This is a genomic window from Pseudomonas sp. BS3767 (assembly GCF_900099665.1).
In the GTDB taxonomy this organism is placed as follows: Bacteria; Pseudomonadota; Gammaproteobacteria; order Pseudomonadales; family Pseudomonadaceae; genus Aquipseudomonas; species Aquipseudomonas cerasi.
This window is the reverse complement of the sequence record NZ_FNCX01000001.1, coordinates 1,085,764-1,134,065: the sequence shown is the minus strand read 5'-3', so window position 1 is coordinate 1,134,065 and position 48,302 is coordinate 1,085,764. Positions and strand designations below refer to the sequence as shown.

Annotated in this window: 44 protein-coding genes, 1 rRNA gene and 1 pseudogene (1 of these 46 running past the window's edge); 17 read left to right on the top strand and 29 right to left on the bottom strand. The window is 58.9% G+C overall.

The annotated features are described in order from the left end of the window. Positions 1 to 93: ribosomal RNA gene (gene rrf, locus BLR16_RS04435) — 5S ribosomal RNA — on the top strand; the annotation flags it as partial. A 154-nt stretch (positions 94 to 247) separates the two neighbouring features. Here rrf and queD read toward each other — a convergent pair. Next, on the bottom strand, positions 248 to 604 hold the full coding sequence (gene queD / locus BLR16_RS04430) for a 6-carboxytetrahydropterin synthase QueD (protein ID WP_003317991.1): 357 nt from the start codon (positions 602 to 604) through the stop codon (positions 248 to 250). 200 nt (positions 605 to 804) lie between these two features. Here queD and BLR16_RS04425 point away from each other — a divergent pair, with 200 nt between their 5' ends. The 7 genes and pseudogenes from BLR16_RS04425 (at position 805) to BLR16_RS04400 (ending at position 6,430) form a co-directional block, all read left to right on the top strand. Further along, positions 805 to 1,113 (top strand): PepSY domain-containing protein, encoded by a 309-nt coding sequence (locus BLR16_RS04425; RefSeq protein ID WP_003371699.1) that lies wholly within the window; start codon positions 805 to 807, stop codon positions 1,111 to 1,113. Then, positions 1,113 to 1,421 (top strand): PepSY domain-containing protein, encoded by a 309-nt coding sequence (locus tag BLR16_RS04420; RefSeq protein WP_003371701.1) that lies wholly within the window; start codon positions 1,113 to 1,115, stop codon positions 1,419 to 1,421. The genes BLR16_RS04425 and BLR16_RS04420 overlap by 1 nt, the downstream gene beginning before the upstream one ends. Then, complete coding sequence (locus tag BLR16_RS04415; RefSeq protein WP_003349419.1) at positions 1,421 to 2,089, top strand: response regulator transcription factor; 669 nt, start codon at positions 1,421 to 1,423, stop codon at positions 2,087 to 2,089. The genes BLR16_RS04420 and BLR16_RS04415 overlap by 1 nt, the downstream gene beginning before the upstream one ends. Next, positions 2,086 to 3,405, top strand: coding sequence for a sensor histidine kinase (locus BLR16_RS04410; RefSeq protein WP_003436032.1), 1,320 nt, complete (start codon positions 2,086 to 2,088; stop codon positions 3,403 to 3,405). The genes BLR16_RS04415 and BLR16_RS04410 overlap by 4 nt, the downstream gene beginning before the upstream one ends. A gap of 125 nt (positions 3,406 to 3,530) precedes the next feature. After that, a pseudogene (locus BLR16_RS29220) lies at positions 3,531 to 4,352 on the top strand (cache domain-containing protein); the annotation flags it as partial. Positions 4,353 to 4,367: 15 nt separating this feature from the next. Beyond that, a complete protein-coding gene (locus BLR16_RS29215) occupies positions 4,368 to 5,210 on the top strand; it encodes a methyl-accepting chemotaxis protein (RefSeq protein ID WP_371123454.1) in 843 nt (280 codons plus the stop codon). Between the two features lie 149 nt (positions 5,211 to 5,359). Further along, positions 5,360 to 6,430 (top strand): AI-2E family transporter, encoded by a 1,071-nt coding sequence (locus tag BLR16_RS04400; protein WP_054081093.1) that lies wholly within the window; start codon positions 5,360 to 5,362, stop codon positions 6,428 to 6,430. A gap of 94 nt (positions 6,431 to 6,524) precedes the next feature. On the opposite strand, the gene BLR16_RS04395 is transcribed toward BLR16_RS04400, so the two are convergent. After that, the gene (locus BLR16_RS04395) at positions 6,525 to 7,448 is read right to left on the bottom strand and encodes an alpha/beta fold hydrolase (RefSeq protein WP_074805955.1); all 924 of its coding nucleotides are present in this window, start codon (positions 7,446 to 7,448) and stop codon (positions 6,525 to 6,527) included. A 120-nt stretch (positions 7,449 to 7,568) separates the two neighbouring features. On the opposite strand from BLR16_RS04395, the gene BLR16_RS04390 reads away from it, so the two are divergent. Next, positions 7,569 to 8,525 carry an AraC family transcriptional regulator gene (locus tag BLR16_RS04390; protein ID WP_092194116.1) on the top strand — a complete coding sequence of 319 codons (957 nt, stop codon included), beginning with the start codon at positions 7,569 to 7,571 and terminating at the stop codon, positions 8,523 to 8,525. A gap of 68 nt (positions 8,526 to 8,593) precedes the next feature. Here the strand turns inward: BLR16_RS04390 and nuoN are convergent, their stop codons facing one another. The 22 genes from nuoN to BLR16_RS04280 form a co-directional block, all read right to left on the bottom strand. After that, complete coding sequence (nuoN, locus tag BLR16_RS04385; RefSeq protein ID WP_003371717.1) at positions 8,594 to 10,063, bottom strand: NADH-quinone oxidoreductase subunit NuoN; 1,470 nt, start codon at positions 10,061 to 10,063, stop codon at positions 8,594 to 8,596. Between the two features lie 7 nt (positions 10,064 to 10,070). After that, positions 10,071 to 11,603, bottom strand: a complete 1,533-nt coding sequence (gene nuoM, locus BLR16_RS04380; RefSeq protein WP_092194114.1) for an NADH-quinone oxidoreductase subunit M — start codon at positions 11,601 to 11,603, stop codon at positions 10,071 to 10,073. A 39-nt stretch (positions 11,604 to 11,642) separates the two neighbouring features. Further along, positions 11,643 to 13,496, bottom strand: coding sequence for an NADH-quinone oxidoreductase subunit L (gene nuoL / locus BLR16_RS04375; protein ID WP_024663375.1), 1,854 nt, complete (start codon positions 13,494 to 13,496; stop codon positions 11,643 to 11,645). After that, on the bottom strand, positions 13,493 to 13,801 hold the full coding sequence (gene nuoK, locus BLR16_RS04370) for an NADH-quinone oxidoreductase subunit NuoK (protein WP_003317980.1): 309 nt from the start codon (positions 13,799 to 13,801) through the stop codon (positions 13,493 to 13,495). Before nuoK ends, nuoL begins: the two co-directional genes overlap by 4 nt. Beyond that, positions 13,798 to 14,307 carry an NADH-quinone oxidoreductase subunit J gene (gene nuoJ, locus BLR16_RS04365; protein WP_003317979.1) on the bottom strand — a complete coding sequence of 170 codons (510 nt, stop codon included), beginning with the start codon at positions 14,305 to 14,307 and terminating at the stop codon, positions 13,798 to 13,800. Before nuoJ ends, nuoK begins: the two co-directional genes overlap by 4 nt. Before the next feature lie 10 nt (positions 14,308 to 14,317). Further along, positions 14,318 to 14,866 carry an NADH-quinone oxidoreductase subunit NuoI gene (gene nuoI / locus BLR16_RS04360; RefSeq protein WP_002554018.1) on the bottom strand — a complete coding sequence of 183 codons (549 nt, stop codon included), beginning with the start codon at positions 14,864 to 14,866 and terminating at the stop codon, positions 14,318 to 14,320. An 11-nt stretch (positions 14,867 to 14,877) separates the two neighbouring features. Further along, positions 14,878 to 15,885 carry an NADH-quinone oxidoreductase subunit NuoH gene (gene nuoH, locus BLR16_RS04355; RefSeq protein ID WP_003371726.1) on the bottom strand — a complete coding sequence of 336 codons (1,008 nt, stop codon included), beginning with the start codon at positions 15,883 to 15,885 and terminating at the stop codon, positions 14,878 to 14,880. Further along, positions 15,882 to 18,599 carry an NADH-quinone oxidoreductase subunit NuoG gene (gene nuoG / locus BLR16_RS04350; protein WP_074805959.1) on the bottom strand — a complete coding sequence of 906 codons (2,718 nt, stop codon included), beginning with the start codon at positions 18,597 to 18,599 and terminating at the stop codon, positions 15,882 to 15,884. The genes nuoH and nuoG overlap by 4 nt, the downstream gene beginning before the upstream one ends. 136 nt (positions 18,600 to 18,735) lie before the next feature. Further along, positions 18,736 to 20,094, bottom strand: coding sequence for an NADH-quinone oxidoreductase subunit NuoF (gene nuoF, locus BLR16_RS04345; protein WP_003405108.1), 1,359 nt, complete (start codon positions 20,092 to 20,094; stop codon positions 18,736 to 18,738). Next, positions 20,091 to 20,588, bottom strand: coding sequence for an NADH-quinone oxidoreductase subunit NuoE (nuoE, locus tag BLR16_RS04340; protein ID WP_003371730.1), 498 nt, complete (start codon positions 20,586 to 20,588; stop codon positions 20,091 to 20,093). The genes nuoF and nuoE overlap by 4 nt, the downstream gene beginning before the upstream one ends. 2 nt (positions 20,589 to 20,590) lie before the next feature. Continuing rightward, entirely contained in the window at positions 20,591 to 22,372 is a 1,782-nt protein-coding gene (gene nuoC / locus BLR16_RS04335) for an NADH-quinone oxidoreductase subunit C/D (protein WP_002554013.1), read from the bottom strand. Positions 22,373 to 22,446: 74 nt separating this feature from the next. Continuing rightward, on the bottom strand, positions 22,447 to 23,121 hold the full coding sequence (locus BLR16_RS04330) for a NuoB/complex I 20 kDa subunit family protein (RefSeq protein WP_002554012.1): 675 nt from the start codon (positions 23,119 to 23,121) through the stop codon (positions 22,447 to 22,449). 10 nt (positions 23,122 to 23,131) lie between these two features. Then, positions 23,132 to 23,545, bottom strand: a complete 414-nt coding sequence (locus tag BLR16_RS04325) for an NADH-quinone oxidoreductase subunit A (RefSeq protein ID WP_002554011.1) — start codon at positions 23,543 to 23,545, stop codon at positions 23,132 to 23,134. Between the two features lie 463 nt (positions 23,546 to 24,008). Further along, positions 24,009 to 25,334 carry an isocitrate lyase gene (aceA, locus tag BLR16_RS04320; RefSeq protein WP_003436019.1) on the bottom strand — a complete coding sequence of 442 codons (1,326 nt, stop codon included), beginning with the start codon at positions 25,332 to 25,334 and terminating at the stop codon, positions 24,009 to 24,011. Positions 25,335 to 25,861: 527 nt separating this feature from the next. Next, positions 25,862 to 26,605 (bottom strand): secretin N-terminal domain-containing protein, encoded by a 744-nt coding sequence (locus BLR16_RS04315; protein WP_003436018.1) that lies wholly within the window; start codon positions 26,603 to 26,605, stop codon positions 25,862 to 25,864. A 185-nt stretch (positions 26,606 to 26,790) separates the two neighbouring features. After that, positions 26,791 to 27,213: a GNAT family N-acetyltransferase gene (locus BLR16_RS04310; RefSeq protein ID WP_003371737.1), complete on the bottom strand. Its 423-nt coding sequence runs from the start codon at positions 27,211 to 27,213 to the stop codon at positions 26,791 to 26,793. Then, positions 27,206 to 28,372, bottom strand: coding sequence for a ribosomal protein uL16 3-hydroxylase (locus BLR16_RS04305; RefSeq protein ID WP_065349569.1), 1,167 nt, complete (start codon positions 28,370 to 28,372; stop codon positions 27,206 to 27,208). Before BLR16_RS04305 ends, BLR16_RS04310 begins: the two co-directional genes overlap by 8 nt. A gap of 60 nt (positions 28,373 to 28,432) precedes the next feature. After that, positions 28,433 to 29,803 (bottom strand): adenylosuccinate lyase, encoded by a 1,371-nt coding sequence (gene purB, locus BLR16_RS04300; RefSeq protein ID WP_003371741.1) that lies wholly within the window; start codon positions 29,801 to 29,803, stop codon positions 28,433 to 28,435. Positions 29,804 to 29,934: 131 nt separating this feature from the next. Next, positions 29,935 to 30,555 carry a high frequency lysogenization protein HflD gene (hflD, locus tag BLR16_RS04295; protein WP_003405097.1) on the bottom strand — a complete coding sequence of 207 codons (621 nt, stop codon included), beginning with the start codon at positions 30,553 to 30,555 and terminating at the stop codon, positions 29,935 to 29,937. After that, entirely contained in the window at positions 30,555 to 31,685 is a 1,131-nt protein-coding gene (mnmA, locus tag BLR16_RS04290) for a tRNA 2-thiouridine(34) synthase MnmA (protein ID WP_011168961.1), read from the bottom strand. Before mnmA ends, hflD begins: the two co-directional genes overlap by 1 nt. Positions 31,686 to 31,745: 60 nt before the next feature. Further along, complete coding sequence (locus tag BLR16_RS04285) at positions 31,746 to 32,192, bottom strand: NUDIX hydrolase (protein ID WP_003350322.1); 447 nt, start codon at positions 32,190 to 32,192, stop codon at positions 31,746 to 31,748. Between the two features lie 42 nt (positions 32,193 to 32,234). Further along, the gene (locus tag BLR16_RS04280; protein WP_024663379.1) at positions 32,235 to 33,140 is read right to left on the bottom strand and encodes a LysR family transcriptional regulator; all 906 of its coding nucleotides are present in this window, start codon (positions 33,138 to 33,140) and stop codon (positions 32,235 to 32,237) included. 303 nt (positions 33,141 to 33,443) lie between these two features. Between BLR16_RS04280 and BLR16_RS04275 the strand changes: the two genes are divergently transcribed. Further along, on the top strand, positions 33,444 to 34,325 hold the full coding sequence (locus BLR16_RS04275; protein WP_074805962.1) for an alpha/beta fold hydrolase: 882 nt from the start codon (positions 33,444 to 33,446) through the stop codon (positions 34,323 to 34,325). Between the two features lie 152 nt (positions 34,326 to 34,477). Here BLR16_RS04275 and BLR16_RS04270 read toward each other — a convergent pair whose 3' ends face one another. Then, entirely contained in the window at positions 34,478 to 36,700 is a 2,223-nt protein-coding gene (locus BLR16_RS04270) for an NADP-dependent isocitrate dehydrogenase (RefSeq protein WP_044308824.1), read from the bottom strand. A 617-nt stretch (positions 36,701 to 37,317) separates the two neighbouring features. Continuing rightward, positions 37,318 to 37,602: a cold shock domain-containing protein gene (locus BLR16_RS04265; protein WP_032609879.1), complete on the bottom strand. Its 285-nt coding sequence runs from the start codon at positions 37,600 to 37,602 to the stop codon at positions 37,318 to 37,320. A gap of 218 nt (positions 37,603 to 37,820) precedes the next feature. On the opposite strand from BLR16_RS04265, the gene clpS reads away from it, so the two are divergent. Both clpS and clpA read left to right on the top strand, forming a co-directional pair. Beyond that, positions 37,821 to 38,183: an ATP-dependent Clp protease adapter ClpS gene (clpS, locus tag BLR16_RS04260; protein WP_003405085.1), complete on the top strand. Its 363-nt coding sequence runs from the start codon at positions 37,821 to 37,823 to the stop codon at positions 38,181 to 38,183. Positions 38,184 to 38,213: 30 nt separating this feature from the next. Continuing rightward, positions 38,214 to 40,487 (top strand): ATP-dependent Clp protease ATP-binding subunit ClpA, encoded by a 2,274-nt coding sequence (gene clpA / locus BLR16_RS04255; protein ID WP_003371759.1) that lies wholly within the window; start codon positions 38,214 to 38,216, stop codon positions 40,485 to 40,487. A 117-nt stretch (positions 40,488 to 40,604) separates the two neighbouring features. Here clpA and infA read toward each other — a convergent pair whose 3' ends face one another. The 3 genes from infA to aat form a co-directional block, all read right to left on the bottom strand. Next, positions 40,605 to 40,823, bottom strand: coding sequence for a translation initiation factor IF-1 (gene infA / locus BLR16_RS04250; protein WP_002553999.1), 219 nt, complete (start codon positions 40,821 to 40,823; stop codon positions 40,605 to 40,607). 101 nt (positions 40,824 to 40,924) lie between these two features. Beyond that, on the bottom strand, positions 40,925 to 41,632 hold the full coding sequence (locus BLR16_RS04245) for an arginyltransferase (RefSeq protein WP_003371761.1): 708 nt from the start codon (positions 41,630 to 41,632) through the stop codon (positions 40,925 to 40,927). A 48-nt stretch (positions 41,633 to 41,680) separates the two neighbouring features. Further along, entirely contained in the window at positions 41,681 to 42,370 is a 690-nt protein-coding gene (aat, locus tag BLR16_RS04240) for a leucyl/phenylalanyl-tRNA--protein transferase (protein ID WP_044308822.1), read from the bottom strand. Positions 42,371 to 42,838: 468 nt separating this feature from the next. Here aat and ftsK point away from each other — a divergent pair, with 468 nt between their 5' ends. The 5 genes from ftsK to serS form a co-directional block, all read left to right on the top strand. Further along, positions 42,839 to 45,244, top strand: coding sequence for a DNA translocase FtsK (gene ftsK / locus BLR16_RS04230; RefSeq protein ID WP_058417278.1), 2,406 nt, complete (start codon positions 42,839 to 42,841; stop codon positions 45,242 to 45,244). A 76-nt stretch (positions 45,245 to 45,320) separates the two neighbouring features. Then, on the top strand, positions 45,321 to 45,944 hold the full coding sequence (lolA, locus tag BLR16_RS04225) for an outer membrane lipoprotein periplasmic chaperone LolA (protein WP_003371767.1): 624 nt from the start codon (positions 45,321 to 45,323) through the stop codon (positions 45,942 to 45,944). An 18-nt stretch (positions 45,945 to 45,962) separates the two neighbouring features. Continuing rightward, positions 45,963 to 47,285, top strand: a complete 1,323-nt coding sequence (locus BLR16_RS04220) for a replication-associated recombination protein A (protein ID WP_003405078.1) — start codon at positions 45,963 to 45,965, stop codon at positions 47,283 to 47,285. Further along, positions 47,285 to 47,659 (top strand): fluoride efflux transporter CrcB, encoded by a 375-nt coding sequence (gene crcB, locus BLR16_RS04215; protein ID WP_003317947.1) that lies wholly within the window; start codon positions 47,285 to 47,287, stop codon positions 47,657 to 47,659. The genes BLR16_RS04220 and crcB overlap by 1 nt, the downstream gene beginning before the upstream one ends. A gap of 16 nt (positions 47,660 to 47,675) precedes the next feature. After that, positions 47,676 to 48,302: the 5' portion of a serine--tRNA ligase gene (serS, locus tag BLR16_RS04210; protein WP_003436002.1), read on the top strand. The gene runs 654 nt beyond the window's last position; only the first 627 of its 1,281 coding nucleotides appear in the window; its start codon is at positions 47,676 to 47,678; its stop codon lies beyond the right edge, outside the window.

The following is a 48,302-nucleotide window of genomic DNA, read 5'->3' as shown; positions in this document are numbered from 1 at the left end:
ACCACCTGATCCCATCCCGAACTCAGTAGTGAAACGATGTATCGCCGATGGTAGTGTGGGGTTTCCCCATGTGAGAGTAGGTCATCGTCAAGATTGAATTCCAAAAACCCTCATCGCTTACGCGTTGAGGGTTTTTGTTTGTCTGGTGCCTGCAAAAAACAGCGTGAGAACACGTCATTCAACATGTACTTCCGATCGACAGGCACAAAAAAACCACCGGCAAGGTGGTTTTTTATTTTCAGGGCAATCAATCCCCGCGGTATTCACATCCGCTGGTGCACGTCTCGTGAATACGGACGGCCGACAGTTCGGGCAGCAGAGGCTTCAACTCATTCCAGATCCATTTCGCGAGGTTTTCGCTGGTTGGATTCTCCAGGCCCGGGATGTCATTCAGGTAGTTATGATCAAGGCGTTCATACAGCGGTTTGAAAATCGCCTTGATTTCCGAAAAGTCCCGGATCCAGCCGGTATGCGGGTCAACCTTTCCGGCCAGATGAATGCCGACACGAAACGAATGGCCGTGCAGACGTCCACACTTGTGCCCCTCTGGAACGTGGGGGAGGCGGTGTGCTGACTCGAAGGTAAATTCTTTGAAGATTTCCACTGTGTATTGGCCCCGGAAAAATGGCGATCGCTGACGCGATAAATGCAATCTGCGAGTTTAACAGCAATGGCCTGAAACTCCATGCAAGGGTGAACCTGTCAGAGTGTTTGATGGCACTCGGCCAGATCTATTCAGTTTGAGTTAAGTTGTACCGGTTAAGGTGGGCGCCATAGAAGCACCGATCGTTATGGATACCCTCTATGAAAACGCTGACTACCCTGCTGGCGGCCCTCACATTGGTTTTGACGTCCTGTTTCATTCAGGCGTACGGCGTCGACCCGCAGGAAGTGCTGCGCCTCAGTGATGCAGGTACGCTTCATTCGGCTGAGACACTAGATGCCAAAGCGCTGAGCAAACACCCCGATGCCAGTATTATCGGCACGCAGTTCAAGAACATATACGGCAGGTACGTTTACAATGTCGAGCTGCGTGACAAACAGGGTATTGAGTGGGTCCTCGAAATAGACGCCGCCACGGGCCAGGTCTACAGGAATCATCAGGATAACTAATGAATGTCGACAAGCGTCTCTGTGTCATCCTTGGTTTGAGCCTGACCTGCTCTTTTGTGTATGCCAGAGATCTGAATCAGGATGAAGCGCTCAGTTTGCGTCAGCGCGGGGTCATCCTGCCTCTCGAACAGTTCATCGAGCGCGCGATGGGCCTTCATCCGGGCTCTCGTCTGCTCGAGGCCGAGCTAGAGGAAAAGAATAATGTGTACGTGTATGAGTTTGAATTGCTGACCCCTGAGGGCGTTGTCCGCGAGCTCAAGTTCGATGCGCGTGATAGCCGATTGCTGAAAGACGAGGAAGATGACTGATGCGCCTGCTACTGGTTGAAGACCATGTTCCCCTTGCCGATGAGCTGCTCGCTGCGCTGGGGCGTCAAGGCTACGCGGTCGACTGGCTGGCCGACGGGCGCGATGCGGTTCATCAAGGCGCAAGCGAGCCGTATGACCTGATCGTTCTGGATCTGGGGCTGCCTGGCATGCCAGGGCTTGAGGTTCTCCAGCAATGGCGCAGCAAAGGTCTGGCGACCCCCGTGTTGATTCTGACCGCGCGCGGCTCCTGGTCAGAGCGCATAGAAGGCTTGAAGGCAGGTGCCGATGATTACCTGACCAAGCCTTTTCATCCTGAAGAACTGCAATTGCGTATTCAGGCATTGCTGCGACGTTCGCACGGGCTGGCCAACCAGCCCACGCTGGAATCCGCCGGTCTTAATCTGGATGAAGGCCGTCAATGCGTCAGCCGGGACGGCGTGGATATCCAGCTCACCTCGGCAGAGTTTCGTCTGCTGCGTTATTTCATGTTGCACCCTGGACAGATTCTCTCGAAAAGCCATCTGTCAGAGCATTTGTACGATGGCGAAAACGAGCGTGATTCCAATGTCATCGAAGTCCATGTCAATCACCTGAGGCGCAAGTTGGGCCGCGCAGTCGTCGAGACACGCCGCGGTCAGGGCTATCTGTACGGCGGAGCCGGCGGTTGAAATCCATACAGCGACGTCTGAGTCTGGGGCTGATCGCCGTCATGGTCGTTGTCGGTCTGGTGATGGCGCAGACCAGTCTCTGGCTGTTCGAAGTGGGCCTGCAGCGCTACCTGGAGTCAGGTCTGCGCAACGAGAGTGAAAACCTGCTGGTAGCGCTGGTGCGAGGTCCTGCCGGGCTGCAACTGGATGACCATCGCCTGTCCGGTGCCTACCAGCGTCCACTGTCCGGCCATTACTTCCGGATGGACTTGCCGCAGGGGCACTGGCGCTCCCGTTCCCTGTGGGATTTCGAGTTGCCCCAGCCCGGGGTAGGTTTGCATGCCAATCTTGAGCTCGGCAAGACCGGGCAATCGCTGTTGATGCTGACCAGCGAATACCGCAAGTTCGGCAAAGAGGTTTCAATCACCGTCGCACAGGATTACACACCGGTCAGGGCGAGTTTTCGCCTCATGCAGCAGATCGGGCTGGGACTTGGGCTGGCCGCGCTGATCCTGGTGCTGGTATTGCAACGCATCACCGTGCGAAGAGCGCTTCGCCCGCTTGAAACCGTTCGCGAGCAGATTTTTCAGCTCCAGCAGGGCCAGCGTTCACAACTGGACAACCAGGTTCCCCTCGAACTCGAGCCGCTGGTGGCGCAGATCAACCACTTGCTTGCGCATACCGAGGACAGCCTGAAACGCTCACGTAACGCATTGGGTAATCTGGGACATGCCTTGAAGACACCGCTCGCGGTCTTGCTCAGCCTGGCCCTCAGCGGACAATTGGACGCCAACCCTGGATTGCGCAGGACCTTGCAGGAGCAGCTGGAAAATATCCGCCTGCGTCTGGAGCGCGAGCTCAATCGCGCACGTCTCTCCGGTGACGCTCTACCGGGAGCCCGCTTCGATTGTGACGCCGAACTGCCTGGGCTTTTCTCCACGCTGGGCATGATTCATGGTGCTCATCTCCAATTGATCAACGATGTCGAGGCGGGCATGTACCTGCCGTGGGATCGGGAGGACATTCTCGAGCTGCTCGGCAACCTGCTGGACAATGCCTGCAAATGGGCCGACAGCGAGGTGCGTCTGGACATTCTCAGTCAGGATCAGGGCTTCTGCCTGTTGGTGGATGACGATGGACCCGGTATTCCGGAGGCGCAACGCGCAGAAGTGTTCAGCCGTGGCGCTCGTCTTGACGAGCAGATTACCGGCCACGGGCTGGGGCTGGGTATCGTGCGCGATATCGTCGAGGCATGGGGCGGTCAACTGCAACTGCAGGAGAGCCCGGCAGGTGGGCTTCGGGTACGCATCGACCTGCCCGAGCGGACTGCCCCCTAGGGCGTCAGCCAGTATCGTTCAGCGTCTTCATACAAAAGGCAGGACAGGTCTTAATGTCCATCGGAGAGTGCCGATAACCTGATTGGGCACCTCTGACTTATAAAAATAACCATAAGGCCAATCCTATGCGTCTCAGTCTGAAAGCCAAGGTTCTGTCGCTGGCAGTCCTGCCGGTTCTGATGTTTGCGCTGGTGATCAGCGCTACGACCGTATTCATGCTGCATCGGCAGGCCGAGCGAGAGGTCAGCGATACGCGAGAGCGCTTGCTCAACGAGGCCAAGGCAACGTTGCAAAACTACGTTGCTATCGCCATGACCGCCATCAAACCACTTTACGATGCCGCCGCGCCCGGCGACGACGCTGCGCGTGCCAACGCTATCAAGCTGCTTTCCTCGGTCAGTTACGGCAAGGATGGTTACATCTTTGGCTACGACTCTCAGGTGATCCGGATTTTCAGAAGCAACAGCCCTGACGGTGTGGGCAAAAGTTTTGCTGATGCCCGTGATGCGAACGGCGTCTATATCAATCGCGAGTTGGTGGCGGTCGGCAAGGCGGGCACCCACTATGTAATGTACTCGTCGGCCCTGCCTGGCAAGACTGAACCGGTCCCCAAGATCGGCTATACGGATTATCTGCCGAAATGGGATCTGGTCATCGGCTCTGCCGTCAATATCGATGGCATCGATGCTCAGGTTGCCGTGGTCAGGCAGGGTGTCGAGGCACGTTTGAAGGAGATGCTCTACAGCATTCTCGGCATTACCGTTCTGGTCCTGGTCATTATCGGCATCATCGGAATAGTGCTGACAGGCACTTTGCTGCGCCCGCTCGGCCTGATGAAAAACAGTCTGGATGACATCGCGGCAGGTGAAGGCGACCTGACTCGTCGGCTGGTGATTACCAGCAATAACGAGCTCGGTGATCTGGCAGGCTCGTTCAACAGGTTTGTCGACAAGATTCATGGCATGGTTCGTCAAATCAGTGAAATGACCGGGCAGCTCAATGGCCTGGTCGGCGAAGTCAGCTCGCAGGCACAGCGCTCGGAAACGGCCATGGACCGTCAGCGTCACGAAACCGATCAGGTGGCTACTGCAATCAATCAGATGTCGGCTGCTGCTCAAGAGGTTGCCAAGAGCGCGCAGGGTGCGTCCGTTGCTGCTCAGCAGACCGACGAGCAAGGGCGAGCCGCCAAGCGCGTGGTGGATGGCAGCATTCGGCAGATTCACGCGCTGGTCGATGACATCCGCAAAAGCGGCTCTTCACTGGACGTCTTGCAGAAGGATGTTTCTTCCATTGTCAGTGTGCTGGGCGTCATCCGCTCGATCGCCGAACAGACCAACCTGCTGGCACTCAATGCTGCCATCGAGGCCGCCAGGGCAGGGGAGGCAGGACGCGGTTTTGCCGTGGTCGCCGACGAAGTACGGGCACTGGCCAGCCGGACACAGCAGAGCACGCAGGAGATCCAGGGCATGATCGACCGCTTGCAGCAGGGCACTCAGGAGGCGGTGACAGCCATGCGCCGTTCCAGCGAAGCAGGCGACGGCACCTCGGCGCAGGCCAACGAAGCCGGTACATCGCTGGTGAGCATCGGCGAGCTGATCGCGACCATCAATTCGATGAACGCGCAGATCGCCAGTGCCGCAGAAGAGCAGACGGCGGTTGCCGAGGAAATCAATCGCAGCGTCCATCAGATCGCAGGTGCAGTCGAGAGTGTCGCCGATGAAACCCGGCAAAGCGCCCAGACATCACGCAGCCTGGCCGAACTCGGCGCACGCCTGGACGGTCTGGTCGGTCAGTTCAGGGTCTGATACCTATCCGGCAGGGGTGTAAACCCCTGTCACAGCCTGTACCTGGCATCGTCGTCATATTGCCGTCATGGAAGATGGCACTCGTGCGCTCGTGTGCTGACTAAGCTCTAGACCGGGCGCGATGCGCGGTCTAACGACATGGACAGGACATGAACGAAACCACGCTGCAATACAAAACCCTCATTCTGCTACTGGTACTGGTGACCATTGCCTTCATATGGATTCTGCTGCCGTTTTATGGCGCAGTGTTCTGGGCGGTCATCCTCGGGATCATCTTCGCGCCTGTGCAGCGCAAGTTGCAGATCAAGTTCAACTGGTCACGCAATCTTACCTCCCTGTGCACCCTGACGATCTGTCTGGTCATCGCGATTCTGCCGGTGATCGTGATCAGTGCCTTGCTGGTTCAGGAGGGCACCACGCTGTACAAGAATGTCGAGACCGGGCAACTGGATATTGCCGGCTATCTGGCCGAGTTCAAGGACCTGCTGCCGCACTCCATTCAGGCGCTGCTTGATCGTCTGGGCATGGGCGACCTGGAAGGGTTGCGCGACAAGATCGCCAAGGGTGCGATGCAGGGCAGTCAGTACCTGGCGACGCAGGCATTCAGCTTCGGGCAGGGCACATTCGACTTTGTCGTCAGCGTCTTCATCATGCTCTACCTGCTGTACTTTTTCCTGCGCGACGGACAGGAACTGGTGCGCAAGATCCGCACGGCCTTCCCGTTGGGCGAACAGCAGAAGCGTCGTCTGCAGCTCAAGTTCACCCGAGTGGTACGTGCCACGGTCAAAGGCAACGTGGTGGTCGCGGTGACGCAAGGTGCGCTGGGTGGCTTCATCTTCTGGGTGCTGGACATCCCGAGTGCGCTGCTGTGGGCGGTGATCATGGCGTTCCTGTCGCTGTTGCCTGCGGTAGGGGCCGGGATTGTCTGGGCGCCAGTGGCCATCTACTTCCTGCTCAGTGGCATGATCTGGCAAGGCGTGGTGCTGGGCTTGTTTGGCGTCTTCGTGATCGGTCTGGTGGATAACGTACTGCGCCCGATCCTGGTGGGTAAAGACACCAAAATGCCGGACTACCTTATCCTTATTTCCACGCTTGGCGGCATGTCGGTCTTTGGTCTGAACGGCTTTGTGATCGGACCTCTGGTGGCTGCGCTGTTCATCTCCAGTTGGGGATTGTTCAGCGGCTCCGGCTCCAAGAAACCCGTGAGACTGCCAGGCTGACATTGGCAGGTCGCGTGGTCGACACAGACCCGCGCATGCTCCCTGCCATTTATCAGGCAGGGAGCATGCGCGGTTTTTTTCATGAGAGCAGGTCTCATTCTGAGCTTTTTGCCGCGATCGCAGCCGAGTCCATGAAGGCGGCCAGATCGGTATTGAAGCGCGATGCTTCTTCCAGAAATGGCGCGTGGCCTGAGTTTTCGTACACCTTCGATTGAATTCGAGGATTGAGCTGCCGAGCGCGTGCGATGCTGGGCTGAAGGTTGACCAGTTCATCCTTGCCGCCATACAGCATCAATACCGGCACCTTTGCCTTGGGCAGGCCTTCGGCCACATCGACAGTCATTGCAGGCGTAGCACGGGTCATCGTCCACGATGCCATCGCAGCACTCGACACCAGCCGCTCGAAAGTCGGTGCGTCCGGTTGTGTGTGGAAGCACAGTCCGAGAAAGGTACGTACTGCATCAAGGTGGGTCTTCAGGTCCTCTGAACTCAGGCCGGCATATAGATGAGGGTGGGCTGTAATCAGGGCCGCGTTAAGCTCGATGACACCATCAACATACACAACGCCGCCGATCTTCGCGTCACCATAGGCGGCGAGGTAGTTGGACATGACCACGCCGCCCAATGACCAGCCGACCAATACCGGACGCTTGCTTGTGGTGGCTTCAAGTACCGCTGCCAGGTCGTCCGCATAGCGACGCCCGTTACGGTACGCCTCGACACTGTCGGGCTTGTCGGAAAGCCCGTGACCGCGCAGGTCATAGGTAATCATTCGGTAGCGCTGCAGTTGGGGACTCGCGATCTGCTTTTCCCAATTGAGGCGACTGCCCAGCAGACCGTGAATGAAAATCAGGGCCGGGCCGTTCGGATCGCCTGATTCCTGCACAGCGAGTTTGACGCCGTCAGGGGCTGTGACGGTGTAGTGTTTGTCTACTGCCAGGGCCAGTGATGATAGTCCGGTCAGCAGCGCAGCAAGCAAGGTATTGCGCAGCAGGTGAACGAAGCGAATGTGATTCATGAGGCTATTTCCACGCGGTAGAAGTGATGGGCGCACTGTAGGTCGATGACGCAGGACGGTCTATGACGTAAAATCCTGATAAATTGATTGATCGTCCTGAACTCGAAGTGGCCTCTCTCTATGCAAGCCCCGTCAAATGACCCCATCAGCGAGCTGCTGCTCGGTATGCGTCTTTTCGGCGTTCAATTCCGCAGGCTGGAAGTTGTGCCGCCTCTGGGTGTTGGCTTCACTAACGCAATCGGACGAGCGCAGTTTCATTTCGTCGGGCGTGGGCCGGTCTGGCTACGCAGCGCTGAGAGCGTTCTGTACAGGCTCGATACCGGCGACGCGGTTCTTATTCCGCGCGGTGGGCACCACGCTGTGTTGACGGCCGAAGACACGGCTGCAAGCGATGTACAGCTGTTTGACCCGTCTACCGGCATCAGCGATGGCGTTCACGATCGGTCTGATGCCGAGGAGGGCGGAGCGGTTGATCGGGCGATTATCTTCAGCTGTTGTATGGAGTTGGAACTGGGCGGCATGCAGCCGCTTGTTGCCGCCATGCCGGATGTCATGCAGGTCAGTACTCTGCTGGAAACGTGCCCCGAACTGCGGCCCATGCTCGCGGCAATGGAGCCTGAAGCCTTGATGCTACAGGCCGGGCACGCAGGCATTCTGGCACGTCTTGCTGAAGTCGTGGCCGCGCTGCTGGTGCGTGGCTGGGTCGCGGGTGGCTGTGGGAATGCCACAGGCTGGCTCGGTGCTTTGCAAGACCCTCGGCTGAGTCGCGCCATCGTCATGATGCACCAGCGTCCAGGTAGACGCTGGACGGTGGCCACGCTTGCCCATGAGGCCAGGCATTCCCGCTCTGTGTTCGCACAGCGCTTTCTCGAGGCAACGGGTATGCCGCCATTGCAGTACCTGACGGAGCTGAGAATGCGCCTGGCGTTTCACCGCCTGAGCCGCGAACACTGTTCTCTGGAGGCTGTTGCCAGTCAACTGGGCTACGGTTCATTGGCCGCCTTCAGCCGTGCATTCAAAAGAACGGTGGGCCTATCCCCAGGCGCTGTGCGTTCCGCGAAAAGCGTTGCCGGGTAGCCGTTCCAGCCGTTTTCGGAGATAAAAAAAAGCCCTGCTCAAGAGCAGGGCTTTGCGTTTGCGCAGGATCAGCCTGCTACGTGCAGACCGGCATTGACCACCAGATCGAGCAGCGGTTGCGGGTAAACACCCAGCACGAAGGTCAGGATCGCAACGGCCAGCAGCATCACACCACCTGTGCGCTGAGCCCAGTTGATGGCTGCGTCGTGGCGAGGAAGCTTGTTGTCGACCAGATACATGGTGACCATCACACGCAGGTAATAGAACACGCCGATGGCGCTGCCGATGACCAACGCCCCGATCAGCCACCACAGCTGCGATTCGACACCGGTGGCGATGATATAGAACTTGCCGATGAAACCAGCGGTAAGCGGGATACCTGCCAGCGACAGCATCATCAGGGTCATGACTGCCGTCAGGTAAGGGCGACGCCAGAACAGACCGCGGTATTCGAACATCGCGTCGGCATCACGTCCGCTGTAAGGCGAAGACATCATGGTGATCACGCCGAAGCTGCCTAGCGAGGTCAGGACGTAAGTTGCCAGATAGACACCAATCGCCTCGACCGCCATGCCTTTGCTGGCCACCAGCGCAATCATCAGGTAACCGAAGTGAGCGATGGAGGAGTAGCCCAGCAGACGCTTGAGGTTGGTCTGAGTCAGCGCAAGCAGGTTGCCGACCAGGATCGACGCTACGGCGATGACTGCCAGTACGTCATGCAGGACACCGCTGCTGGCTGCCGGTGAAATCTGGAACAGACGCACCAGTACCGCAAATACCGCCACCTTGCTGGCGGTTGCCAGGAAGGCCGCGACCGGCGCAGGGGCGCCTTCGTAAACGTCCGGGGTCCACAGGTGGAAAGGTACCAGTGACAACTTGAAGGCCAGGCCGACGACCATCATACCCAGACCCAGGCTGGCAATCGGGCTCGGCATACCGGTCGCTGCGATAGCCTTGCCGATACCGTCGAAGCTCAGCGAACCTGCCTCTGCGTACAGCAGCGCCATACCGAAGAGCAGGAACGCGGACCCTGCGGCCGACAGGACCATGTACTTGATGCCACCTTCCAGCGAGCGCTTGTTGAAGAAGGCATAAGCCACCAGCCCGTAGACCGGCACCGACAGCAGTTCCAGGCCGATGAACAGGCCCGCCAGATGCTGAGCGCTGACCAGAACCAGCCCACCGGCGGCTGCCAGCAGGATCAGCAGGTAAAGCTCTTCGCGATTGCCCGGATACCCGGCCTTGCCGTCACCCAGATAGGCGTGCGCCATGGTCACGCAAGCGAGGGTAGAGGCGAGGATGATCGCCATGTACAGGCAGGCAAAGTTGTCGATATGCAGCAGTGGCGTCACGACCAGAGGGGCAACTTTCAGTGCTGGATAGATCGACAGCAGGGCCAGGTTGAGGCCTGCTACCGAAAGCAGGAACGTTTGCGAGTGATTGCGGCGCCATGCGATCGCCAGCATCACCACGACAATGGTGAGGCTGGTGATCAGCAGTGGCGCAAGCGCAATAAAGTGTTGAATCGTCAGGTCCATAGCGCTCTTACCGGGCCGAAGCGAGTTGAGTGAAGGCAGTGCCTAGCCATTGCTGCACGCCGTGCATGGTCGCTGCCGAAGTGTCGAGGAACGGCTGCGGGAACACCCCGAGCACGACCAGCAACACGGCAAGGCCCAGCACCATGATCATTTCCCGTCCGTCCATGCCCTTCAGAACCTCGTCGGACTTCGACGGGCCGAAGTAGGCGCGGTGGATCATGATCAGCGAGTAGACAGAACCAAATACCAGACCGGAGGTGGCGATCGCCGTGATCCATGGTGAGCTGGCGAAGCTGCCCAGCAGAATCAGGAACTCGCCGACGAAGTTGCCAGTGCCCGGCAGACCCAGAGAGGCGGCGGCAAAGAACAGGCTGATGGCCGGGATGTAAGCAATGCGTGACCACAGGCCGCCCATCTCACGCATGTCGCGGGTGTGCAGGCGCTCGTACAGCTGACCACTGAGAATGAACAGTGCCGCAGCCGACAGACCGTGGGCGATCATCTGGATCAGTACGCCTTGCAGCGCCTGCTGGCTGCCCGAGTAGATACCGATCAGTACGAAGCCCATGTGCGAAACGCTGGAGAACGCGATCAGGCGCTTGATGTCAGTCTGGGCAAATGCCAGGAATGCGCCGTAGAAGATACCGACCAGCCCCAGCGTCATGGCAATCGGTGCGAACTCGGCCGATGCGTTGGGGAACAGTGGCAGGGCAAAGCGCAGCAGACCGTAAGCCGCCGTCTTCAGCAGGATACCCGCCAGGTCAACGGAGCCTGCAGTCGGTGCCTGGGCATGCGCATCCGGCAGCCAGGAGTGCAACGGCACCACCGGCAGCTTGACGGCGAAGGCAATGAAGAAGCCCAGCATCAGGATGTACTCGGTGCCCGGTGCCAGTTTGGTCTTCAGCAGGTCGGCGTAGGCAAAGGTGATCACGCCGGTCTGATTGAAGTGCACCAGCACCAGACCCAGGATCGCCACCAGCATGATCAGGCCGCTGGCCTGAGTGAAGATGAAGAACTTGGTGGCTGCGTAGATACGGGTTTTCTTCCCATCCGAAGAACTGTGACCCCAGAGCGCGATGAGGAAATACATCGGCACCAGCATCATTTCCCAGAAGAAGAAGAACATGAACAGGTCGATGGCCAGGAACACGCCCACGACACCGCCCAGGATCCACATCAGATTAAGGTGGAAGAAACCGACCTTGCGCTGGATTTCCTTCCACGAGCACAGCACCGACAGCACACCCAGAAGGCCGGTCAGCAGGATCATCAGCAGCGACAGGCCATCGAGTGCCAGATGCACGTCGATGCCGAAGCGGGTGATCCACGGGTGGTGGAATTCCAGGGTCCAGGTCGGATCGGCACCCGGCACCGGCGCGTAGCCGAAGTTGCCGGTAGCCCACAGCCAGAGGCCGAGAACCAGTTCCAGGGTCATTGTCAGCAACGCAATCCAGCGCGGCAGGGTAGAGCCGAAGCGCTCACCCAGCCAGCACAGCAGGCCGCCGATGAAGGGGATCAGGATTAGCCAGGACAGAATCATGACGGGCTCAATTCCTTTCGCAAATTCGCAAGGTTCATATCAGATCGCAACCAGAACGACGGCACCGAGTACCAGAACGGCACCCACGGCGATCGAGGCAGCATACCAACGCAACTGGCCGGTCTCGGTGCGGCTCATGGTGTCATGACCGCCTTTGACCAGACGTGGGATCAAGCCGATGGTGCGGTCGAACGGATCACTACGCAGTACATGACTGATTGCCAGATACGGCTTGACGAACAGCTTGTCGTAGATCCAGTCGAAGCCCCATGCCGCGAACCACCAGGCCGAGAGGAAACGGCCCGGAGCGCTGTTGGCGATAGCCGTCGCCAGGCGGCGCTTGCCGAGGAACAGCAATGCTGCCAGCAGGATACCGGCCAGCGCGATGGCGCCGGAGGCGATCTCCAGGCTGTGCTTGGCTTCGCCACCGGCATGGCCGACGCTCTGCGGCAGCACACCGGCCAGGGGCGGAGTGATCCACGCGCCGATGAACGTCGACAGTACGATCAGCACCGACAGTGGCAGCCAGTGAGCGATACCGTGACCTGCGTGTGCTTCGGTCTTGGCTTCACCGTGGAACGCGATGAAGATCAGACGGAAGGTGTACAGCGACGTCATGAACGCGCCCACCAGACCGGCATACAGCAAGCCGTTGTTACCGCTGGCAAATGCTTCCCAGAGAATTTCGTCCTTGGAGTAGAAGCCCGCCGTCAGCAGCGGCAAGGCGGAAAGAGCAGCGCCACCGACGATGAAGCTGGCGTAGGCCAATGGCAGTTTCTTCCACAGGCCGCCCATCTTGAAGATGTTCTGCTCGTGGTGGCAGGCAACGATCACCGCACCGGAAGCAAGGAACAGCAGCGCCTTGAAGAAGGCGTGGGTCATCAGGTGGAAGATCGCGCCTTCCCAGGCGCCAACGCCCAGTGCCAGGAACATGTAACCGATCTGGCTCATGGTCGAGTAGGCGAGGATACGCTTGATGTCGGTCTGCACCAGTGCGGCGAACCCCGCCAGAACCAGCGTGACGCCGCCGACAATGCCGACCAGATGCAGGATGTCAGGTGCCAGTGCGAACAGGCCATGAGTACGCGCAATCAGGTAGACGCCCGCCGTGACCATGGTCGCTGCGTGGATCAGCGCCGAAACAGGAGTAGGACCGGCCATCGCATCCGCCAGCCAGGTTTGCAGTGGCAGCTGTGCAGATTTACCGACCGCACCGCCCAACAGCATCAAGGTCGCCAGCACGATCCAGAAATCGCCGACCTTGAAGTGTTCCGGCGCCCGGACCAGCAGTTCCTGCACATTGAGCGTGCCCAATTGCTGGAACAGGATGAACAAGCCGATAGCCATGAACACGTCACCGATACGGGTGACGATGAACGCTTTGAGGGCTGCGTTGCCGTTGTTGCGGTTGCTGTAATAGAAACCGATCAACAGATAGCTGCACAGGCCCACGCCTTCCCAACCGAAGTAGATGAACAGCAGGTTGTCGCCCAGGATCAGGAACAGCATGCTGGCAATGAACAGGTTGGTGTAGGAGAAGAAGCGCGAGTAGCCCGCTTCACCGCGCATGTACCAGGACGCGAACAGGTGGATCAGGAAGCCGACACCAACCACGACGCCCAGCATCGTGACGGACAGCCCGTCCAGATACAGCGCGAAGTTGGGCTGGAAGCCATCGACGTCCATCCAGCGCCACAGCACCTGCGTGTAGTGACCGCCTTCAGGTGGTGCCACGTTGAACTGCCAGATGACCCAGGCCGTGACGATGGCTGAAAGGCCGATGGAGCCGACACCGATCAGCGCAGCGAGGTTTTCCGAGATGCGTCCACGGGAGAACGACAGCAGCAGAAAGCCGATGAGGGGGAATACGAAAGTCAGAAAGAGAAGGTTCATCCGCGCATCTCGCTGGCAGCATCGATATCGAGAGTGTGGAAGCGGCGATACAGTTGCATCAGGATCGCCAGGCCGATACTGGCCTCGGCTGCCGCAAGGCTGATCACCAGGATGAACATCACCTGCCCGTCCGGTTGCCCCCAACGGCTGCCGGCCACAACGAACGCCAGTGCAGCGGCGTTCATCATGATTTCCAGGCTCATCAACACGAAGAGAATGTTACGGCGCACCATCAGGCCGACCAGACCCAGGCAGAACAGGACCCCGGCGACCGCCAGACCGTGCTCAAGAGGGATAGCATTCATTGGCTTGGCTCCTTGGCCTCGTTGCGGCCCAGATGGAAGGCCGTGATGGCTGCTGCAAGCAACAGCATCGAGGCGAGTTCCACCACCAGCAGATAGGGCCCGAACAGGCTGATGCCGACTGCCTTGGCGTCGACCGTGGTGTGACCGACACCAGCGCCGGTCGGGTTGGCGAACAGCACATACAGCAACTCGGCCAGCAACAGCGCGCCGAGAATGACCGGGCCGATCCATATGCCGGGTTTGAGCCAGGCACGTTCCTGCTGAACCGAGGCCGGGCCGAGGTTCAGCATCATCACCACAAACACGAACAGGACCATGATTGCGCCCGCGTAGGCAATGACTTCCAGCACGCCGGCGAACGGAGCGCCGAGGCTGAAGAACGTCATTGCTACGGCGATCAGCGAGATGATCAGGTAGAGCAGGGCGTGCACCGGGTTCGTGTTGGTGATCACCCGTAGGGTGGACACAACAGCGATACCGGATGCGAAGTAGAAAGCGAATTCCATCTTTACTTCCTTAAGGCAGCAAGCTCTTGACGTTGATCGGCTCGGCTTCGTTCTGTGCGGAGCCCTTGGGCTTGCCGCCGATGGCCATACCGGCAACGCGATAGAAGTTGTAGTCAGGGTTCTTGCCGGGTCCGGAGATCAGCAGGTCTTCCTTCTCGTACACCAGATCCTGACGCTTGAAGTCGGCCATCTCGAAGTCCGGCGTGAGCTGGATCGCGGTTGTCGGGCAGGCTTCTTCGCACAGGCCGCAGAAGATGCAGCGCGAAAAGTTGATGCGGAAGAAGTCGGGGTACCAGCGTCCGTCCTCTGTTTCGGCCTTCTGCAGCGAAATGCAGCCGACGGGGCAGGCTACTGCACACAGGTTGCATGCCACGCAGCGCTCTTCACCATCGGGGTCGCGGGTCAGGACGATGCGGCCGCGATAGCGGGGCGGAAGATAAACCTGCTCTTCGGGGTATTGCAGGGTGTCGCGCTTGCGAAAGCCGTGGCCGAAGACCATGACCAGGCTGCGCAACTGGGTACCCGTACCCTTAACGATGTCACCAATATATTTGAACATGGGTCAAATCCTCACTGAACCGAGCCTGCCGGTGTGTTCAACAACACAATCGCAGCAGTCACCAGCAAATTGATCAGGGTCAGCGGCAAACAGAACTTCCAGCTGAAATCCATGACCTGGTCATAACGCGGGCGCGGGATGGAGGCGCGCAGCAGGATGAACAGCATGATGAAAAACGCGGTTTTCAAGGCGAACCAGAAGAATGCCAGCGATGGCAGAATGTCGAACGGGCCGTGCCAGCCACCGAAGAACAGCGTCACCAGCAGCGCCGAGATCAAGATGATCCCGATGTATTCGCCCACGAAGAACATGCCCCATTTCATGCCGGCATATTCAATGTGGTAGCCGTCAGCCAGTTCCTGCTCGGCTTCCGGTTGGTCGAACGGGTGGCGGTGAGTGACCGCGACGCCTGCGATGAAGAACGTACAGAAGCCGAAGAACTGCGGAATGATGAACCACAGGTTCTGCGCCTGATATTCAACGATGTCGCGCATGTTGAACGAGCCGACCTGAACCACGATGCCCATCAGCGCAAGGCCCATGAACACTTCGTAGGACACGGTTTGTGCCGAAGCACGCAGGCTGCCCAGCAGGGCGAACTTGTTGTTGCTCGACCAGCCGGCGAACAGCACCGCATACACGGACAGACCGGCCATGGCGAAGAAGAACAACAGACCGATGTTCAGATCCGCGACGCCCCAGGTCGGGGTGATCGGGATGACCGCAAAGGCGATCAGCAGGGCGCTCATGGCAACCACCGGCGCCAGGGTGAAGATCACCTTGTCGGCGAACGGTGGGGTCCAGTCTTCCTTGAAGAACATCTTCAGCATGTCGGCTGCGATCTGGAACATGCCGAACGGACCCACACGGTTCGGACCATAACGGTCCTGCCACCAGCCCAGCAGACGACGTTCGATGAAGCTCAGCAGGGCACCACAAACCACGACCGCCAGCAACACCACGATGGCCTTGACCACTGCAATGATTGCGTCGATCACATCAGGGGTAAACCAGGTCATTGCGCTGCCTCCTGCAGACCGTCAACGGATTTGCCGAAGAGTGCTGGCGGAATGCCAGGCAGTCCTGCCGGCAATGCGACAAGGCCCGCGCCCAGTTCTTCGCTGATGCGCAACGGCAAGGTCAGCGTTTCACCGCCGATGCTCAAGGAGAGCAGGGCACCGTCGTTGACGCCGAGACGATCGGCTTCGGACTTGGCCACTGCGACATAGGCCTGCGGGATGCGTTCCTGAACCGGCGCGGCCAGAGACGAGGTTTCGTCGCTGCCAAACAGGTGGAAGAACGGCACGACCTGCCAGGTGCCGCGCTCTGGAGAGAACGCACGTGGCACGTTGGAGAACCACGACAGACCATCGCCCTGGCTTTCGATCAGGCGAGTGCCCGGGTCGCCGGCACGCAAGTGACCGCCGACTTCGTCCTGAAACTTGTTCCAGGCCTGCGGCGAGTTCCAGCCCGGCGACCAGGCGAATGGCACCTGCTGACGAGGCTCGGCCGAGCCCGAGTAGCCTTCCATGGAGAAGGAGAACGCTGTGTCGATGTCTTGCGAGGTGCGCGGCTCATGCACGCTGATATTGGCTCGCATCGCGGTACGGCCGCTATAACGCAGCGGTTCGCGAGCCAGTTTCAGGCCCTTTATGCGGAACGACGCAGACGGCGCGGCGTTGACGATACCCGCCAGTTGCAGGGTGCTGCTGGCGCAGGCCTCGGTGACGTGGTCGAGTTGCGTCCAGTCAACCGGCTTGTTCAGCAAGGTGGCACGCAGGGCATGCAACCAGCGCCAGCCTTCGTGGACCAGAATGCTCGCATCCAGATAGGTCGGATCGAAGACCTGGAAGAAGCGTTGGGCACGGCCTTCCTGGCTGACCAGTGTGCCGTCGCCTTCAGCGAAGCTGGCAGCTGGCAGGATCAGGTGGGCGCGGTCGCTGGTCGGGGTTTTCTGATGGTCAGCGACGATCACGACCTTCGCAGCGCTCAGTGCGGCGTCGACAATCTTGGCGTCCACACGACGATACAAATCGTTTTCCAGCACCACGATGGCGTCGGCCTTGCCGGAGATCACCGCTTGCAGCGCGGCATCTACGGACTCGCCGCCGAACATCGCCAGGCCCATGCTGTTGGCTTCAGGCACGATCAGGCTGATGGAACCCTGCTTGTCGCGCAGCTTCAAGGCCTTGGCGATGTTGGCAGCAGCTTCGATCAGCGCTGTCGAACCCAGCGAACTGCCGGAAATGATCAGCGGTCGTTTGGCAGCCAGCAGCGCATCGGCAATGCGTTGCGCCAGTTCCAGCGCCTCGCGGTCCAGACCATCGACGGCAGGTGCGCTGGCGTCCAGGGCATGAGCCACGGCAAAACCGATACGCGCCAGATCATCGGGCGCTGCATGTACGCATTCTTCTGCAACATCGTCGAGACGGGTTTCGGCGAGGCTGGCGATGAACAGCGGATTGAGCTCGTGCTGACCGATGTTCTTCACGGCCGCGTCGAGCCACGGCTGGACTTTCATCGCCGCAGCCATGTCTTCAGCCTTGCCTTTGACGGCTTGGCGCAAGCCCAGGGCCATACGTGCCGCCGTCTGGGTCAGGTCCTCGCCGAGGACGAAGATGGCATCGTGATCTTCGATGTCGCGCAGGGTCGGGATCGGCAGCGGGCTGTCGTTCAGGACCTTGAGGATGAGTCTGATACGCTCCAGCTCACCGGCTTCGATACCGCTATAGAAATGCTCGGCCCCCACCAGCTCACGCAGCGCATAGTTGCTTTCGAGGCTGGCGCGAGGAGAGCCGATACCGACGATGTTACGGCCGCGCAGCAGGTCCGCCGCCTTGTCCAGCGCCTCGTCCAGGCTCAGTTTGACCTGGCCGTCGACAAGCAATGGTTGGCGCGGGCGATCCTTGCGATTGACGTAACCGTAGCCGAAACGCCCGCGGTCGCAGAGGAAGTACTGGTTGACCGAGCCATTGTAACGGTTTTCGATGCGGCGCAATTCACCGTAGCGTTCACCCGGGCTGATGTTGCAGCCGCTGGAGCAACCGTGGCAGATGCTTGGTGAGAACTGCATGTCCCACTTGCGGTTGTAGCGCTCGGAGTGGGTCTTGTCCGTGAACACACCGGTCGGGCAGACCTCGGTGAGGTTGCCGGAGAACTCGCTTTCCAGCGTGCCGTCTTCAACGCGACCGAAGTACACGTTGTCATGGGCACCGTAGACGCCCAGGTCGGTGCCGCCCGCGTAGTCTTTATAAAAGCGTACACAGCGGTAACAGGCGATGCAGCGGTTCATCTCGTGCGCGATGAAAGGCCCCAGCTCCTGATTCTGGTGGGTACGTTTGGTGAAGCGATAACGGCGCTCGTTGTGGCCGGTCATCACGGTCATGTCCTGCAGGTGGCAGTGACCGCCTTCCTCGCAGACCGGGCAGTCATGCGGGTGGTTGGTCATCAGCCATTCGACGACACTGGCCCGGAAGGCCTTGGACTCATCGTCTTCGATGGAAATCCAGGTGTTGTCGGTGGCTGGCGTCATGCAGGACATGACGATACGACCGCGTGTGTCGTTCTCGTCGGTGTACTGCTTGACCGCACACTGGCGACAGGCGCCAACGCTGCCAAGGGCAGGGTGCCAGCAGAAATAAGGGATATCGAGGCCCAGCGACAGACATGCCTGTAACAGGTTGTCTGCACCATCGACTTCGAGCGCTTTGCCGTCTACGTGAATAGTAGCCATGGTTCAAAGGTCTTCGTTGGCCCGTTGTCAGCGGGCGTGGCTAATGGAATCTCGGTAGTACCCGTATCGTTCAGCCCGGAGGACGTCAGCAGGTACGAGGACGGCAGCCCGAACAGCCGCCGACCGTTGTGTCTTGTTATGCGCCGACCACTGTCGGACTTTTGCCCGGAACGAGCGTGGCTGCGCTGGCTGGCGCTATACCGGCTTCGAACTCTGAGCGGAAATACTTGATCGCACTGCCCAAGGGTTCAACGGCGCCCGGTGCATGGGCACAGAAGGTCTTGCCAGGGCCGAGGAAATTGACTAGACCCAGCAGGGTTTCGATATCACCCGGCTGACCCTGACCGTTCTCGATGGCGCGAAGCATTTTCACGCTCCATGGCAAACCGTCGCGGCATGGCGTGCAGAAGCCACAGGACTCCTGAGCGAAAAACTCTTCCATGTTGCGCAGCAGCGAGACCATGTTGACCGAATCGTCGACCGCCATCGCCAGACCCGTACCCATCCGGGTGCCGACCTTGGCGATACCGCCTGCATACATCTGGGCGTCCAGATGCTCAGGCAGCAGGAACCCCGTACCGGCGCCTCCGGGTTGCCAGCACTTGAGCTTGAAGCCATCGCGCATGCCGCCGGCGTAGTCTTCGAACAGTTCGCGAGCCTGTACGCCGAAAGGCAGCTCCCACAAACCGGGGTTTTTGACCTTGCCGGAGAAGCCCATCAGCTTGGTGCCGTGGTCTTCACTGCCTTCGCGAGCCAGCGACTTGTACCAGTCGTTGCCGTTGTTGACGATGGCAGGCACATTGCACAGGGTCTCGACGTTGTTCACACAGGTCGGCTTGCCCCACACGCCTACTGCAGCGGGGAAGGGCGGCTTGGAGCGCGGGTTGGCGCGGCGGCCTTCCAGCGAGTTGATCAGTGCGGTTTCTTCACCGCAAATGTAGCGACCGGCACCGGTGTGCACGAACAGTTCGAAGTCGAACCCGGTGCCGAGAATGTTCTTGCCCAGCAAACCGGCGGCCTTGGCTTCCGCCACTGCGCGATTGAGGTGCTTGGCCGCAGTGACGTATTCGCCGCGCAGGAAGATATAGCCGCGATAGGCTTTCAGCGCACGGGCACTGATCAGCATGCCCTCGACCAGCAGATGGGGCAGTTGCTCCATCAGCATGCGGTCTTTCCAGGTGTTGGGCTCCATCTCGTCCGCGTTGCACAGCAGGTAGCGGATGTTCATGGATTCGTCTTTGGGCATCAGGCCCCATTTCACACCGGTGGGGAAGCCTGCGCCACCGCGGCCCTTGAGGCCGGAATCCTTGACCGACTGGACGATATCGTCAGGCGCCTGTTGCGTCAGCGCCTTGCGCGCTGCGGCATAGCCGTCCTTGGTCTGGTACTCGTCGAGCCAGACCGGTTCGCCGTCGTCGCGCAGACGCCAGGTCAGCGGATGGGTTTCTGCCGTGCGCGCAATGCGGTTGGCAGGGCCGAAGGAAGTGATGGTCATAGGTAACCCTCCAGCATCTTGGCAACGCCAGCAGGCTGTACATCGCCGAAAGTGTCGTCGTCGACCATCACGGCCGGCGCCTTGTCACAGTTGCCGAGGCAGCAGACCGGCAGCAGTGTGAAACGACCGTCGGCGGTGGTCTGACCCAGGCCGATGCCCAGTGAGTTCTTGATCTCGTCGACCACGTTTTCGTGGCCGCCGATGAAGCACACCATGCTGTTGCAGACGCGAATGATGTGACGCCCGACCGGCTGGCGAAAGATCTGGCTGTAGAAGGTGGCAACGCCTTCGACGTCGCTGGCGGGAATGCCCAGCAGGTCGCCGATCGCGTAAATCGCGCCGTCGGGCACCCAGCCACGTTCCTTCTGAACAATTTTCAGGGCTTCGATGGACGCCGCGCGCGGGTCCTCGTAGTGATGCATCTCATGCTCGATGGCCGAGCGCTCGGTTTCGCTCAGCGCGAAACGGTCTGTCTGGATTAGCGGGCTATTCATGCTTAGCGGTCCACGTCGGCCATAACGAAATCGATACTACCCAGGTACGCGATCAAGTCCGCGACCATGCTGCCTTTGATCACCGAAGGGATCTGCTGCAGGTGCGGGTAACTCGGGGTGCGGATCCGGGTACGGTAGCTCATGGTGCCGCCGTCGCTCGTCAGGTAATAGCTGTTGATACCCTTGGTCGCTTCGATCATCTGGAAGGACTCGTTGGCCGGCATGACCGGGCCCCACGAAACCTGCAGGAAGTGCGTGATCAGGGTTTCGATGTGCTGCAGGGTGCGCTCTTTCGGCGGCGGCGTGGTCAGCGGGTGATCCGCCTTGTACGGGCCTTCCGGCATGTTGCGCATGCACTGGTCGATGATCTTGATGCTCTGGCGCATCTCTTCGACGCGGACCATGCAGCGGTCATAGGCATCGCCATTGGCGGCCAGCGGCACTTCGAATTCGAAGTTCTCGTAGCCCGAGTAAGGGCGCGCCTTGCGCAGGTCGAAATCGCAACCGGTGGAGCGCAGGCCTGCACCGGTGACGCCCCATTCGAGGGCTTCCTTGGTGTTGTAGGCGGCGACGCCGACGGTACGACCCTTGAGAATGCTGTTCTGCAGGGCAGCCTTGGTGTATTCGTCCAGGCGCTTGGGCAGCCAGTCGACGAAGTCCTTGACCAGTTTTTCCCAGCCACGCGGCAGGTCGTGAGCGACCCCACCGATGCGGTACCAGGCAGGGTGCAGACGGAAGCCGGTAATCGCTTCGATCACGGTGTAGGCTTTCTGGCGGTCGGTGAACGTGAAAAACACCGGTGTCATGGCGCCTACGTCCTGAATGTAGGTACCCAGGAACAGCAGGTGACTGGTGATACGGAAGAACTCGGCCATCATGATGCGGATGACGTCGACTTTTTCCGGCACCTTGATGCCTGCCAGTTTCTCGACCGAGAGCACATAAGGCAGGTTGTTCATCACCCCGCCCAGGTAATCGATACGGTCAGTGTAGGGAATGAAGCTGTGCCAGGACTGGCGTTCGGCCATTTTCTCGGCACCACGGTGGTGGTAGCCGATGTCCGGAACGCAGTCGACGATCTCTTCGCCGTCCAGTTGCAGAATGATACGGAACGCGCCGTGAGCAGAAGGGTGGTTCGGCCCCAGGTTGAGGAACATGTAGTCCTCGTTGGCGCCAGAGCGTTTCATGCCCCAGTCTTCCGGACGGAAGCGTGCGGCTTCCTCTTCCAGTTGCTGTTTGGCGAGGGTCAGGCTGTACGGGTCGAATTCCGTTGCACGGGCAGGGAAGTCCTTGCGCAGCGGATGACCTTCCCAGGTCGGCGGCATCATGATGCGGCTCAGGTGCGGGTGGCCTGGGAAGTCGATGCCGAACATGTCCCACACTTCACGCTCGTACCAGTTGGCGTTCGGCCAGATGCTGGTAATCGTCGGTACGCTCAGGTCGCTTTCGGAAAGCGCTACCTTGATCATCACGTCGCTGTTTCGCTCGATCGACAGCAGGTGATAGAACACGGTGAAGTCTGCACCGGGCAGACCACGACGGTTTGTACGCAGACGCTCGTCCACGCCATGCAGGTCATAGAGCATGGAGTAGGGCTTGGGCACGTTGCGCAGGAACGTCAGAATTTCAAACAGTCGGGCGCGCTCGACCCACAGCACGGGCATGCCGGTGCGAGTCGGCTGGGCAGTGAAAGCCTCGGCACCAAAACGGTTGTTCAGTTCAACGACGACATCTTGGTCGTCAGCCTTGTAAGGCGGGATGTACAGAGCGTTGTCTGCAGTCATAGGTCTCAATCACTTCGGTCAACGTACAGAATCAACCCCGGTTCTTGTCTTTTTTATAAGAAGAACGGGCTGGATCAGACTTCGTCGGGGCTGCGCAGGTTGGTCACCTGAATACGCTGTTCGCGGCGCTGTTCCTTTTGCGATGGCATCTCGGCGCGATACACGCCTTGATCGCCAACGACCCAGGAAAGAGGGCGACGCTCCTTGCCGATGGATTCCTGCAACAGCATCAAGCCTTGCAGAAACGCTTCGGGGCGGGGCGGGCAGCCGGGCACGTAGACATCCACGGGAAGGAATTTGTCCACCCCCTGGACCACTGAGTAGATGTCGTACATGCCACCGGAGTTGGCACACGAACCCATGGAAATGACCCACTTGGGTTCGAGCATTTGCTCGTAGAGACGCTGGATGATCGGCGCCATCTTGATGAAGCAGGTACCGGCAATGACCATGAAATCCGCCTGTCGTGGCGACGCCCGGATCACTTCAGCGCCAAAGCGCGCGATGTCGTGGGGTGCCGTGAAGGCGGTGGTCATTTCCACATAGCAGCACGACAGGCCGAAGTTGTAGGGCCACAGGGAGTTTTTACGTCCCCAGTTGACCGCACCGTTCAGCACGTCTTCCAGCTTGCCCATGTAGATGTTTTTGTGGACTTGATCTTCTAACGGATCGGAAACGGTTTCCCGTTTGCCGATGGGGTACTGCTCGTTAGGAGCGTCCGGGTCGATCCTGGTGAGATTATATTGCATCGCCAAAGCCTCATTGTTTCAGCTTCGCTTGCCGATTACGGCGACCTTCAGGAGCCCAGTCAAGAGCACCAACCCGCCATAGGTAGACAAGACCTGCCAACAGAATTGCTATGAAAACGAGAGCTTCGACGAATCCGGTCCAGCCGCTTTCGCGGACGGACACAGACCAGGCAAAGAGAAAGAGGGCTTCAATGTCAAAGATCACGAAAAGCATCGCGACCAGATAGAATTTTGCGGAGAGACGCAGGCGCGCACTGCCGGTAGGCAGCATGCCGGATTCGAAAGGTTCGTTCTTGCTGCGGCCCCAGGCCTTGCTTCCGAGCAGGCTGGAGAGACCGAGCATGAAGGCGCAAAGGCCGACAACACCCAAAAGGAAAATGGCGAAGCCCCAGTTATGGGCAATCAGACCTGTCGATTCGGGCATGCTGTCAGTCCTTGTTAGAGAGCAAAGGTCTCTGTGCTTGATAAAGAGTCGAGGCAGTGACGAAATGTCGCAGTGCGGTCAACGGATTGATTTTATGTGCAAACAGTTGGCAAGTAAATTTTCTACATCAAATTTATTTACGGAATTAATTGCCCAAGGCCTTTCAGGGAGGCTGCAGGGCCTGCCGGGCGGGCATCAGCGGGGATTTCGTTAATTATGTTTCTTGACCGAGAAAAGCAGGAAAACGCAATTTGAATGATAATTAATATCATTTGAAGTGGTCTTGATAGTTCAGCGTTCGGTAGTCGGCGCATAGTGGGTAACGGTACTGATTATAAAGTACGCCTTTTGTAGCATTCGCCCGGCAACTGCATATTGTCCGAAATCAATACCGGCACCTTCTGACACAAAAGACAGACCGCCCTGACGGACGGCCTGTGTTTTCAACGCGTTGCGCGGTGTATCAGTGGAATTGCTCTTCTTCGGTCGAGCCGGTGAGTGCGGTTACCGACGATACGCCGCCCTGAATCACGGTCGTCATGTCGTCGAAATAGCCGGTACCCACTTCCTGCTGGTGAGCCACGAAGGTATAACCCTTGGCAGCGTCGGCGAATTCCTGTTCCTGCAGCTTCACGTAGGCGGTCATGTCGTTGCGGGCGTAGTCATGCGCCAGATTGAACATGCTGTGCCACATGTTGTGAATGCCTGCCAGGGTAATGAACTGGTGCTTGTACCCCATCGCCGACAGCTCGCGCTGAAATTTGGCAATGGTTGCGTCGTCGAGGTTTTTCTTCCAGTTGAAGGACGGCGAGCAGTTGTAGGACAGCAACTGATCCGGGTATTCCTTTTTGATCGCTTCGGCGAAGCGGCGTGCCTCGTCCAGATCCGGCCTGGCGGTTTCGCACCAGATCAGATCGGCATAAGGCGCGTACGCCAGACCGCGTGCGATGGCCTGATCGAGGCCGGCGCGAACCTTGTAGAACCCCTCATGAGTCCGTTCGCCGGTCACGAACGGCTTGTCATAGGGGTCGCAATCGGAAGTCAGCAGGTCGGCAGCGTTGGCATCAGTCCGGGCCAGAATGATGGTCGGTACACCGGCCACGTCGGCGGCCAGGCGTGCAGCGACCAGTTTCTGTATGGCTTCCTGAGTCGGGACCAGCACTTTGCCGCCCATGTGGCCACATTTCTTCACTGAAGCCAGTTGATCTTCGAAGTGCACCCCGGCGGCACCGGCCTCGATCATGCTTTTCATCAGCTCATAGGCATTGAGTACACCGCCGAATCCGGCTTCCGCGTCTGCCACGATCGGAGCGAAGTAGTCGATGTAGCCTTCGTCGCCCGGCGCCTTGCCGGCTTTCCACTGGATCTGGTCGGCACGGCGGAACGAGTTGTTGATGCGCTTGACCACGGTAGGCACCGAGTCAACCGGGTACAGCGACTGATCCGGGTACATGGACTCGGCAGAGTTGTTGTCGGCGGCGACCTGCCAGCCGGAAAGGTAGATGGCCTGAATGCCGGCCTTGACCTGCTGCACAGCCTGGCCACCGGTGAGGGCGCCCATGCAATTGACGAAATCCTTGTCCGGCCGAAAGGACGGTTTGGCACCCTGGGTCACCAGGTTCCACAGCTTGTGCGCGCCCAGCCGTGCAAAGGTGTGTTCGGGTTGAACCGAGCCGCGCAGGCGGACCACATCTGCAGCGGAATAAGTACGGGTCACGTTTTTCCAGCGCGGATTTTCAGCCCAGTCTTTCTCGAGAGCCGCTATTTGTTGTTCGCGTGTCAGTGCCATGGTGATAAACCTCTAGAAGTAGGTCTCGTTGGAAAGTCCTGCTCCGCCAAAACGCCTCGTTTATCGAAGGCACGGTAGATGGCTGCTCGCTGATCCGGGGTTTTGCCTGAAGCCGCATGTTATGAGTGGCGCGACGGGCGAACGAGGTGCTCGAGGGGAGAGCGGGCGTCCGGACATGAGGCTGTCAGGTGGACAGTCGGGCCTGCAGTGGCGTTGTGCATCACCGTCGGCCTTGCCGGGTTACCGTTTACGCTTCCGTCCCTCGGGACAACCTCGTTCCAGTCGCAACCTCGTCAAACTGCCTTGTGGGCGATGCGGACACGAATCGGCTCTGCGGGTGTGTGAGAGCGGCGACTCGAAGGCTTTTTGCAAAGCCTCTGATTAGCGGGAGCGAGGCAATCATGCCTCGCACTTTAGGGGGCGTCAAACGTTTTGTAGTGCTTTTTTTAAATCACTACATATTTGTGAAAAGTAGACCGGGCAGTCATCAAAAGGCCCGTAAGTATTGGGTTTTCAGCCCATGCAGGCTATTCGAGGGTTTCGACCTTTACACGCAAAATCATATCGTCACGACCCTGTGTGGAATAGCGTTGCGCCAGGCCACTTTGATCCGCGACGGATTCATTGCTGTTGCTCGCCAGTGTGATCCATTCTCCCAGCCGTCCGCTGACCTGGCTGTCAGTACTCTGAACCTTGATAGCGTCGGGTCGCTCCTGGCTCATGCGGTCATGATTGGTGCTGATACTCAGGTGAACCGTGTCGCCGGTTACGCTGGCCGTGACGTAAAAACCTTGGGTTACATTGCGGTACTCGGTGTCGCTTCGGGAATATCCGTAGGCGTCCGTGGATGAGGAGGTCAGCGGCACACTCTGGCCAACCTGTATGAGTGCAGGGGTGCCCTCGCTGGTCTGCACTTGTTGCACGCCGCCTTCACGGCTGGCGGTACCGTACTGAATAACCCGCGAGCCACTGCTGCTGCGGGTCGCGCTGTCGCTGGTGTCGACGCTGATCAGCAAGCGTTTCGGTGCCGTATCGAGCTGCGAGATCAAGGCGCGAAGTTCTTCGATCTTGCGTGACTCTGCATTCACGATCAGTTGATTGCCGTAGGCGCTGACGGTGCCTTCGTCACCCAGAAAGGATTTGGCGACCGGCAACAGATCGGCACTGGTGCGGTAGTTGAGCGGGACGACTTCGGTCGCCGCGAAGACCTGAGCGCTGAAGACGATCAGCATCGAGGTGAGCGCTGCATTGAGCAAGTTGCGTACTGACATGTTCATTCTCCGCGGTAAGCGCGTAAAGCATGATTGTGCCACTGTGTCGGCTGCAGGCAATCAAGCTGAATGGTCAGGCATAAAAATGCCCTGCGGCTTTTCGGTTCGACCTTGAGGGGGCGAGCGAAAAAGAGCAGGGCGATCATCATGTAGTGCCGCTGCAAGCGCCTACATAACTGCGTTGATCACGCTTCGCGGAGCATATCAACGTGTGGCAGGCCGGCTTCGAGAAACTCGTCGCTGATAACCGAAAAGCCGAAGCGCTGATAAAACTCGACGGCCTGCACCTGAGCGCTCAGCTTGAGCGGCTTGAGCCCACGCTGTTCGGCTTCATGGATCACTGCACCCAACAGAGCCTCGCCGACCTTCAGGCCACGCCAGTCTCTCAGGACTGACAGGCGACCGATCTCGCCATCGGGCAGCAGTCGGGCAGTGCCCACCGCATATTCACCCTCGTACGCAAGAAAATGCACGGCACCTGCGTCTTCGGCATCCCACTCCAGTTCCGGAGGCACCGATTGTTCGGCAATGAATACCGAATCGCGTATGCGCCGGATATCGGCGTTGTTCTTCTGCCATTGGGCGACAGTTACAGTGACTTTATTCATCGGCAAATCCCAGGCTTCCTTGTTTTACGAGTTCGCAAAGCAAATTGCGCCCCTCGTCATCGGCCAACCATTGGCCAAGGTTTTCGCTGTGCAATGCATCGGCGGCACAGATCAGTTTGAGCAGGTCACGCAGGCTGCCCGGCAGCAGGCGGCTCTGGCCACTGGCAAACAGTAGCAGATCGTCATCGACTTCAGACCACGCCAGCCGTGCGCTCGGGTTACGAATCAGCACCGCCCCCTGCTCAAGGCTGTCGAGCAGGTCCTGTTCGTCGAGCTCTGGGCCGGTCACCAGTTCCGGGTAGCGCGGTTCGGTCATGAACTGGCCGAACCAGGTCAGCAGCAGGCGTTCGTCACTCATGTGCTCGGCCAGCAGCGTTTTCAGGCGATCAAGCGCTTCATGCTGGATCTGATGAGGATCGCTGACCGGCTGGGCGTCAGCATCGGTGTAGCGCTCTTCGTCCGGTATGAACTGGCTGAGGAAGTCAGTGAAGTGAGTCAGGACTTCGGCGGCGCTTGGTGCACGGAAACCGACCGAGTAGGTCAGGCAGTCGTCGACGGCGACGCCGCAGTGCGCCAGGCGCGGCGGTAGATAAAGCATGTCGCCCGGTTCCAGCGTCCACTCTTCGGTCTTCTCGAATTCGGCAAGGATGCGCAGGTCGGCATGCTGCAGCAGCGGGCTTTCCGCATCGCACATCTGGCCGATCTGCCAGTGGCGTTTGCCATGCCCCTGAAGCAGGAACACATCATAGTTGTCGAAGTGCGGACCGACGCTGCCGCCAGGGGCTGCGTAGCTGATCATCACATCGTCAATCCGCCAGCTGGGCAGAAAGCGGAAGTTTTCCAGCAGCTCGCTGACTTCCGGAACGAATTGGTCCACGGCCTGGACCAGCAGCGTCCAGTCGCGCTCGGGCAGTTTGCTGAATTCGTCTTCAGCGAACGGGCCACGACGCAGCTCCCACGGGCGCTCGCCGTTTTCGATGACCAGGCGCGACTCCACTTCTTCTTCCAGGGCGAGGCCGGCAAGCTCGTCCGCGTCGATCGGGCTTTGAAAGTCCGGCAGAGCCTGGCGGATCAGCAGCGGTTTTTTCTGCCAGTAGTCACGTAGGAAAACGCGAGCAGTGATGCCGCCCAGAAGTTGTAGAGGAATATCAGGATTCATGTGTAAGCCCTTGAAATGAAAACGCCCGGCACAGCCGGGCGTGTGCAATTTTTTTGCGTGTCAGATGCGCTTGGCCTGAGCGGCTGCGTTACCGATGTAATTGGCAGGCGTGAGCTTCTTGAGCTCGGCCTTGGCTTCGGCAGGCATGTCCAGGCCATCGATGAAAGTCTGCAGCGCTTCAGGGCCGATGCCCTTGCCGCGTGTCAGCTCTTTCAGTTTTTCGTACGGGTTTTCGATGTTGTAACGACGCATGACGGTTTGAATCGGCTCTGCCAGAACTTCCCAGCAAGCGTCCAGATCGGCCGCAATGCGCTGCTCGTTCAGCTCCAGCTTGCTGATGCCCTTGAGGCTGGCTTCGTAGGCAATGACGCTATGGGCAAAGCCGACGCCCAGGTTGCGCAGTACGGTGGAGTCGGTCAGGTCTCGCTGCCAGCGGGACACAGGCAGCTTGCTCGCCAGATGCTGGAACAGTGCGTTGGCGATGCCCAGGTTGCCTTCGGAGTTTTCGAAGTCGATCGGGTTGACCTTGTGCGGCATGGTCGAGGAGCCGATTTCGCCAGCAATGGTGCGCTGCTTGAAATAGCCCAGCGAGATATAGCCCCAGATGTCGCGGTCGAAGTCGATCAGGATGGTGTTGAAGCGGGCAATGGCGTCGAACAGCTCGGCAATGTAGTCGTGCGGTTCGATCTGCGTGGTGTAGGGGTTGAAACCCAGGCCCAGCTCGTCTTCGATGAAGGCCCGCGCATTGGCTTCCCAGTCGATGTCTGCATAGGCAGAGAGGTGGGCATTGTAGTTGCCGACTGCGCCGTTGATTTTGCCGAGCAACGGGACTGCTGCGATCTGACTGATCTGGCGCTCGAGGCGGTAAACGACGTTTGCCAACTCCTTGCCCAGTGTGGTCGGGGAGGCGGGCTGGCCGTGGGTGCGGGACAGCATCGGCACGTCTGCAAAGCGAATCGCCAGCTCGCGGATGGCGTCGGCGATCTGGCGCATCAGTGGCAGCACTACGGTGTCGCGACCCTCGCGCAGCATCAGTGCGTGAGACAGGTTGTTGATGTCTTCACTGGTGCAGGCGAAGTGGATGAACTCGCTGACCTTTTCCAGCTCTGGCAATTTGGCAGCCTGCTCCTTGAGCAGATACTCCACAGCCTTCACATCATGATTGGTGGTGCGCTCGATTTCCTTGACGCGCTCGGCATGTTCCACGGAGAAGTCTTCAGCCAGGGCATCCAGGATGGCATTGGCTTGCGCGGAGAAGGCCGGGACTTCGGTGATTTGCGGGTGAGCCGCAAGACGCTGGAGCCAGCGAACTTCAACCATCACGCGGAAACGGATCAGGCCGTATTCGCTGAAAATAGGGCGCAAGGCCTGGGTTTTGCCGGCGTAGCGGCCATCAACAGGGGAAACCGCAGTGAGCGAAGAAAGCTGCATGGGATGCTCTCGGACAGTCGGGCGACGAAAAGGGCGCATATCATACATGAAAAGTCAGTCGGACCGGAGCCCGCCGACCAGCGTAGACAGCGTCGTGCCTGGGGTGGTGAAGGTCATTGGCGCGCGGCGGGTCAGCCGTGCAGCAATGGGTAGAGTTCTTTCAACAACTTGCGGCGGCTGAACACCAGTTGCCAGCGATGACCGCCAACTTGCCGCCACAGGCGGGCAGAGCGAATACCGGCCAGCAGAATGCCGCGAATCTTCGAGGCGTTGTTCGGCTGCTGCAGGTTACGCATGTCGCCTTGTACCTGAATGCGCTGGCGCAAGGTACTCAGGGTGTCCTGGTACAGCGCGCCGGTCGCGGCAATCACGTTCTCATGGGCGATGCCAAAATGCTCGACCTGGGACTGAATCACCGGAATGCGTTTGCCGATCACTTCAAGCAGGTCGTCGCGCTTGGCCAGCTGGCGCTCGAGGCCGAGCATCGACAGGGCGTAGCGCAACGGTTCGCGTTGCAAGGTTGCCGGGTCACGTTCCAGGGCGCTGGCCATGGCGCGATAGCCTTCGTGCAGGTTGAGATCGTCGCCGCCGTAAACGTCCAGCGTATCCTTGGGGTCGACCACCAGCAGGCTGCCGAGCATGCAGCTCAGGGCTGCTTCGCTGATCTGACCGGTCTTGGCGATCCGGTCGACCAGCACGGCGGCCTGGAATACACCGCCCAGAGCGATCAGTTGTTCCTGAGTCGGGCTCATCAACGCTTGTCCTTGCTGGTCCAGGGTTCGGCAATTTCGATCACGCCGCCGCCCAGACAGATTTCGCCGTCGTAGAACACCACGGACTGGCCGGGGGTGACGGCGCGCTGCGGGTCATCGAATGTGGCGCGGTAACCGTCAGCGGTCTTTTCCAGCGTGCACGGCTGGTCGCCTTGACGATAACGGACCTTCGCGGTGAGCTTGCGCGGGCTGCTCAGGTCGATCGGGTTGACCCAATAGATTTCCGAAGAAACCAGCGCACGGGAAAACAGCCAGGGGTGATCATTGCCCTGACCGACAATCAGTTCATTGTTGTCCAGGTCCTTGACCAGCACGTACCACGGATCATCACTGGCGTCCTTGAGGCCGCCGATGCCCAGGCCCTGGCGCTGGCCGATGGTGTGGTACATCAGGCCGCTGTGACGACCGATGACTTCACCCTCGGTGGTCTTGATTTCGCCGGGCTGGGCGGGCAGGTACTGGCGCAGAAAATCAGTGAAGCGGCGCTCGCCAATGAAGCAGATTCCGGTGGAATCCTTCTTCTTGGCAGTGGCCAGGCCGTGTTTTTCGGCAATGGCCCGGACTTCCGGTTTTTCCAGTTCGCCAACCGGGAACAGCGTCCGGGCGATCTGCTCGCCGCCAACGGCGTGCAGGAAGTAGCTCTGGTCCTTGTTCGGGTCCAGGCCCTTGAGCAGCTCGGTACGTCCATCGATATCACGGCGGCGCACGTAATGGCCTGTAGCGATAAGGTCAGCGCCCAGCATCAGTGCGTAGTCGAGAAACGCCTTGAACTTGATTTCGCGGTTACACAGGATGTCCGGGTTTGGGGTGCGCCCGGCCTTGTACTCTTCAAGGAAGTGCTCGAAGACGTTGTCCCAGTACTCGGCCGCGAAGTTGGCCGTGTGCAGCTTGATGCCGATCTTGTCGCACACGGCCTGGGCGTCCGCCAGGTCTTCGCGGGCGGTGCAGTATTCCGTTCCGTCGTCTTCTTCCCAGTTCTTCATGAACAAGCCTTCCACCTGATAACCCTGCTCCATGAGCAGTACGGCGGAAACGGAAGAGTCCACGCCGCCGGACATGCCGACTATGACGCGCTTCATTTCTGAGTTCGAGGGGGCTGGATCACGCATGGGGGTTCAACGGCTGACCTGTAAAAGGACGCGATTCTATCAGGCTGAGGGCGTCGAGTCTCACGCCTTGTCGCGCAGCAGGTCGAGACTGAAATGTTCGCCATCGAGGTAGTCGTCCAGACAACGCAATACCAGCTCGCTGCGCCAGCGCTCCTGTTGGGCCACTAGTTCATCGCGAGTCAGCCAGACTGCGCCGACGATGCCTTCATCGAGTTGATACTCCGGGTGGTGGCGCAGGCCCTTGGCGGCAAAGCAGATTCGCTGGTAGGTCACGCCATTGCTCGGCGCGGTGTACAGGTAGATGCCCACCACGCTGGTCAATTCGACGTCCCAGCCGGTTTCTTCCAGGGTTTCACGCACGGCGGCACGTTGCAGGCTTTCGTTCGGGTCCAGGTGTCCGGCGGGTTGGTTGAGTACGGCGCGTCCGCCTTTGATTTCCTCAACGAAAAGAAAGCGGCCTTGATCTTCGACGATGGTGGCGACGGTAACGTGGGCTTGCCAGGTCATGGTAATGGTCTCTTTGCAGGGGATTGGGTCAGCCGTAACAGCTTATTGGTGCTCGAACTGCAGGTCATGCCTCAGGGCGCTGACGCAGAAGTCCACAAAGGCTCGCACTTTGGATGAGCGACGACGGCCCTCCAGGTAAACGACGTGAACCGGTTCCGGCGTTATTTCGAACGTCTCCAGAACACACTTGAGCCTGCCTTCCTGCAGGTGATCGCGTATCTGATAGTACGGCACCTGGGTCAGCCCCCATCCTTGTAATGCCGCGCTGATCGCCGCCTGATAAGACGTCAGGCTGAGTCTCGAGGCGACATCGACCGAATAATTATTGTCATCGATCCGGAAAAGCCATTGAGGCGGGCGTTCGGCGGTGGTGGTTGAAACCGTCGAATGCTGTCGCAAATCGTCGGGATGCTGCGGAACTCCATGCTTTTCGAGATAGGCCGGGGATGCGCAAACCATGCGCCGCACGCTACCTGTCGGGATTGCGGTCAGAGACGAATCGGGCAGGGCACCGATCCTGACGGCCACGTCGACGCCCTCATCGAGCATGGACACTACTCGGTCGACCAGAATGGCACGGATGTCCACAGCCGGAAAACGCTCGAGAAAGCTCGTCATTACGGGCACGACATGCAGCGCGCCGAACATCTGGGGTGCGGTGATCGTCAGCAGGCCGCCTGGCACTGCATGCAAGCCGCCTGCCGCGCTTTCAGCCTCATCAAGGTCGGCAAGCAGTCGGCGGCAATCAGCGGCGAAGCGCTGGCCCGCCTCGGTGAGCCGCATGTTGCGAGTGGTGCGCACCACCAGCAGGATGCCCAGGCGGCTCTCCAGACTCGCGACAGCCCGGGTTACCGTGGCGGTCGACAGGCCAAAGTGGCGGGCTACCCCGGCAAAACTGGTTTGCTCGGCAAGTCCGGCAAAAAGCGTCATTTCCTGAATACGGTCCATAGGCAGCCTGCTTGCCACGAAAGATGCGAAATCGTATCAGCATTTCAGAAATTGAAAGGGTGAATTGATTTTTTCGGTAATTCTGCAGTCCAGTTGCAATGACTAGGATGGCGACTCATTCATCCAGCCCGGTCAGACTCTGCTATGAAAAATTCCGGTTCAGTCGACGCTGAAAATGCCGCATCCGGTGTCAGTCGGCGCAAGGTTTTACAGGCGTCAGCGTTAGGCGCTGCTTCTGCTCTCGGGGCGTCGTTGGTGAGCGCCGCTTCTGCAAGCAATAAACCTCTATCCAGGGAAAGTGCAATGAACATTGATGATGCCTTCCGCGTGACGTTTCACACTCAGCAGGTAGGGGACGTCAATGTGTTCTATCGCGAAATCGGAGCCAAGGACGCCCCTGTGCTGCTGTTGCTTCATGGTTTCCCGAGTGCCAGTCACATGTTTCGTGACCTGATGCCATTGTTGGCGAGTCAGTACCGCCTGATCGCTCCCGATCTGCCCGGATTCGGTAATACCAAAGCACCACCGCGCGGGCAGTTCGATTACACATTCGAAAACCTTTACAAGGTAATCGAGGGCTTCACCGAGGCGCTGGGCCTGAAGAAGTATGCGTTATACATATTCGACTATGGCGCACCGACAGGTTTGCGGCTCGCAGCGGCGAACCCGGAGAAGGTCACCGCAATCATCAGTCAGAACGGCAATGCCTACCTGGAGGGATTCAGCGATCAATGGGGCCCGTGGCAAGCCTATTGGCGCGAGCCTTCGGCAGCCAATCGCGAAGCCTGTCGCGCCTCGCTCTCACCGCAAGTCATCCGGGACTGGCAATACGGTACGGGAGCCGATCCTGAAAAGCTTTCTCCCGATGGCTGCAACCTCGACATTCTGTATATGGCGCGGCCGGGCGCAGAAGAGATCCAGCTTGATCTGATTCTCGACTACCGCAGTAACGTAGCGGCTTATCCCTCGTTTCAGGAGTACCTGCGCAAATATCAGCCACCCTTGCTGGCGGTCTGGGGCAAGCACGATCCTGCGTTCATACCTCCGGGCGCGCATGCTTTTCGCAAAGACGTTCCGGCGGCTGAAGTGCATCTGCTGGATGCAGGCCACTTTGCATTGGAAACGCACGCGCCGGAGGTCGCTGAATACATTCGCGACTTTCTTTCGCGCGCGCTGAAAAGCTGAAGTGGGTAATCATGTTCTTGAGCAGGGATCTCCCAGGCTTGCGAGATCACACCTGTAACTGAAATTTTTCATGGGTAAAAAAAATCCCCGGCAACAGGCCGGGGATTTTTTTGCGAGGCGGTGCATTTTTATGCACCGCCTCGGATTGCCTCTTACAGCGCGGCGATAGCCGCGTTGAGCGTGGCGCTCGGGCGCATGGCCTTGCTGGTGACTTCCGGGTTAGGGAAGTAGTAGCCGCCAATGTCTACCGGCTTGCCCTGAACCGCGTTCAGCTCGGCAACGATTTTTTCTTCGTTGTCGGTCAGGGTTTTCGCCAGAGGTGCGAACTGCGCCTTGAGGTCTGCATCGTCGTTCTGAGCCGCCAGTGCCTGAGCCCAGAACAGGGTCAGGTAGAAGTGGCTGCCGCGGTTATCGATACCGCCGACCTTGCGCGAAGGCGACTTGTTACGGTCCAGGAACTCGCCAGTGGCCTGGTCGAGGGTCTTGGACAGAACCAGTGCTTTCGGATTGTTGTAGGCATGGCCCAGATGCTCGAGGGACGCTGCCAGAGCCAGGAATTCACCCAGCGAATCCCAGCGCAGGAAGTTTTCCTCGACGAACTGTTGCACGTGCTTCGGAGCCGAACCACCTGCGCCGGTTTCGAACAGGCCGCCGCCGTTCATCAGCGGAACGATCGACAGCATCTTCGCGCTGGTGCCCAGTTCCATGATCGGGAACAGGTCGGTCAGGTAGTCGCGCAGTACGTTACCGGTGACCGAAATGGTGTCCTTGCCTGCGCGAGTGCGTTCCAGGGTCAGCTTCATCGCGTCGACAGGTGACAGGATCTGGATATCCAGGCCCGATGTGTCGTGGTCGCCCAGGTACTTGCGCACTTTTTCGATCATCACGCTGTCATGGGCGCGGGACGAATCCAGCCAGAAGATAGCCGGGGTATTGCTGGCGCGGGCACGATTGACGGCCAGTTTCACCCAGTCCTGAATCGGCGCGTCCTTGGCCTGGCACATGCGCCAGATATCGCCCGCTTCGACCTTCTGTTCCATCAGCAGGTTGCCCTGGCTGTCAGTTACACGAACAACGCCGTTGGTCTGAATGTGGAACGTCTTGTCGTGGGAGCCATACTCTTCGGCCTTCTGAGCCATCAGGCCGACGTTCGGTACGCTGCCCATGGTGGTCGGGTCGAATGCGCCATTTTTCTTGCAGTCTTCGATGACTGCCTGATAGATGGTGGCGTAGCAGCGATCCGGAATCACGGCCTTGGCATCGTGCAACTGACCGTCTGTGCCCCACATCTTGCCGGAGTCACGAATCATTGCCGGCATTGAGGCGTCGACGATGACGTCGCTTGGCACGTGCAGGTTGGTGATGCCCTTGTCGGAATTGACCATCGCCAGCTGTGGGCGAACGGCGTAGACCGCTTCGATATCAGCCTTGATTTCTGCCTGCTTGTCAGCGGGCAGGCTAGTGATGCGCTCGTACAGGTCGCCGATGCCGTTGTTCAGGCTGAAGCCGATCTGCTTGAGCGTATCAGCGTGCTTGGTCAGCGCATCCTTGTAGAACTCGTCGACGATCTGGCCGAACATGATCGGGTCGGAGATCTTCATCATGGTCGCTTTCAAGTGCACCGAAAACAGCACGCCCTGCTTGCGGGCGTCTTCGATTTCGGCAGCAATGAAGCTGCGCAGGGCCTTGGCGCTCATGACCGAGCAGTCGACGACTTCGCCAGCCTTGACGGCGGTTTTTTCCTTCAGGACGGTGGTGGTGCCGTCCTGAGCGACGAGTTCGATCTTGACGGTATTGTCGGCCGCGATCTCGGCGGCTTTTTCGCTGCCGTAGAAGTCGCCGTTGCTCATGTGTGCAACGTGAGCCTTGGAGTCAGCTGACCAGGCGCCCATCTTGTGCGGGTGCTTGCGCGCGTAGTTCTTGACCGACAGCGGGGCGCGGCGATCGGAGTTGCCTTCGCGCAGAACCGGGTTCACGGCGCTGCCCTTGGTCTTGTCGTAGCGTGCGCGGGTTTCTTTTTCCGCGTCAGTGGCAGGATTTTCAGGGTAGTCAGGGATGTTGTAGCCCTGATTCTGAAGCTCCTTGATGGTCGCCTTCAATTGCGGGACCGAGGCGCTGATGTTAGGCAGCTTGATGATATTGGCTTCTGGCGTGGTAGCCAGTTTGCCCAGCTCGGCGAGATGATCCGGCACTTTTTTGTCGGCAAGCAATTCCGGGAAGCTGGAAAGAACACGGCCCGCCAGAGAAATGTCGCGTGTTTCCACGTCGATATCGGAGGTCGCTGTGAACGCTTCGATAATAGGCAGCAGGGAGTAGGTGGCGAGGGCCGGAGCTTCGTCGGTGAAGGTGTAGATGATCTTCGAGCGGTTGGACATTCGTATTAACTCTCTTTTGCTGAGCATGCACAAAATCTCGATACGCGCATTCTAAGCGCGCTTGCCCACGGTTCGGCCATGAGCCAGGTCGAGGTTTATTCGCGGTGATGTTGGGTGCATCAGTCGAGCGTCAAGCTGTCGGGTCAGGTAGCAGCCCGACGCATAAGGAAGGCCGAGGGTCAGAATTCGGACGGGTCGGCCTTGATGACTCTGCGGTCACGGCGCGAGTATATCAAACCATTGGCACCAAGCATTAATGCTATGCGAGCTATCGAAAAATGAATATCCGCCGTTGGTCGAACGTGCGGTTTGCCAGACAGGCACTCGGAGTGGCTGGCGCATCGGCCCCAGCAGGCCTGAAGGTAGGGCGAATTCGATGGGAGAGGGGCGAACTTCCATTGTACGGGCTGGGCTGCGCAGGCCATATGAACGTCCTGGAGTCTGGGCATCCGCGGTGCAACAACCGCTAATTCGATACCCTGTGGAGCGCGACGGGTATAAAGCAGACCAACATAGCTGTCTCTTTATGTGTCCGGCAAAGCTCATTGCGTGCTTCTGGCAGTTCGGCTGCTCTGATGGCTGCCGTTATACATCAACTGACTTTTTCAACACGAGCATCAGGCGTCCGCGTGAGCGTGGTCCTGCTGAAGCAGCGGCTGCGTGTCCTTTGCCGGATCCAGCTTTTTCTCTTCCGAGCTGTTGATTTTTATTGCCTGCAGCCCTTTAGGGCCGTGGGCGACTTCAAATCTGACTTTCTGGCCAGCCTTGAGGGTTTTGTAACCTTCCATTTCGATAGCCGAGAAATGAACGAACAGGTCCTCGTCACTCTTGCCTTCAGCGTTTATGAACCCAAACCCTTTTGCATTGTTGAACCACTTGACTTTTCCTTCAATCATCACCATCTCCCTCTGCAAAGGACTCCGTCAGGAGTATCATCCACTTCAATCCGCTACCCACCCAAAAAATTTTGGTTGACTGTGCGGACCCTTTTTACCCAATGTGGGCTCTATTGGTTGTAACACCGTTTAGCTGATAGTCAAGGTCATGTGGCAGCCCATTTAAAAACCGTCCAGACTGCGACTAAATTGCTCAATCCGCCCTCAAACGAACATTTCTTTCCATGCATGCATTCAGCAAGATTCGACTAACATTCAATCAGGATGATCCGCAGTCGCACGAGGACGACTCGGCGGGCATTGCGGTGCAGGACGCCAAGCCGACCCTGCAGGCGCCACCGATGTACAAGGTGGTTTTATTCAACGATGACTACACCCCGATGGATTTCGTCGTAGAAGTGCTCGAGGTGTTTTTTAACCTGAATCGTGAGCTGGCTACCAAAGTCATGCTGGCCGTCCATACAGAGGGACGGGCAGTCTGCGGATTGTTTACCCGCGACATCGCCGAGACCAAGGCAATGCAGGTCAATCAATACGCCAGGGAGAGCCAGCATCCGCTACTCTGTGAGATCGAGAAGGACGGTTAAACGCCGACCACTTGGGTATGAGGTGAAGCTATGTTAAACCGTGAGCTCGAAGTCACCCTCAATCTTGCCTTCAAGGAGGCACGTTCGAAGCGTCATGAGTTCATGACGGTCGAGCATCTCCTGCTGGCTCTATTGGACAATGAGGCTGCAGCCACTGTACTGCGTGCCTGCGGCGCAAACCTCGATAAACTCAAGCATGATCTGCAGGAGTTCATCGACTCCACCACTCCGCTGATCCCCGTTCATGACGAGGACCGCGAGACACAACCGACGCTCGGGTTTCAGCGCGTGCTGCAACGGGCAGTCTTCCACGTGCAGAGCTCCGGCAAGCGCGAAGTGACCGGTGCCAACGTGCTGGTTGCGATTTTCAGTGAGCAGGAAAGCCAGGCCGTATTTCTGCTCAAGCAGCAGAGCGTGGCCCGGATTGATGTCGTCAACTATATCGCCCACGGTATCTCCAAGGTTCCAGGGCATGGCGAACACTCTTCTGAAGGTGAACAGGATATGCAGGATGACGAGGGCGGTGAAGCATCTTCCTCAGGCAATCCTCTGGATGCCTATGCCAGCAATCTGAACGAGTTGGCGCGTCAGGGGCGCATCGATCCACTGGTCGGCCGCGAAAGCGAAGTCGAGCGGGTGGCACAGATTCTGGCTCGTCGCCGCAAGAACAATCCTTTGCTGGTCGGTGAAGCGGGTGTCGGTAAAACGGCCATCGCCGAAGGTCTGGCCAAGCGCATCGTCGACAATCAGGTGCCTGACCTGCTTGCCAACAGCGTCGTCTACTCGCTCGATCTTGGCGCGTTGCTGGCCGGGACGAAATACCGCGGCGATTTCGAGAAGCGCTTCAAGGCGTTGCTCAATGAACTGCGCAAGCGTCCTCAGGCGATCCTGTTCATTGACGAGATCCATACGATCATCGGTGCTGGCGCAGCGTCCGGCGGGGTAATGGATGCTTCCAACCTGCTCAAGCCGCTGCTGTCTTCCGGCGAGATCCGTTGCATCGGTTCGACGACCTTTCAGGAATTTCGCGGGATTTTCGAGAAGGATCGTGCCTTGGCGCGTCGCTTCCAGAAAGTCGATGTGTCCGAGCCTTCGGTCGAGGACACCATCGGCATCCTGCGCGGCCTGAAAAGCCGTTTCGAGCAGCATCACAGCATCGAATACAGCGACGAAGCCCTGCGCGCCGCCGCCGAGCTCGCCTCGCGCTACATCAATGATCGTCATATGCCTGACAAGGCCATTGACGTGATCGATGAGGCGGGTGCCTATCAGCGTCTGCAGCCTGTCGAGCAGCGCGTCAAGCGCATCGATGTGCCTCAGGTCGAAGACATTGTCGCCAAGATCGCGCGCATTCCGCCAAAACACGTCAACAGCTCCGACAAGGAACTGCTGCGTAACCTGGAGCGTGATCTCAAGCTCACCGTCTTCGGGCAGGATGCGGCCATCGATTCGTTGTCGACTGCGATCAAGCTGTCCCGTGCAGGCCTCAAGTCGCCTGACAAGCCGGTCGGTTCTTTCCTGTTCGCCGGCCCTACGGGCGTCGGAAAGACCGAGGCGGCGCGTCAGTTGGCCAAGGCACTGGGCGTCGAGTTGATCCGTTTCGACATGTCCGAGTACATGGAGCGGCATACCGTTTCCCGTCTGATCGGTGCGCCTCCGGGTTACGTCGGTTTCGACCAGGGCGGTCTGCTGACCGAGGCCATTACCCGCCAGCCACATTGTGTGCTGTTGCTCGATGAAATCGAAAAGGCTCACCCGGAAGTCTTCAATCTGCTTCTGCAGGTGATGGACCACGGTACGCTGACCGACAACAACGGGCGCAAGGCGGACTTCCGCAATGTGATCGTGATCATGACCACCAACGCCGGGGCTGAGTCTGCTGCGCGCGCTTCGATCGGTTTCACGCATCAGGACCACTCGTCCGATGCGATGGAAGTGATCAAGAAGAGCTTCACGCCAGAGTTCCGCAACCGTCTGGATACCATCATTCAGTTCGGTCGCCTCAGCCACGAAGTCATCAAGAGCGTGGTCGACAAGTTCCTCACCGAGCTCCAGGCCCAGCTGGAAGACAAGCGCGTACTGCTCGAAGTGTCCGAGGCGGCGAGAAGCTGGCTGGCGCAGGGTGGTTACGATGCGGCAATGGGTGCCAGACCGATGGCTCGCCTGATTCAGGACAAGATCAAACGGCCTCTCGCCGAAGAGATCCTGTTCGGCGAACTGTCAGAGCATGGCGGCGTGGTTCACATCGATATCAAGGATGGCGAGATCACCTTCGATTTCGAAACCACGGCAGAAATGGCCTGATAGCCGACGCCTCGCCCCGCATCATTGACGGATGCGGGGCAGGTCGAGGACATCGATTGTAAAAAACAGGCATACAAAAACGCCCGGCTTATGCCGGGCGTTTTCGTTAATACCTGTTTAGCGAGCGCGGTAGGTGATGCGCCCTTTGCTCAGGTCGTAGGGCGTCAGCTCTACACGCACTTTGTCACCGGTCAGAATACGGATGTAATTCTTGCGCATCTTGCCGGAGATATGCGCGGTTACGACGTGCCCGTTTTCCAACTCCACGCGAAACATGGTGTTGGGCAGGGTGTCGACGACAGTGCCTTCCATTTCGAAGCTGTCTTCTTTCGACATGCAGTAAAGCCCTCGGTATACAAATGAGTGGCCCGGTGCAAGTGGCGCCAGGCAAAAGCGGCGTGCATTGTGCCCGAAAAAACCAGTTTAAGCCAAGGGGTTCAATACAGAGTGACCCATCTTTGATTGGTGAGCAGCTCGATGGGGCGATATTGAGTCTTGTAATTCATCTTTTTGCAGTTCTTGATCCAGTAGCCGAGGTACACCGCCTGCAGTTGCAGTCTGGCCGCTTCGGCGATCTGCCACAAAATGGCGTAACGGCCCAGACTGCGGCGTTCTTCATCGGGTTCGTAGAACGTATAGACCGCCGAAAGCCCGTTGGGCAGCAGGTCGGTGACGGCAACTGCCAGCAGACGTTGATCGACACGAAATTCGTAAAAGCGCGAGAAAGGCAGGTCGCGAACCAGAAATGTCGAAAATTGCTCCCGGCTCGGCGGGAACATGTCGCCGTCAGCGTGCCGTTGTTCAATATAACGCTGATAAAGATCGAAGTATTCCTGAGTGAAAACAGGTTTGGCGCTTTGCACCTGAATGTCGGCATTGCGTTTCAGAATACGTTTTTGCTGACGGTCGGGAACGAAGAGGCTTACCGGAATGCGTGCGGGTACACACGCGCTGCAGTTCTGGCAGTGCGGGCGATAAAGGTGATCACCGCTGCGGCGAAAACCCATGTCAGACAGGTCGGCATAGACCTGTACATCCATCGGCTGGCTGGGGTCCAGAAACAGGGTCGTCGCCTGCTCTTCGGGCAGGTAACTGCAGGTGTGCGGTTGAGTGGCATAAAACTTCAGCCTCGCCAGCTCTGTCATGGTCGTCGCCTAATGGTGAATCCTTACCCATGAGTGTATGCCAGCCTGTCAAACTCGCCTAGCTGACCAGTCAGCGTCGGTCGGCTGATCAAGATGGCGGGACAGGTAATCGGCGAAAGTCTGCCGAGGAATGGCGCGCGCGCCGAAGCTGTGCAGATGCTGAGTGGGCATCTGGCAGTCGATCAACACAAATCCCCATTCAGTCAAATGCTCTACAAGGGTGGCAAAGCCGACCTTGGAGGCGTTATCTGCCCGGCTGAACATCGATTCGCCGAAAAACAGCTGGCCCATTGCCAAGCCATAAAGCCCACCGACCAGCTCATCCTGATCCCAGACCTCGACGCTGTGCGCATGTCCACGGCGGTGCAGCTCGATATAGGCCTCCTGCATCGAGCCGGTTATCCAGGTTTCGTTGGCATAGCTGCGAGGGGCGGCGCAGGCCGTGATCACGCTGGCGAAGTCCTGATCGAAGGTCACCCGATAGCGCGACTGGCGCAGAACCTTGCCAAGACTTCGCGAGACGTGCAGTTCTTCGGGAAATAACACAGTGCGCGGATCGGGGGACCACCAGAGAATCGGCTGACCGTCCTGAAACCAGGGAAAGCAGCCGTGTCGATAGGCGCTGATCAGGCGATCGGCCGACAAGTCTCCGCCTGCGGCAAGCAAGCCGTTGGGTTCGCGGAGGGCTTTTTCCAGTGGCGGAAAATCGAGGCTGTTGCGGTTCAACCAGGTCAGCATGGCATCACAACTTTGCGGAAGGGGAGGGCGCACCTGTCTGTAAGTGCAACTCTGTGCGACAGGCGTGGTCACAAGCGGTTGTCATTATGGCGCGTACCTTGTGCATGCGGTAGGGCGCGAGTCTCGCAGCGGTCGTGTGGTCGTTCAAGTTGCGGGCCGTTGATAGAAACACGCCATAAGCCTTTGTCACAAAACGTAATGCATGCTCAAATTGAACATCATCAGTGAAGGTGAAAGCATGTTGTGTCTTGCGGAACCGTCTGAAGTGGAGATGGTGTGTTTTCGTACAGACTCAAGTGGCTGTAAAGCCGTACAATGCCTGTTTTGGGCGTTATCATTCAAGCGTCTGTCGACAGGCTTTCCCGCTGTCTGCACTCCCTGTCCATTCGGGAGCCGTCAGTGCCGTCCGACAGCCGTTTCTGGTCAATCAACGAGATGTTCGCGCTACCGCGCAGGAAATAAAGCGTTTTGAAGAAATCCACCCCCGCACCCAGCGCTGTCCCGCTTTGGCGGCAGCAATTGCACTACCGGCTCAAGGAAGGGGCCCTGATCGCCTTTGGCGCACTGTGCCTGTATCTGATGATGGCCTTGCTGACCTACGATCAGAGCGATCCCGGCTGGAGCCACACCAGCAGCAATGCGGCGCAGGTTCAGAATGCCGCAGGGCGTGCAGGTGCGTTCTGTGCCGATATTCTGTTCATGGTTCTGGGCTACTTCGCCTACATCTTCCCACTGTTGCTGGCGATCAAGGCCTGGCAGGTGTTTCGCCATCGCCATGAGCCTTGGCAATGGAGCGGCTGGCTGTTTTCCTGGCGTCTGATCGGGCTGGTGTTCCTGATCCTCGCGGGTGCTGCGCTGGCGCATATTCACTTCCATTTTTCGGCCGGTTTCCCCGGTTCGGCAGGCGGTGTGCTGGGCGAAGTGCTCGGCGATCTGGCCAAGAAAGCCCTGAATATTCAAGGCAGCACCTTGCTGTTCATTGCCCTGTTTCTGTTTGGCCTGACGGTGTTTACCGACCTGTCCTGGTTCAAGGTGATGGATGTCACCGGCAAGATCACCCTCGATCTGTTCGAACTGTTTCAAGGCGCTGCGAACCGCTGGTGGACCGCCCGTGCCGAGCGCAAGCAGATGGTTGCGCAGTTGCGTGAGGTGGACATGCGTGTCAACGATGTGGTGGCGCCTGTGGCGCCCGATCGTCGCGAGCAGGCCAAGGCCAGAGAGCGCCTGGTCGAGCGTGAAGCGTCGTTGAGCAAACACATGACCGAGCGCGAAAAGCACGTGCCTGCGGTCATCGCGCCAGCGCCTTCGAAGCCTGTAGAGCCCAGCAAGCGTGTCATGAAGGAAAAGCAGGCCCCGCTGTTCGTGGATAGCGCAGTGGAAGGCACGCTGCCGCCGATTTCCATCCTCGACCCGGCAGAGAAGAAGCAGCTCAACTATTCCCCGGAGTCTCTGGCGGCCGTCGGTCATTTGCTGGAAATCAAGCTCAAGGAATTCGGTGTGGAGGTGTCGGTAGACTCCATCCATCCCGGTCCGGTAATTACTCGCTACGAGATCCAGCCAGCTGCCGGCGTCAAGGTCAGCCGCATTTCCAACCTCGCCAAGGACCTTGCGCGCTCGCTCGCCGTGACCAGCGTTCGTGTGGTCGAGGTGATTCCGGGCAAGACCACCGTCGGTATCGAGATCCCTAACGAAGACCGCCAGATCGTGCGTTTCTCCGAGGTGTTGTCCACACCCGAATACGATAACGCCAAGTCGCCCGTCACCCTGGCGCTGGGCCACGATATCGGCGGCAAGCCGGTGATTACCGATCTGGCGAAGATGCCCCACCTGCTGGTGGCCGGTACGACCGGTTCCGGTAAATCGGTGGGTGTGAACGCCATGATCCTGTCGATCCTGTTCAAGTCCGGCCCGGAAGACGCCAAGCTGATCATGATCGACCCGAAAATGCTCGAGCTGTCCATCTACGAAGGTATTCCGCACCTGTTGTGTCCGGTGGTCACCGACATGAAGGACGCCGCCAACGCCTTGCGCTGGAGCGTTGCCGAGATGGAGCGCCGCTACAAGCTGATGGCGAAGATGGGCGTACGTAACCTGTCCGGCTTCAATCAGAAGGTCAAGGAAGCTCAGGATGCCGGCGAGCCGCTTGCCGATCCGCTTTACAAGCGCGAAAGCATTCATGACGAAGCGCCGCTGCTGAGCAAACTGCCGACCATCGTCGTGGTGGTGGACGAGTTCGCCGACATGATGATGATCGTCGGCAAGAAGGTCGAAGAGCTGATCGCGCGTATCGCCCAGAAGGCGCGTGCGGCGGGGATTCACCTGATCCTCGCGACCCAGCGTCCGTCGGTGGATGTGATCACCGGTCTGATCAAGGCCAACATTCCGACGCGTATGGCGTTCCAGGTGTCGAGCAAGATCGATTCGCGGACCATCATCGACCAAGGTGGCGCCGAACAACTGTTGGGCCACGGTGACATGCTGTACATGCCGCCGGGCACGAGCCTGCCGATCCGTGTGCATGGCGCGTTCGTTTCCGACGAAGAAGTGCATCGTGTGGTAGAAGCCTGGAAGCTGCGAGGTTCCCCGGACTACAACGACGATATTCTCGCTGGCGTCGAAGAGCCCGGCAGCGGCTTTGATGGCGGTGGCGGCGAAGGCAGTGAAGACAGCGAAAGCGACGCGCTTTACGATGAGGCCGTCAAGTTCGTGCTGGAAAGCCGTCGCGCCTCGATTTCTGCCGTACAGCGCAAGTTGAAGATCGGCTATAACCGCGCAGCGCGCATGATCGAAGCGATGGAAATGGCAGGGGTCGTGACCTCCATGAATACCAACGGTTCGCGCGAAGTCCTGGCCCCCGGGCCGGTGCGCGACTGATTTTTATCACCCCGTATTGCGGCGACGGCGTGCACGCCACGCTGTCGCATCATCATCGACTTCAAAGAGGAATCCAATGCGCCTTATCCGCATGCTGTTGGCCACCGCACTGACCTTCTCCATGATCCCCGCCCATGCCGACAGCAAAGACGTGGCGCGCCTGACTCAGTTGCTGGAGAAATCCCAGACCCTGACCGCTCGTTTCTCGCAACTGACGCTGGACGGTGGCGGTACTCAGTTGCAGGAAACCACCGGCGAAATGGCCCTGCAACGCCCAGGCCTGTTCAACTGGCATACCGATGCGCCACAGGAGCAGTTGATGGTCTCGGACGGCAAGAAAGTCTCGCTGTGGGACCCTGATCTGGAGCAGGTCACGATCAAGAAGCTCGACCAGCGCCTGACCCAGACTCCAGCCTTGCTGTTGTCCGGTGATGTGTCGAAGATCAGCGAAAGCTTCGATATCACCGCGAAAGAGGCGGGTGGCGTGATCGATTTCGTGCTCAAGCCCAAGACCAAGGACACGCTGTTCGACAGCCTGCGCCTGTCGTTTCGCAACGGTATCATCAACGACATGCAGTTGATCGATAGCGTGGGTCAGCGCACCAATATCCTGTTCACCGGGGTCAAGGCCAACGAGTCGATCGCAGCCAGCAAGTTTCAGTTTCAGATTCCCAAGGGCGCTGATGTCATTCAAGAATAAAAGGGCCGATTTCTGACCATGGATCTGTTCAGCCGCGAACCGATAGCTCAGCCTCTGGCTGCACGTTTGCGTGCTACCAACCTGGATGAATATGTCGGTCAGGAACATGTGCTTGCCCACGGCAAGCCTCTGCGTGAGGCGCTGGAGCAGGGCGCACTGCACTCGATGATTTTCTGGGGCCCGCCCGGCGTCGGTAAAACCACCCTGGCGAAGCTGCTGGCCAAAGTGTCGGACGCGCACTTCGAGACGGTTTCGGCAGTGCTCGCCGGGGTCAAGGAAATCCGCCAGGCCGTCGAAGTCGCCCGTCAACAGGCCGGACAGTACGGCAAGCGCACTATCCTGTTCGTCGACGAAGTGCACCGCTTCAACAAGTCACAGCAGGATGCCTTCCTGCCTTACGTCGAGGACGGCACGCTGATCTTTATCGGCGCGACCACCGAAAACCCGTCGTTCGAACTCAACAACGCCCTGTTGTCCCGGGCGCGTGTCTACGTGCTCAAAAGCCTGGACGAGGCGGCGCTGCGCAAGCTGGTCAACCGTGCCCTGACCGAAGAGCGCGGGCTGGGCAAGCGGCAGCTGACCCTGAGCGATGAGGGGTTTGCGATTCTGATGTCCGCCGCCGATGGCGACGGTCGGCGCATGCTCAATCTGCTGGAGAACGCCTCGGATCTGGCCGAAGACGGCAGCGAAATCGATGTCGGGCTGCTGCAGAGCCTGTTGGGTGACAGTCGACGCCGCTTCGACAAGGGCGGCGAGGCGTTCTACGACCAGATATCGGCGCTGCACAAGTCGATTCGCGGTTCCAATCCCGATGCGGCCCTGTACTGGTTTGCGCGGATGATCGACGGCGGCTGTGATCCGCTTTATCTGGCGCGCCGCGTGGTGCGCATGGCCAGTGAAGACATCGGTAATGCCGATCCTCGTGCGCTGCCGTTGTGCATGTCCGCCTGGGATGTACAGGAACGCCTCGGCAGTCCCGAGGGCGAACTGGCGGTCGCGCAGGCCATTGTCTATCTCGCCTGTGCGCCGAAAAGCAACGCGGTCTACATGGCGTTCAAGGCGGCCATGCGTGAAGCGGGCGAGCACGGTTCGCTGGAGGTTCCGCTGCACTTGCGCAATGCGCCTACCAAGCTGATGAAGCAGCTCGGTTACGGTGAAGAATATCGCTATGCCCATGACGAGCCCGATGCTTATGCGGCTGGCGAAGACTACTTTCCAGACGAGCTGGAGCCACGGCAGTATTACCAGCCTGTACCTCGCGGTCTGGAACTCAAGATCGGCGAAAAGCTCAGGCATCTGAACGCATTGGACGATGCCAGTCCTCGTAAGCGGAGAAAGTGATGATTCAGACTATTCTTGCGGTGTCGATTGCCGGGATCGCTGGTACATTATTGCGCTTTGCGACTGGCACCTGGGTCAGCGCCAACTGGCCACGTTATTTTTACGCGGCGACGCTGGCGGTCAACATCGTCGGGTGCCTGATCATCGGTGTACTGTACGGACTGTTCCTGCTGCGTCCGGAAGTGCCCATCGAAATTCGTGCCGGCTTGCTTGTCGGCTTTGTAGGCGGTCTGACGACCTTTTCATCCTTTTCACTGGATACGCTGCGCCTGCTGGAAAGCGGGCAGGTACCGCTGGCCCTCGGCTATGCCGGTATCAGCGTATTCGGCGGGCTGCTCGCAACCTGGGCTGGCCTGTCCCTGACCAGACTTTGATAGACGAGAGAACGATATGCTCGATTCCAAACTGTTACGTACTCAACTTCAGGACGTAGCGGATCGCCTGGCTTCCCGTGGTTTCACACTGGATGTGGCGCGCATTGAATCGCTGGAAGCCCAGCGCAAGGTAGTGCAGACCCGCACCGAACAGCTGCAGGCCGAGCGCAATGCACGTTCCAAATCCATTGGTCAGGCCAAGCAGCGCGGCGAAGATATTGCGCCGTTGATGGCTGATGTCGAGCGCATGGGCAACGAGCTGAGCGAAGGCAAGGTCGAGCTGGACGGCATTCAGGCCGAGCTGGATGCGCTGGTGCTGAGCATCCCGAACCTGCCTCACGAATCCGTGCCGGTCGGTGCCGACGAAGAGGGCAACGTCGAAGTGCGTCGCTGGGGTACGCCGACGCATTTCGATTTCGAGGTCAAGGATCACGTTGCGCTGGGCGAGAAGTTCGGCTGGCTGGATTTCGAGACTGCCGCCAAGCTGTCCGGCGCGCGCTTTGCGCTGCTGCGTGGCCCGATCGCGCGTCTGCACCGTGCCCTGGCACAGTTCATGATCAATCTGCACATCAACGAGCACGGCTACGAAGAGACCTACACGCCGTATCTGGTGCAGGCTCCAGCGTTGCAGGGCACAGGTCAG

Coding starts and splice junctions, on each gene's coding strand:
- nuoI (WP_002554018.1), bottom strand. CDS start 14,866: ATGTTCAAATATATTGGTGACATCGTTAAGGGTACGGGTACCCAGTTG.
- nuoH (WP_003371726.1), bottom strand. CDS start 15,885: ATGACCTGGTTTACCCCTGATGTGATCGACGCAATCATTGCAGTGGTC.
- mnmA (WP_011168961.1), bottom strand. CDS start 31,685: ATGCGTGATCCAGCCCCCTCGAACTCAGAAATGAAGCGCGTCATAGTC.
- infA (WP_002553999.1), bottom strand. CDS start 40,823: ATGTCGAAAGAAGACAGCTTCGAAATGGAAGGCACTGTCGTCGACACC.
- BLR16_RS04310 (WP_003371737.1), bottom strand. CDS start 27,213: ATGAATAAAGTCACTGTAACTGTCGCCCAATGGCAGAAGAACAACGCC.
- nuoF (WP_003405108.1), bottom strand. CDS start 20,094: ATGACCATCACTTCCTTCGGCCCTGCCAACCGCATTGCGCGCACGGCA.
- clpS (WP_003405085.1), top strand. CDS start 37,821: ATGCATGCATTCAGCAAGATTCGACTAACATTCAATCAGGATGATCCG.
- BLR16_RS04265 (WP_032609879.1), bottom strand. CDS start 37,602: ATGGTGATGATTGAAGGAAAAGTCAAGTGGTTCAACAATGCAAAAGGG.
- clpA (WP_003371759.1), top strand. CDS start 38,214: ATGTTAAACCGTGAGCTCGAAGTCACCCTCAATCTTGCCTTCAAGGAG.
- BLR16_RS04285 (WP_003350322.1), bottom strand. CDS start 32,192: ATGACCTGGCAAGCCCACGTTACCGTCGCCACCATCGTCGAAGATCAA.
- aat (WP_044308822.1), bottom strand. CDS start 42,370: ATGCTGACCTGGTTGAACCGCAACAGCCTCGATTTTCCGCCACTGGAA.
- BLR16_RS29215 (WP_371123454.1), top strand. CDS start 4,368: ATGGTTCGTCAAATCAGTGAAATGACCGGGCAGCTCAATGGCCTGGTC.
- nuoM (WP_092194114.1), bottom strand. CDS start 11,603: ATGATTCTGTCCTGGCTAATCCTGATCCCCTTCATCGGCGGCCTGCTG.
- nuoE (WP_003371730.1), bottom strand. CDS start 20,588: ATGAATAGCCCGCTAATCCAGACAGACCGTTTCGCGCTGAGCGAAACC.
- nuoL (WP_024663375.1), bottom strand. CDS start 13,496: ATGAACCTTCTCTTTCTGACTTTCGTATTCCCCCTCATCGGCTTTCTG.
- BLR16_RS04400 (WP_054081093.1), top strand. CDS start 5,360: ATGAACGAAACCACGCTGCAATACAAAACCCTCATTCTGCTACTGGTA.
- aceA (WP_003436019.1), bottom strand. CDS start 25,334: ATGGCACTGACACGCGAACAACAAATAGCGGCTCTCGAGAAAGACTGG.
- BLR16_RS04305 (WP_065349569.1), bottom strand. CDS start 28,372: ATGAATCCTGATATTCCTCTACAACTTCTGGGCGGCATCACTGCTCGC.
- hflD (WP_003405097.1), bottom strand. CDS start 30,555: ATGAGCCCGACTCAGGAACAACTGATCGCTCTGGGCGGTGTATTCCAG.
- BLR16_RS04270 (WP_044308824.1), bottom strand. CDS start 36,700: ATGTCCAACCGCTCGAAGATCATCTACACCTTCACCGACGAAGCTCCG.
- nuoN (WP_003371717.1), bottom strand. CDS start 10,063: ATGGACCTGACGATTCAACACTTTATTGCGCTTGCGCCACTGCTGATC.
- BLR16_RS04245 (WP_003371761.1), bottom strand. CDS start 41,632: ATGACAGAGCTGGCGAGGCTGAAGTTTTATGCCACTCAACCGCACACC.
- BLR16_RS04315 (WP_003436018.1), bottom strand. CDS start 26,605: ATGTCAGTACGCAACTTGCTCAATGCAGCGCTCACCTCGATGCTGATC.
- BLR16_RS04415 (WP_003349419.1), top strand. CDS start 1,421: ATGCGCCTGCTACTGGTTGAAGACCATGTTCCCCTTGCCGATGAGCTG.
- BLR16_RS04420 (WP_003371701.1), top strand. CDS start 1,113: ATGAATGTCGACAAGCGTCTCTGTGTCATCCTTGGTTTGAGCCTGACC.
- nuoK (WP_003317980.1), bottom strand. CDS start 13,801: ATGAATGCTATCCCTCTTGAGCACGGTCTGGCGGTCGCCGGGGTCCTG.
- BLR16_RS04275 (WP_074805962.1), top strand. CDS start 33,444: ATGAACATTGATGATGCCTTCCGCGTGACGTTTCACACTCAGCAGGTA.
- nuoJ (WP_003317979.1), bottom strand. CDS start 14,307: ATGGAATTCGCTTTCTACTTCGCATCCGGTATCGCTGTTGTGTCCACC.
- BLR16_RS04425 (WP_003371699.1), top strand. CDS start 805: ATGAAAACGCTGACTACCCTGCTGGCGGCCCTCACATTGGTTTTGACG.
- BLR16_RS04330 (WP_002554012.1), bottom strand. CDS start 23,121: ATGCAATATAATCTCACCAGGATCGACCCGGACGCTCCTAACGAGCAG.
- BLR16_RS04395 (WP_074805955.1), bottom strand. CDS start 7,448: ATGAATCACATTCGCTTCGTTCACCTGCTGCGCAATACCTTGCTTGCT.
- BLR16_RS04325 (WP_002554011.1), bottom strand. CDS start 23,545: ATGCCCGAATCGACAGGTCTGATTGCCCATAACTGGGGCTTCGCCATT.
- nuoG (WP_074805959.1), bottom strand. CDS start 18,599: ATGGCTACTATTCACGTAGACGGCAAAGCGCTCGAAGTCGATGGTGCA.
- crcB (WP_003317947.1), top strand. CDS start 47,285: ATGATTCAGACTATTCTTGCGGTGTCGATTGCCGGGATCGCTGGTACA.
- BLR16_RS04390 (WP_092194116.1), top strand. CDS start 7,569: ATGCAAGCCCCGTCAAATGACCCCATCAGCGAGCTGCTGCTCGGTATG.
- BLR16_RS04280 (WP_024663379.1), bottom strand. CDS start 33,140: ATGGACCGTATTCAGGAAATGACGCTTTTTGCCGGACTTGCCGAGCAA.
- purB (WP_003371741.1), bottom strand. CDS start 29,803: ATGCAGCTTTCTTCGCTCACTGCGGTTTCCCCTGTTGATGGCCGCTAC.
- lolA (WP_003371767.1), top strand. CDS start 45,321: ATGCGCCTTATCCGCATGCTGTTGGCCACCGCACTGACCTTCTCCATG.
- nuoC (WP_002554013.1), bottom strand. CDS start 22,372: ATGACTGCAGACAACGCTCTGTACATCCCGCCTTACAAGGCTGACGAC.
- BLR16_RS04220 (WP_003405078.1), top strand. CDS start 45,963: ATGGATCTGTTCAGCCGCGAACCGATAGCTCAGCCTCTGGCTGCACGT.